The organism is Amycolatopsis marina (assembly GCF_900111885.1).
GTDB lineage: Bacteria > Actinomycetota > Actinomycetes > Mycobacteriales > Pseudonocardiaceae > Amycolatopsis > Amycolatopsis marina.
Genome location: NZ_FOKG01000001.1, coordinates 335,988 through 391,085 on the forward strand (window position 1 = coordinate 335,988; position 55,098 = coordinate 391,085).

The 55,098-nt window shown below is 67.4% G+C and carries 57 protein-coding genes and 1 tRNA gene (2 of these 58 running past the window's edge); 25 read left to right on the top strand and 33 right to left on the bottom strand.

The genetic code is table 11. The annotated features are described in order from the left end of the window. On the bottom strand, positions 1 to 10 hold the beginning of the coding sequence (locus tag BM199_RS01685) for a MarR family winged helix-turn-helix transcriptional regulator (protein WP_091668372.1). It extends 488 nt beyond the left edge of the window; the window shows 10 of its 498 coding nt (coding positions 1-10); it begins with the start codon at positions 8 to 10; its stop codon lies beyond the left edge, outside the window. Between the two features lie 391 nt (positions 11 to 401). Between BM199_RS01685 and BM199_RS01690 the strand changes: the two genes are divergently transcribed. Then, the gene (locus BM199_RS01690) at positions 402 to 1,577 is read left to right on the top strand and encodes a globin domain-containing protein (protein ID WP_177242431.1); all 1,176 of its coding nucleotides are present in this window, start codon (positions 402 to 404) and stop codon (positions 1,575 to 1,577) included. Positions 1,578 to 1,743: 166 nt separating this feature from the next. On the opposite strand, the gene BM199_RS01695 is transcribed toward BM199_RS01690, so the two are convergent. Continuing rightward, positions 1,744 to 2,244 (bottom strand): pyridoxamine 5'-phosphate oxidase family protein, encoded by a 501-nt coding sequence (locus BM199_RS01695; RefSeq protein ID WP_342741685.1) that lies wholly within the window; start codon positions 2,242 to 2,244, stop codon positions 1,744 to 1,746. 335 nt (positions 2,245 to 2,579) lie between these two features. On the opposite strand from BM199_RS01695, the gene BM199_RS01700 reads away from it, so the two are divergent. The 3 genes from BM199_RS01700 to BM199_RS01710 all read left to right on the top strand — a co-directional run bounded on the left by BM199_RS01700 (position 2,580) and on the right by BM199_RS01710 (position 6,356). Beyond that, positions 2,580 to 3,749, top strand: coding sequence for a globin domain-containing protein (locus BM199_RS01700; RefSeq protein WP_091668380.1), 1,170 nt, complete (start codon positions 2,580 to 2,582; stop codon positions 3,747 to 3,749). A gap of 69 nt (positions 3,750 to 3,818) precedes the next feature. Further along, positions 3,819 to 4,517, top strand: a complete 699-nt coding sequence (locus BM199_RS01705) for a dienelactone hydrolase family protein (RefSeq protein ID WP_091668383.1) — start codon at positions 3,819 to 3,821, stop codon at positions 4,515 to 4,517. A 135-nt stretch (positions 4,518 to 4,652) separates the two neighbouring features. Then, positions 4,653 to 6,356, top strand: coding sequence for a BCCT family transporter (locus BM199_RS01710; RefSeq protein WP_091668385.1), 1,704 nt, complete (start codon positions 4,653 to 4,655; stop codon positions 6,354 to 6,356). Between the two features lie 78 nt (positions 6,357 to 6,434). Here the strand turns inward: BM199_RS01710 and BM199_RS01715 are convergent, their stop codons facing one another. The 5 genes from BM199_RS01715 to BM199_RS01735 form a co-directional block, all read right to left on the bottom strand. Continuing rightward, entirely contained in the window at positions 6,435 to 6,878 is a 444-nt protein-coding gene (locus tag BM199_RS01715; RefSeq protein WP_091669618.1) for a heat shock protein transcriptional repressor HspR, read from the bottom strand. A gap of 5 nt (positions 6,879 to 6,883) precedes the next feature. Next, positions 6,884 to 8,071, bottom strand: coding sequence for a molecular chaperone DnaJ (dnaJ, locus tag BM199_RS01720; protein WP_091668388.1), 1,188 nt, complete (start codon positions 8,069 to 8,071; stop codon positions 6,884 to 6,886). Between the two features lie 21 nt (positions 8,072 to 8,092). Then, on the bottom strand, positions 8,093 to 8,824 hold the full coding sequence (grpE, locus tag BM199_RS01725) for a nucleotide exchange factor GrpE (RefSeq protein ID WP_091668391.1): 732 nt from the start codon (positions 8,822 to 8,824) through the stop codon (positions 8,093 to 8,095). After that, positions 8,821 to 10,701, bottom strand: a complete 1,881-nt coding sequence (dnaK, locus tag BM199_RS01730) for a molecular chaperone DnaK (protein WP_091668393.1) — start codon at positions 10,699 to 10,701, stop codon at positions 8,821 to 8,823. Before dnaK ends, grpE begins: the two co-directional genes overlap by 4 nt. A gap of 168 nt (positions 10,702 to 10,869) precedes the next feature. Next, a complete protein-coding gene (locus tag BM199_RS01735) occupies positions 10,870 to 11,637 on the bottom strand; it encodes a DUF4097 family beta strand repeat-containing protein (protein ID WP_177242432.1) in 768 nt (255 codons plus the stop codon). 189 nt (positions 11,638 to 11,826) lie between these two features. Between BM199_RS01735 and BM199_RS01740 the strand changes: the two genes are divergently transcribed. Next, entirely contained in the window at positions 11,827 to 12,372 is a 546-nt protein-coding gene (locus tag BM199_RS01740) for a YbhB/YbcL family Raf kinase inhibitor-like protein (RefSeq protein ID WP_091668395.1), read from the top strand. 563 nt (positions 12,373 to 12,935) lie between these two features. On the opposite strand, the gene BM199_RS33155 is transcribed toward BM199_RS01740, so the two are convergent. Both BM199_RS33155 and BM199_RS01750 read right to left on the bottom strand, forming a co-directional pair. Beyond that, the gene (locus BM199_RS33155) at positions 12,936 to 13,310 is read right to left on the bottom strand and encodes a hypothetical protein (RefSeq protein WP_143101741.1); all 375 of its coding nucleotides are present in this window, start codon (positions 13,308 to 13,310) and stop codon (positions 12,936 to 12,938) included. A gap of 227 nt (positions 13,311 to 13,537) precedes the next feature. Next, positions 13,538 to 13,966 carry a GNAT family N-acetyltransferase gene (locus tag BM199_RS01750; protein ID WP_091668400.1) on the bottom strand — a complete coding sequence of 143 codons (429 nt, stop codon included), beginning with the start codon at positions 13,964 to 13,966 and terminating at the stop codon, positions 13,538 to 13,540. Positions 13,967 to 14,057: 91 nt separating this feature from the next. Between BM199_RS01750 and BM199_RS01755 the strand changes: the two genes are divergently transcribed. Continuing rightward, positions 14,058 to 15,005 (top strand): NAD-dependent epimerase/dehydratase family protein, encoded by a 948-nt coding sequence (locus tag BM199_RS01755; protein ID WP_091668403.1) that lies wholly within the window; start codon positions 14,058 to 14,060, stop codon positions 15,003 to 15,005. Beyond that, positions 15,002 to 17,224 carry a glycosyltransferase family 2 protein gene (locus tag BM199_RS01760; protein WP_091668407.1) on the top strand — a complete coding sequence of 741 codons (2,223 nt, stop codon included), beginning with the start codon at positions 15,002 to 15,004 and terminating at the stop codon, positions 17,222 to 17,224. The genes BM199_RS01755 and BM199_RS01760 overlap by 4 nt, the downstream gene beginning before the upstream one ends. Here BM199_RS01760 and BM199_RS01765 read toward each other — a convergent pair. Further along, entirely contained in the window at positions 17,157 to 17,645 is a 489-nt protein-coding gene (locus BM199_RS01765; protein ID WP_091668410.1) for a GtrA family protein, read from the bottom strand. The genes BM199_RS01760 and BM199_RS01765 overlap by 68 nt on opposite strands. Then, entirely contained in the window at positions 17,645 to 18,427 is a 783-nt protein-coding gene (locus BM199_RS01770) for a class I SAM-dependent methyltransferase (protein ID WP_091668413.1), read from the bottom strand. The genes BM199_RS01765 and BM199_RS01770 overlap by 1 nt, the downstream gene beginning before the upstream one ends. A 155-nt stretch (positions 18,428 to 18,582) precedes the next feature. Between BM199_RS01770 and BM199_RS01775 the strand changes: the two genes are divergently transcribed. After that, positions 18,583 to 19,734, top strand: a complete 1,152-nt coding sequence (locus BM199_RS01775; protein ID WP_091669624.1) for an NAD-dependent epimerase/dehydratase family protein — start codon at positions 18,583 to 18,585, stop codon at positions 19,732 to 19,734. Positions 19,735 to 19,772: 38 nt separating this feature from the next. Here BM199_RS01775 and BM199_RS01780 read toward each other — a convergent pair whose 3' ends face one another. Genes BM199_RS01780 through BM199_RS01790 form a run of 3 tightly spaced genes read right to left on the bottom strand, consistent with a single transcriptional unit; the run spans position 19,773 to position 21,081 of the window. Beyond that, positions 19,773 to 20,219: a TA system VapC family ribonuclease toxin gene (locus BM199_RS01780; RefSeq protein WP_091668417.1), complete on the bottom strand. Its 447-nt coding sequence runs from the start codon at positions 20,217 to 20,219 to the stop codon at positions 19,773 to 19,775. After that, complete coding sequence (locus tag BM199_RS01785) at positions 20,216 to 20,467, bottom strand: hypothetical protein (protein WP_091668420.1); 252 nt, start codon at positions 20,465 to 20,467, stop codon at positions 20,216 to 20,218. The genes BM199_RS01780 and BM199_RS01785 overlap by 4 nt, the downstream gene beginning before the upstream one ends. Positions 20,468 to 20,508: 41 nt before the next feature. Beyond that, entirely contained in the window at positions 20,509 to 21,081 is a 573-nt protein-coding gene (locus BM199_RS01790; protein ID WP_425425481.1) for a TetR/AcrR family transcriptional regulator, read from the bottom strand. Positions 21,082 to 21,240: 159 nt separating this feature from the next. On the opposite strand from BM199_RS01790, the gene BM199_RS01795 reads away from it, so the two are divergent. Then, complete coding sequence (locus tag BM199_RS01795; protein ID WP_091668422.1) at positions 21,241 to 23,544, top strand: (Fe-S)-binding protein; 2,304 nt, start codon at positions 21,241 to 21,243, stop codon at positions 23,542 to 23,544. A gap of 181 nt (positions 23,545 to 23,725) precedes the next feature. Here the strand turns inward: BM199_RS01795 and BM199_RS01800 are convergent, their stop codons facing one another. Together BM199_RS01800 and BM199_RS01805 are read right to left on the bottom strand one after the other, a co-directional pair. Continuing rightward, positions 23,726 to 25,969, bottom strand: coding sequence for an esterase-like activity of phytase family protein (locus tag BM199_RS01800; RefSeq protein ID WP_091668425.1), 2,244 nt, complete (start codon positions 25,967 to 25,969; stop codon positions 23,726 to 23,728). A 78-nt stretch (positions 25,970 to 26,047) separates the two neighbouring features. Continuing rightward, a complete protein-coding gene (locus BM199_RS01805) occupies positions 26,048 to 26,749 on the bottom strand; it encodes an HNH endonuclease family protein (protein ID WP_091668427.1) in 702 nt (233 codons plus the stop codon). Between the two features lie 210 nt (positions 26,750 to 26,959). Between BM199_RS01805 and BM199_RS01810 the strand changes: the two genes are divergently transcribed. Then, a complete protein-coding gene (locus BM199_RS01810) occupies positions 26,960 to 27,556 on the top strand; it encodes a Uma2 family endonuclease (protein WP_091668430.1) in 597 nt (198 codons plus the stop codon). Here BM199_RS01810 and BM199_RS01815 read toward each other — a convergent pair. Beyond that, positions 27,542 to 27,739, bottom strand: coding sequence for a DUF397 domain-containing protein (locus BM199_RS01815; protein ID WP_091668432.1), 198 nt, complete (start codon positions 27,737 to 27,739; stop codon positions 27,542 to 27,544). The two genes, BM199_RS01810 and BM199_RS01815, sit on opposite strands and share 15 nt — an antisense overlap. A 15-nt stretch (positions 27,740 to 27,754) precedes the next feature. Next, on the bottom strand, positions 27,755 to 28,615 hold the full coding sequence (locus tag BM199_RS01820; protein WP_091668435.1) for a helix-turn-helix domain-containing protein: 861 nt from the start codon (positions 28,613 to 28,615) through the stop codon (positions 27,755 to 27,757). A gap of 128 nt (positions 28,616 to 28,743) precedes the next feature. On the opposite strand from BM199_RS01820, the gene BM199_RS01825 reads away from it, so the two are divergent. Further along, positions 28,744 to 29,010 carry a hypothetical protein gene (locus tag BM199_RS01825; RefSeq protein ID WP_091668437.1) on the top strand — a complete coding sequence of 89 codons (267 nt, stop codon included), beginning with the start codon at positions 28,744 to 28,746 and terminating at the stop codon, positions 29,008 to 29,010. Between the two features lie 156 nt (positions 29,011 to 29,166). Next, the gene (locus BM199_RS01830) at positions 29,167 to 29,772 is read left to right on the top strand and encodes a DsbA family oxidoreductase (RefSeq protein WP_091668440.1); all 606 of its coding nucleotides are present in this window, start codon (positions 29,167 to 29,169) and stop codon (positions 29,770 to 29,772) included. 91 nt (positions 29,773 to 29,863) lie between these two features. Here the strand turns inward: BM199_RS01830 and BM199_RS01835 are convergent, their stop codons facing one another. From BM199_RS01835 to BM199_RS01870, 8 genes are read right to left on the bottom strand one after another with little or no spacing between them, the layout of a single operon-like run. Further along, positions 29,864 to 30,577 carry a TSUP family transporter gene (locus tag BM199_RS01835; protein WP_091668442.1) on the bottom strand — a complete coding sequence of 238 codons (714 nt, stop codon included), beginning with the start codon at positions 30,575 to 30,577 and terminating at the stop codon, positions 29,864 to 29,866. Further along, positions 30,574 to 31,584 (bottom strand): ABC transporter ATP-binding protein, encoded by a 1,011-nt coding sequence (locus tag BM199_RS01840; protein WP_091668445.1) that lies wholly within the window; start codon positions 31,582 to 31,584, stop codon positions 30,574 to 30,576. The genes BM199_RS01835 and BM199_RS01840 overlap by 4 nt, the downstream gene beginning before the upstream one ends. Next, on the bottom strand, positions 31,577 to 32,605 hold the full coding sequence (locus BM199_RS01845) for an ABC transporter ATP-binding protein (RefSeq protein WP_342741686.1): 1,029 nt from the start codon (positions 32,603 to 32,605) through the stop codon (positions 31,577 to 31,579). The genes BM199_RS01840 and BM199_RS01845 overlap by 8 nt, the downstream gene beginning before the upstream one ends. After that, on the bottom strand, positions 32,602 to 33,537 hold the full coding sequence (locus BM199_RS01850; protein WP_091668448.1) for an ABC transporter permease: 936 nt from the start codon (positions 33,535 to 33,537) through the stop codon (positions 32,602 to 32,604). The genes BM199_RS01845 and BM199_RS01850 overlap by 4 nt, the downstream gene beginning before the upstream one ends. Next, positions 33,534 to 34,460, bottom strand: coding sequence for an ABC transporter permease (locus BM199_RS01855; protein WP_091668451.1), 927 nt, complete (start codon positions 34,458 to 34,460; stop codon positions 33,534 to 33,536). The genes BM199_RS01850 and BM199_RS01855 overlap by 4 nt, the downstream gene beginning before the upstream one ends. 7 nt (positions 34,461 to 34,467) lie before the next feature. Continuing rightward, complete coding sequence (locus tag BM199_RS01860; protein WP_218160274.1) at positions 34,468 to 36,033, bottom strand: ABC transporter substrate-binding protein; 1,566 nt, start codon at positions 36,031 to 36,033, stop codon at positions 34,468 to 34,470. Beyond that, positions 36,030 to 37,538: an aldehyde dehydrogenase (NADP(+)) gene (locus tag BM199_RS01865; protein WP_177242433.1), complete on the bottom strand. Its 1,509-nt coding sequence runs from the start codon at positions 37,536 to 37,538 to the stop codon at positions 36,030 to 36,032. The genes BM199_RS01860 and BM199_RS01865 overlap by 4 nt, the downstream gene beginning before the upstream one ends. 23 nt (positions 37,539 to 37,561) lie before the next feature. Further along, positions 37,562 to 38,494, bottom strand: a complete 933-nt coding sequence (locus BM199_RS01870; RefSeq protein WP_091668455.1) for a 5-dehydro-4-deoxyglucarate dehydratase — start codon at positions 38,492 to 38,494, stop codon at positions 37,562 to 37,564. Positions 38,495 to 38,594: 100 nt separating this feature from the next. Between BM199_RS01870 and BM199_RS01875 the strand changes: the two genes are divergently transcribed. Beyond that, positions 38,595 to 39,365 carry an IclR family transcriptional regulator gene (locus BM199_RS01875; RefSeq protein ID WP_245788074.1) on the top strand — a complete coding sequence of 257 codons (771 nt, stop codon included), beginning with the start codon at positions 38,595 to 38,597 and terminating at the stop codon, positions 39,363 to 39,365. A gap of 135 nt (positions 39,366 to 39,500) precedes the next feature. After that, entirely contained in the window at positions 39,501 to 39,992 is a 492-nt protein-coding gene (locus BM199_RS01880) for a DUF742 domain-containing protein (RefSeq protein ID WP_091668458.1), read from the top strand. A gap of 183 nt (positions 39,993 to 40,175) precedes the next feature. Here the strand turns inward: BM199_RS01880 and BM199_RS01885 are convergent, their stop codons facing one another. After that, positions 40,176 to 40,553, bottom strand: coding sequence for a nitroreductase family deazaflavin-dependent oxidoreductase (locus tag BM199_RS01885; protein WP_091668460.1), 378 nt, complete (start codon positions 40,551 to 40,553; stop codon positions 40,176 to 40,178). A gap of 126 nt (positions 40,554 to 40,679) precedes the next feature. Between BM199_RS01885 and BM199_RS01890 the strand changes: the two genes are divergently transcribed. The 5 genes from BM199_RS01890 (at position 40,680) to BM199_RS01910 (ending at position 45,173) form a co-directional block, all read left to right on the top strand. After that, entirely contained in the window at positions 40,680 to 41,276 is a 597-nt protein-coding gene (locus BM199_RS01890; RefSeq protein ID WP_091668463.1) for a TetR/AcrR family transcriptional regulator, read from the top strand. After that, entirely contained in the window at positions 41,269 to 42,942 is a 1,674-nt protein-coding gene (locus BM199_RS01895) for an acyl-CoA dehydrogenase family protein (protein ID WP_091668466.1), read from the top strand. Before BM199_RS01890 ends, BM199_RS01895 begins: the two co-directional genes overlap by 8 nt. Next, positions 42,939 to 43,787 carry a crotonase/enoyl-CoA hydratase family protein gene (locus BM199_RS01900; RefSeq protein ID WP_091668468.1) on the top strand — a complete coding sequence of 283 codons (849 nt, stop codon included), beginning with the start codon at positions 42,939 to 42,941 and terminating at the stop codon, positions 43,785 to 43,787. Before BM199_RS01895 ends, BM199_RS01900 begins: the two co-directional genes overlap by 4 nt. Further along, positions 43,787 to 44,560 (top strand): crotonase/enoyl-CoA hydratase family protein, encoded by a 774-nt coding sequence (locus BM199_RS01905; RefSeq protein ID WP_091668471.1) that lies wholly within the window; start codon positions 43,787 to 43,789, stop codon positions 44,558 to 44,560. Before BM199_RS01900 ends, BM199_RS01905 begins: the two co-directional genes overlap by 1 nt. Before the next feature lie 157 nt (positions 44,561 to 44,717). Further along, a complete protein-coding gene (locus BM199_RS01910; RefSeq protein ID WP_091668474.1) occupies positions 44,718 to 45,173 on the top strand; it encodes a hypothetical protein in 456 nt (151 codons plus the stop codon). A gap of 24 nt (positions 45,174 to 45,197) precedes the next feature. On the opposite strand, the gene BM199_RS01915 is transcribed toward BM199_RS01910, so the two are convergent. The 3 genes from BM199_RS01915 to BM199_RS01925 form a co-directional block, all read right to left on the bottom strand. After that, complete coding sequence (locus BM199_RS01915; protein ID WP_143101742.1) at positions 45,198 to 46,004, bottom strand: CAP domain-containing protein; 807 nt, start codon at positions 46,002 to 46,004, stop codon at positions 45,198 to 45,200. A gap of 103 nt (positions 46,005 to 46,107) precedes the next feature. Then, positions 46,108 to 46,698 carry a dCTP deaminase gene (dcd, locus tag BM199_RS01920; RefSeq protein WP_091668480.1) on the bottom strand — a complete coding sequence of 197 codons (591 nt, stop codon included), beginning with the start codon at positions 46,696 to 46,698 and terminating at the stop codon, positions 46,108 to 46,110. 22 nt (positions 46,699 to 46,720) lie between these two features. Continuing rightward, complete coding sequence (locus BM199_RS01925; RefSeq protein ID WP_091668482.1) at positions 46,721 to 47,968, bottom strand: oxygenase MpaB family protein; 1,248 nt, start codon at positions 47,966 to 47,968, stop codon at positions 46,721 to 46,723. Positions 47,969 to 48,098: 130 nt separating this feature from the next. Between BM199_RS01925 and BM199_RS01930 the strand changes: the two genes are divergently transcribed. Next, positions 48,099 to 48,172: transfer RNA gene (locus BM199_RS01930), tRNA-Gly, on the top strand. Between the two features lie 114 nt (positions 48,173 to 48,286). On the opposite strand, the gene BM199_RS01935 is transcribed toward BM199_RS01930, so the two are convergent. Next, positions 48,287 to 49,174 (bottom strand): LysR family transcriptional regulator, encoded by an 888-nt coding sequence (locus BM199_RS01935; protein ID WP_218160275.1) that lies wholly within the window; start codon positions 49,172 to 49,174, stop codon positions 48,287 to 48,289. A 152-nt stretch (positions 49,175 to 49,326) separates the two neighbouring features. Here BM199_RS01935 and BM199_RS01940 point away from each other — a divergent pair, with 152 nt between their 5' ends. The 4 genes from BM199_RS01940 (at position 49,327) to BM199_RS01955 (ending at position 52,937) form a co-directional block, all read left to right on the top strand. Next, positions 49,327 to 50,724, top strand: coding sequence for an MFS transporter (locus BM199_RS01940; protein ID WP_091668488.1), 1,398 nt, complete (start codon positions 49,327 to 49,329; stop codon positions 50,722 to 50,724). Positions 50,725 to 51,076: 352 nt separating this feature from the next. Further along, the gene (locus tag BM199_RS01945; RefSeq protein WP_091668491.1) at positions 51,077 to 51,487 is read left to right on the top strand and encodes a hypothetical protein; all 411 of its coding nucleotides are present in this window, start codon (positions 51,077 to 51,079) and stop codon (positions 51,485 to 51,487) included. A 47-nt stretch (positions 51,488 to 51,534) separates the two neighbouring features. After that, a complete protein-coding gene (locus BM199_RS01950) occupies positions 51,535 to 52,029 on the top strand; it encodes a hemerythrin domain-containing protein (protein WP_177242434.1) in 495 nt (164 codons plus the stop codon). 113 nt (positions 52,030 to 52,142) lie between these two features. After that, complete coding sequence (locus tag BM199_RS01955; RefSeq protein ID WP_091669638.1) at positions 52,143 to 52,937, top strand: hypothetical protein; 795 nt, start codon at positions 52,143 to 52,145, stop codon at positions 52,935 to 52,937. Positions 52,938 to 52,949: 12 nt separating this feature from the next. Here the strand turns inward: BM199_RS01955 and BM199_RS01960 are convergent, their stop codons facing one another. Continuing rightward, positions 52,950 to 53,696, bottom strand: coding sequence for a class I SAM-dependent methyltransferase (locus BM199_RS01960; protein ID WP_091668497.1), 747 nt, complete (start codon positions 53,694 to 53,696; stop codon positions 52,950 to 52,952). 179 nt (positions 53,697 to 53,875) lie between these two features. On the opposite strand from BM199_RS01960, the gene BM199_RS01965 reads away from it, so the two are divergent. Beyond that, positions 53,876 to 54,694 (top strand): alpha/beta hydrolase family protein, encoded by an 819-nt coding sequence (locus BM199_RS01965; RefSeq protein WP_091669641.1) that lies wholly within the window; start codon positions 53,876 to 53,878, stop codon positions 54,692 to 54,694. Between the two features lie 17 nt (positions 54,695 to 54,711). On the opposite strand, the gene BM199_RS01970 is transcribed toward BM199_RS01965, so the two are convergent. After that, on the bottom strand, positions 54,712 to 55,098 hold the 3' portion of the coding sequence (locus BM199_RS01970) for a GNAT family N-acetyltransferase (RefSeq protein ID WP_091668499.1). 57 nt of this gene lie beyond the right edge of the window; only the last 387 of its 444 coding nucleotides appear in the window; its start codon lies off the right edge, out of view — the gene reads right to left on this strand; the stop codon is at positions 54,712 to 54,714.

Here is a 55,098-nt window from a genome sequence, read left to right on the forward strand (position 1 = left end):
CGGCGGTCACCAGAAACCTCCGGGCAGGATTTACTTACTTGGCCTATACAACTTTAAACCTAGTTAGTTGCGTATGGCAACTACACAGGGAGTGAGCTAAGGCACGTGATTACCCGCTGTAGACCACCCGACCGGAGCAACCCGCGTGGACAACTCGGGCAGCGTCTACCGCACGAGCGATCGGCGACATATGTTGTGCGAGGTGCGTGATCCGAGAGGTGGAATATTCATGAAGTTTCAGGGGTCAAGGTGGGTCACTGACCTGCCGATGACTGGAGAGACGGCGGCGGTCACCCGTTCGTGAATAATCGGAAGCGCAAGCCTGGCACTGGGAACAACCCATCGTTCCCTGAGCCCGGACGCCGTCGAGACGTAGAGGTTGAAACCGGGACCGGAGAGTAATGACAGCAGACGCCGTCAGCCCTGTCCCCCGGTCTGCCTTGCCGCGGGAGGCGCCGCCCGCGGTGACCGCGATGGTCCAGCTGATCCGGGACACGTGGGCGATGGCGGAGCCGTACACGCCGGAGATCTCCCAGTTCTTCTACGGCATGCTCTTCACCCTCGCTCCTGCGACCCGGGACTTCTTCCCGATCAACATGGAGGTTCAGCGCGGCAGGCTGGTCCGCGCGCTGGTCCACATCGTGCAGATGGTCGACCGGCCGGACGACCTCGCCCCCTTTCTCCGGCAGCTCGGCCGGGACCACCGCAAGTTCGGGGTCATCTCCGGGCACTACGAGGCCGTCGGCACCGCGCTGCTGGCCGCGCTCAAGCGGCAATTGGGGCCGGAGTGGACCGCGCAGGTCGAACGCGCGTGGGCCGAGGCCTACACGATCATTGCCAGGGCGATGCAGGCGTCGGCCGAGTCCGATGACAACCCGCCGTTCTGGAACGCCACTGTGGCCGAACACCGGCGCCTGACCTGGGACCTCTCGCTGGTCCGGGTGGAGCCCGAGTACCCGGTGCCGTTCGAACCGGGTCAGTACATGAGCGTCGAGGTGCCACAACGGCCGCGGCTGTGGCGTTACCTTTCACCGGCCAATGCGCCACGACCGGACGGCTCGCTGGAGTTCCACGTGCGGGCCGTGGACGGCGGCTGGGTCTCGCGGGCCATCGTGAGCCACACGCAGAGCGGCGACGTCTGGCGGATCGGCCCGCCGCTCGGCCGGATGAGTGTGGACCGGGAGTCGGGTCGCGACGTCCTGATGGTCGCGGGCGGCACCGGTGTGGCACCGCTGCGCTCGATCCTCGACGACCTGGCGCAGTGGGCGGAGAACCCGAGGGTGAAGCTGTTCTACGGCGGCCAGACCCGGGAAGACCTGTACGACCTCGAACAGTTGCGGATGCTCGCCTCGACGAATCCGTGGCTCAGCGTCGTGCCTGTGGTGGAGCGCGGTGCGGGCCTGCCAGGCTGCGAGCACGGGACGTTGGCGGACGCCGTGACACGGCACGGCGCATGGCCGAACCACGACGTGCTGGTCGCGGGCTCACCGGCGATGATCCGCGCGACGGTGTCGCGAATGCTGGTCGCGGGCACGGCCCTGGACCAGATCCGCTACGACCCGTTCACAATCGACTGAGATGGCAACGCGAAGTCACCACGTGCACAAATCCTCCATCGAAGGAGATGCACGCAGCGCTGAGCCTGCGAAGCGCTGCAGATAAGACAGAGTCTGAGATGGCCCGCAACCAGCGTGGGCCACTCGACCCCCACCCCCACACCACCCCCGCACCACCCCCGCCCCCTCACCGACCCACCCCCGCCGCCCGATCCGCCCGCACGCCGAAGTAGTCGCCCCCCTTCCCGCGCACGTCGTCGGTGCCCCACGGCCGGTCGGTGACCACCTGCCGCATACCGGGAATGTGCTTGCGGCAGTGGACGTAGGCCTCCTCGATCTCGACCTCCACCCACAACTCGGGCCTGCGCCCGGGGCGGCTCTCCACCGGAAGCCCGCAAAACTCGGCGCGGAACTCGGCGTCGGCGACGACGCGGGCCCTGCCGTTGATGTGCAGCCCGATTCGATCGCGGAAGAAGTCGATCAGCAGGATGCCGATGTTCGGGTTCTCCCTGATGTTGCCGAGGCTCGCATGCACCCCGTTGCCGCGATATTCGGGGTAGGCGATCCGGCGCTCGTCGAGGACGTGCAGGAATCCGGGTGGCCCCGCCCGGAACGAACAATCGGCCGCGCCCGCGCCGTCGGCGGTCGCGATGAACGCCATCTCCATTCGTCCGGCGAATTCGATCATTGCCGGGTTCAGATGATCAAGTAACTGATCCCGATAGAACCGTTCGGCCCTGTCGCGCGTTCCGTACTCGCACTGCAGAAGGTACTCGCCGGTCGAATTCATAACCGCCGACCATGGCACACACGTCGAAGACCAGGTACCGCAGGATGTCGCATCGCCGCGCGAAACTCTCCGGAATCACCGTGCAACACGACGTATCCGGCTTGCTCCGTTCGAGGCAAACACACTCGACATCCTGCCGCGCTGGTGAATTCGGTTTAGAGTCGGGTCTGCCGGGGTCGCTGACGACAGAAGATCCAGATCCGTGTCGGGGAATTGGAGATCGCGTACCACCGATGAGCGTCAATCCCGTTCATTCCGTGCGGCCACCTGAACACGTTCCGCCGAGCAAGGATGGTTCCGGCGAAACGGTCAGGTTGATCCGCGAAAGTTTTGCCGAGGTTGAATCGCAGGCCGAGCAGTTGTCCCAGTACTTCTACGGCGCACTTTTCAGTATCGCTCCGGACACTCGCGACCTCTTTCCGATCAACATGTCCGCCCAGCGAAGCAGGCTGCTGCGCGCACTGGTCCACATCGTGCAGTTGGTGGACCGGCCCGAAGAACTGGCGCCGTTCCTGCACCAACTCGACCGCGACCATCGCAAGTTCGACGTACTGGCCAGGCACTACAACGCCGTCGGCAGCGCGCTGCTGGCCGCACTCAGGCGGCACCTCAAGGAAAAGTGGACACCCGAGGTCGAACGGGCGTGGACCGACGCCTTTGCCATCGTGTCGAGGAACATGCAGGAGGCCGCGGCGGCGGAAAGCGGCCGAGCGTGGTGGTACGCGCAGGTCGTCGACCATCACAGACCGACCAGGGACATCGCGGTCGTGACGGTACGTCCGGAACATCCGGTGCCGTACCGGGCGGGCAACCACCTCAGCGTCGAAATCCCGCAGCGCCCCCGGCTGTGGCGCTACCTATCCCCGGCGAACGCCCCGCGTCAGGACGGCACGATCGAATTCCACGTGCGCAGCGTCGAGGGCGGGTGGGTGTCCAGGGCGATCGTCAACCACGCCCGCGCCGGCGACACATGGCGGCTCGGTCCAGCGCTCGGCACCCTCGCCGTGCACCAGTCCTCGGGCCGGGACCTGCTCCTGATCGGCGGCGGCACCGGGCTTTCCCCGCTCCGCGCCATGCTGGAGGACCTGTCCGGGTGGACACACAGCAGGCAGGTGCGTCTGCTCTTCGGCGGACGCACCAAGGATGACCTGTACTGCCTCGCCGAACTGCGGGAGTTCTGCGCGGTCAACCCGTGGCTGACGGTGACACCCGTGACGGAGCAGGGGAAGGTGCCCGGCGGTGAGCAGGGCACGCTCGCCGGGGTCGCGGCCGTCCGCGATGCCTGGAACGAGCACGACGTCCTGGTCTCCGGCTCGCCCGGCATGATTCGCGCGACCGTCGCCCGCCTGCTGTCCATCGGCATTCCGAGCGCGCGGATCACCTACGACCCCTTCACACACTGACAACGATGGGATCCGGCGCACCGTCGCTGAACCTGGCCGGAGAACCTACCGAGCGGTAGTCTCCGCCGTATGCAGACCCGGATTCCCGTCGCTGACGGTGCGATCGACGGTTACCTCGCCGTGTCGGACGCGGCGGGGGACGCGCCCCGGCCTGGTGTCGTCATCGTGCACGACGCCCTCGGCATCGGCCAGGACATCCGCGATATCGCCGACCGATTCGCCGGGGCCGGCTACCTCGCGATGGTTCCCGACCTGTACTCGAGGGGCGGGCGGCTGCGATGCATCAAGACCGTCTTCAGCGAAATGCTGGCCGGACGCGGACGGGCCTACGACGACCTCGAGTCGGCACGACAGGTGCTCGCCGCGCGTGCGGACTGCACCGGCAAGGTCGGTGTCGTCGGCTTCTGCATGGGCGGCGGGTTCGCGCTCGTGGCCGCGGCGGGCGAGTTCGACGCCTCCGCGCCCTACTACGGAATGCTGCCGAAGGACATGTCCGTTCTCGATGGTGCCTGTCCGATCGTGGCAAGCTTCGGCAAGCAGGATCCGACGCTGCGCGGCGCTGCCGAGAAGCTGGCGTCGGCGCTGACCGAACGCGACATTCCACACGACGTCAAGGAGTACCCGGACGCCGGCCACAGCTTCGCCAACCGGCTACCGCTCGGACCGCTGAACCGGCTCGCCAAGGTCGCCGGGTTCGGATACCACCACGAGTCCAGTGAGGACGCGTGGCGTAGAGTACTCGCCTTCTTCGGCACACACCTGGCATAACAGCGCATTCGGCGCCGAAATCTTTACCACAAGATGGCCAACTTCAGCCCTCTGGTAGCAACACGCGGTCAGTCGTTGACAGCGTGTGGGCCCCACAGTTAACTTCCCGGGGCCAAACGGAGGGAGAAACTGGGGATGCTGGATAAGCTACAACGGGCATTGGGGTTGAAGACCAATCCGGCCATCTTCTTCACCTCCGCCGGGCTCACGTTCATCTTCGTCGCGGTGTCGATCCTGTTCACCGACGGCGTCGACACCGCGTTCCGGTCCGCATCGGACGCGATCAAGTCGAACCTGGGATGGCTGTACATCCTCGGCGTGACGTCGTTTCTCATCTTCCTGATCTGGATCGCCGCGAGCCGGTACGGCCATGTACGACTCGGCGGCAAGGAAGCTCGGCCCGAGTACAGCAACGTGACCTGGTTCGGCATGCTGTTCGCCGCGGGAATCGGCACGATCCTGATGTTCTGGGGCGTCGCCGAACCCATCAACCACTTCGCGAACCCGCCGCTCAGCGGTGTGAACAGCGAGGTGGGAACGCTCGGCGAAGGGGCGATGACGCAACCCGAGTTCGCCGACAGTCTCAGCGGCATCGCCGTGGCGCCGGGTTCAGCGGCGCCGTTGAGCGAGCAGGCGGCCAGCGAGGCAATGGGCTTCACGCTCTATCACTTCGGGTTGCACACGTGGGCGATCTTCACCTTGCCCGCACTGGCGTTCGCCTACTTCGCCTACCGCAGGGGCCTGCCCTTCCGGGTGAGCTCGATCTTCCACCCGCTGCTCGGTGACCGGATCAACGGGCCGATCGGCAAGGCGATCGACATCGCGGCGGTCATCGGCACGATCTTCGGCGTCGCGGTGTCCATCGGGCTCGGGACGTTGCAGATCAACAGTGGTCTGAACGGGCTCTTCGGCATCGAGATCGGCGCAGCCGCCCAGATCTCCATCATCGCGGTCGTCACCGTGATCGCGACCATCTCGGTCGTTCTCGGCCTGGACAAGGGCATCAAGTGGCTGTCCAACATCAACATCTGGATGGCGGTCGGCCTGCTCCTGTTCATCCTGTTAGCCGGGTCCACGATCTACCTGCTCCGCGGCGTGATCGAGACGACCGGGATCTACCTCAGCCACCTCATTCCGCTGTCGTTCTGGAACGACACCCTGCCCGCTGACGAATGGGGCTGGCAGGGCGGCTGGACCGTCTTCTACTGGGCGTGGACGATCACCTGGGCACCCTTCGTCGGGATCTTCGTGGCCCGCATCTCGAAGGGCCGGACGATCCGGCAGTTCGTGATCGGCGTACTCGGCGCGCCGACCGCCTTTAGCATCATCTGGTTCAGCATTTTCGGTCTTTCCGCGATCAACATCGAGTGGGACGACCCGGGCTCACTCGTCGGACCGGTCGTTCAGGAAGGTGACACCGCGGCCGCGCTGTTCGCCTTCTTGCAGCACTTCCCCGCGACCGAGTTCCTCATGGCGATGGCAGTGCTGATCGTGGTCATCTTCTTCACCACCTCGTCGGACTCGGCATCGCTGGTGGTGGACATGTTGACCTCTGGGAACACCCTCAACCCGCCCGTGCGTCAGCGCGTGTTCTGGGCACTGACCGAGGGTGTCGTGGCGGCGACGCTGATCGCGGCGACCGGGCAGGAAGCGTTGCAGGCGCTGGAACAGGTCATCACGGTGCTCGGGCTACCGTTCTTCCTCATCGCGTTCCTGACGATGTACTGCCTGGTTCGGGCGCTGCGGCAGGATGTGACCGAGGACGAACTCCTGCCGCCACGTCGAGCCGCGAAGCGGCGCCTGCGGGAAAAGGAACCGACCAGTTCGGAACCCAGCTAGCGAACTTTCGACGACGAGTTCCCGCCGGACGGCATCACAACCGGCGGGAACTCGTCGTCGAATTTCGTGGAGGGTCGGTCAGCGGCGGTCGCGCGGCTTCCACACAACGAGCGCCGAACGCTGGCGCACGGGCACGAGATCCTTGCGGTAGGAGGCATGGACCGCTGCGGCGGCCTGTTCGGCCGCGGCGTATGCCGCCGACAGCTCCTCGGTCAGTTCGGACATCCGGGCACGCAGGGCGTCGACCTGGTTCTCCAGTTCGATGATCCGCTTGATCCCGGCAAGGTTGACACCGTCCTCCTGGGACAGCCGCTGCACCTCGCGCAGCATCGCGATGTCCCGCATCGAGTACCGCCGCCCTCCGCCGGACGTTCGGCCCGGCGAAACAAGGCCGAGCCGGTCGTACGAGCGGAGGGTCTGCGCGTGCAGTCCCGACAACTGCGCGGCCACCGAGATCACGAAAACCGGCGTGTCCTCGTCAGCACCGTGCGGTAGCCCACCCTGCGGTCCGGATCCGAACATCGACATCAACTCCTGTCGCGGAGCATTTCGGTGATCTCCGGCCGCGGATCGTGCCGTGCGGCCGCCTCGACATAGCGTTCCAGCGCTTCCTTTGCCCTGTCATCAAGTTTGGCCGGAATCGCCACCTGCAGCGTGACCAGCAGGTCGCCCGTGGTCCCGTCCCGCTTGACGATGCCCTTGCCGCGCGCCCGCAGCACCCGGCCGTTGCCGGTGCCCGCTGGCACCTTGAGGGTGACCTTGCTGTCCAGCGTGGGCACGGTGATCGTCCCCCCGAGCACCAACTCCGGATAGCTCACCGGAACCGTGATCGTCAGGTCGTTGCCCGACCGGCCGAACACGGGATGCGGTGCGACGTGCACGCGGACGTAGAGGTCACCGGCCGGGGCGCCGCCCCGGCCCGGTTCACCCTGTCCGGCAAGCCGGATCCGCTGGTTGTCGTCAACGCCGGCCGGAATGCGGACGGTCAGTGTCCGTGTCCTGGTGCTGACGCCGTCGCCACCGCACTCCGGGCACGGGTTGTCGATGATCGCGCCCCTGCCGCGGCAGTCACGGCACGGCTCGGAAAACGCGAACGCGCCCTGACTGCGGTTGACCAGGCCTGCGCCTCCGCAAGTGGGACACGTGCGCGGTGACGTACCCGGCCGGGCGCCGTTGCCGCCACACGTGGCGCATTCACCGGGGCTGGACAGCCGCAGTGGCAGGGTGGCGCCGCGGACCGCCTCGGTGAAGTCGATGCGGACATCGGTCTCCACGTCGGCACCCCGCTGGCCCCTGCTCGCGGTCGCGCCGGGAGCGCCCCGGCGGCCGAACAGGTTTCCGAGCATGTCGCCGAGCCCACCGAGACCACCGGCCTGGGTTCCGCCCGGCTGACCGGCACCGAAGATGTCGCCGAAGTCGAAGCTGCTGCCGCCCGGCCCGCCTGCCCCCGGGAAGCCGAAACCACCGGGGTTGCCGGAGCCGAACATCTGCCGCGCCTCGTCGTACTCCTTGCGTTTCGCCGGGTCGGACAGCACACCATAGGCCTCGGAGACCGCCTTGAACTTCGTCTCCGCCTCGGTGTTGCCCGGGTTGGCGTCGGGATGGTTCTCCCTGGCCAGCTTGCGGTAGGCCTTCTTGATCTCGTCGGCCGTAGCGTCGGAGGAGACGCCCAACTCACGATAGAAGTCCTTGCCGATCCACTCTCTAGCACTCATCGGGCGTCCCCTCCTTTCCGCTTACTGCTGTTGATTCTCATTCGACGGCTGCTCGGCCGTCCCGTCCACGGGCAACTCGCCCTCGACAGGGGGATCGATCGGCGTCTCGGCCACGGCCGGCTCGTGGTCGGTGACACCGACCAGAGCCGCACGCAACACCCGGTCGCCGAACTTGTAGCCACGGCGGAGCACCGTGGTCACGGTCGGCCCGGCCACGTCCGGTGACGTGCTGTGCTGCACCGCCTCGTGCACGCTCGGATCGAAGGGCTCACCCTCGGAACCGAACGACTCGAGACCGGCTCGCTCCAGGCTGCTGATCAGCTTGTCGCCGACCGCCTTGAACGCACCGGTGAGGTCGCCGTGTGACTCGGCGCGCTCCAGGTCGTCCAGCAACGGGAGCAGGTCGCCGACCAGCGTGGCCTTGGCCCCGGTGAGCACGGCTTCCCGGTCCCGCTCCACCCGCTTGCGGTAGTTGGCGTACTCCGCCTGGATCCGCTGCAGGTCGGCGGTGCGCTCGGCCAGCTGCTGCTCGACGTCGGAGGCCGGAGCCACCGACTCATCCACTGTGGACTCTCCAGCGCCGGGGCCAGTGGACGGCCCGCCGGTGCCCATTGCCGCGGGCACCTCCTGGGCTTCCTCCACGACCGGCTGCGTGCGCAGTTCGCCGGTCTCCGGGTCGATCTTGCGTCGATCCCGCACGACCACCGGCTCCTGGAAGTCCTGCTGCTCGGTGTCCTCGTGCTTCGGAGTCACTTCTTGTCGCCCTCAGCCTTCTCGTCGGCTGCGTCGTCCACGATCTCGGCGTCGACAACATCGTCGTCGGCCTTGGCGGAGCCGCCGGCCTCGCCGCCTGCCGCACCCGCTGCCGCGCCTTCGGCACCCTCGGCCCCGGTCGCCGCGTACAGCGAGGTGGCCAGCTCCTGGGAAGCCGTGTTCAGCTTCTCGATGGAGTCCCGAATGGCTCCGGTGTCGGTGCCCTTGAGCGCCTCGTTGGCCTCGTCGATCGCCGTCTTGACCTTGCCCTTGAGCTCCTCGGGCAGCTTCTCGTCGTTGTCCTTGACGAACTTCTCGGTCTGGTAGACCAGCGTCTCCGCCTGGTTGCGGGTCTCCGCCTCCTCGCGGCGCTTCTTGTCCTCCTCGGCGTGCGCCTCGGCGTCCTTGACCATCCGGTCGATGTCGTCCTTCGGCAGCGCGGAGCCACCGGTGATGGTCATCGACTGTTCCTTGTTGGTGCCGAGGTCCTTGGCGGTGACGTGCACGATGCCGTTCGCGTCGATGTCGAAGGTGACCTCGATCTGCGGGACACCACGCGGCGCGGGGGGCAGCCCGGTCAGCTCGAACATGCCGAGCTTCTTGTTGTGCGCCGCGATCTCGCGCTCACCCTGGAACACCTGGATCTGCACCGAGGGCTGGTTGTCGTCCGCGGTGGAGAAGATCTCCGAACGCTTGGTCGGGATCGTGGTGTTGCGCTCGATGAGCTTGGTGAAGACACCGCCCTTGGTCTCGATACCCAGCGACAGCGGGGTCACGTCGAGCAGCAGGACGTCCTTGACCTCACCCTTGAGCACACCGGCTTGCAGGGCGGCGCCGACGGCGACGACCTCGTCCGGGTTCACGCCCTTGTTCGGGTCCTTGCCGCCGGTCAGTTCCTTGACCAGGTCGGCGACGGCCGGCATCCGGGTGGAGCCACCGACGAGCACCACGTGGTCGATCTCGCTGACCGAGATGCCCGCGTCGCGGACCACGTTGTTGAACGGGGCCTTGGTGCGGTCCAGCAGGTCGGAGGTGATCCGCTGGAACTCGGCACGAGACAGCGTCTCGTCCAGGAACAGCGGGTTCTTGTCCGCGTCCACGGTGATGTACGGCAGGTTGATGTTGGCGCTGTTCGAGCTGGACAGCTCGATCTTCGCCTTCTCCGCCGCCTCGCGGATGCGCTGCAGGGCCATCTTGTCCTTGGTCAGGTCGATGCCCTGGGACGCCTTGAACTTGTCCACGAGCCAGGTGACGATGCGCTCGTCCCAGTCGTCACCACCGAGGTGGTTGTCACCGCTGGTGGCCCGGACCTCGACGACACCCTCGCCGATCTCCAGCAGCGAGACGTCGAACGTGCCGCCACCGAGGTCGAAGACCAGGATGGTCTGTTCCTTCTCGCCCTTGTCCAGGCCGTAGGCCAGCGCCGCCGCGGTGGGCTCGTTGACGATCCGCAGGACGTTCAGGCCGGCGATCTGGCCCGCCTCCTTGGTGGCCTGTCGCTGCGCGTCCTCGAAGTACGCCGGAACCGTGATGACGGCGTCCGTGACGTCCTCGCCGAGGTAGGACTCCGCGTCCCGCTTGAGCTTCATCAGCACCCGCGCGCTGATCTCCTGCGGCGTGTACTTCTTGTCGTCGATCTCGTTGTTCCAGTCGGTGCCGATGTGCCGCTTGACCGACCTGATGGTGCGGTCCACGTTGGTGACCGCCTGGTTCTTCGCCGACTGCCCGGTCAGCACTTCGCCGTTCTTGGCGAAGGCGACGACGGACGGGGTCGTCCGGGAACCTTCCGAGTTGGCGATGACCGTCGGCTCGCCGCCCTCCAGGACGGCGACGACCGAGTTGGTCGTACCGAGGTCGATGCCGACCGCTCGCGCCATGGGTGTTCCTCCTGTTGTCTGTCTCTGAGCTGCAGGCTTACATCCGCATTGAGCGGGCCCTACTCAAGTCTTATCCCGAGATCCGAGCTGGGTCAAACCAGACTTGAGCCGGAAGCACTCAACCTTCTGGCCGGTCCAACGAACGACCACCGTGCTGTGTTCCCACGGTCAGGGGGTGCGAACTGTCACATCGCCGCTCGACGTGTCCAGCCGCAGCGTGTGCCCGGCGTCGCGGACCTGGTCGACGTTGATGGTCCGGTCGCCACTGTTGCTGTCGCCCTCGACGCGGTACGGCCCGTCCGGCATGGTGAGTTCGATGTCACCGCTGCTCGCGTCGGCGGTCACGCTCTGCGGCACGGTCATGATCAGTGTGATGTTTCCCGAGGACGCCTGTGCGTCCACCGGCCCGCGCAGTCCGTCGCCGGTCAGGTCCCCTGAACTGACCTCCGCGTCCACCGGTCCGCCGAGGTCGCTGAGTTGCACGTCCCCCGAACTCGCCACGATTCGCACCGGCCCCGCGACCTGCCGCACGGTCACGTCACCGGACGACGCGTTCACCTCCGCGGAGGCCACACCGGTCAGTTCGAGGTCGCCGGATCGCACGTCGCCGTTGATCTCGGTGCCTTCCGGCACCACCACGTCGTAGTCGACCGAGCACCACGAACCACAGTCACCGAGTTCGAGCGTCCCCTCGTCCACCGAGATGGACTCGTCGGGCTCACCCCAGCGGTACTCGAAACGCTGGTGCACAGTCGTCGACCGCACGTCGCCCACCCGGACCGCGACGTTGCCCGAGCCGTTGTCGATCAGCACCTGGCGCACGCCGTCGACCTCGTCCGTGGCCTCCGTTGTGGCGTAGGACCACAGACCGAAGGCGAAGCTGGCACCGATTCCGATCATCGCGATCCCGCCGATCGCCAGCCACGCTCGCCCCATGATCTGCGTCCTCCCAGTGCAACTTTCCGGCCACGTGAACGCTAAGGCTCCACCGGCCCACTGGTCATCCGGGTGAACCCCCGATTCCACCCTGAGGCTTCCCCTACCCCTCCCCCCGGACCGGCCTGTGCCGGATGGAGATCAGCACTAGCCTGACCGACGAAGGTGACGTCACGTTCAGGAGGCTCCATGTCCACATCCCGGCCGCCCAACCCTTACGACTTCCTGCCCTCGGTGCAGAGTTTCACCCTGCGCAGTGACGACATCGCCGACGACGCGACGCTGCCCGCCCCGCAGCTTTCCGGCATCTTCGGCGCAGGCGGCGAGGACCGGTCGCCGCACCTGGCCTGGTCCGGTTTCCCGGATGACACCAAGAGCTTCGCCGTGACCTGCTTCGATCCGGACGCACCCACCGCGAGCGGGTTCTGGCACTGGGCGGTGTTCGACCTGCCCGCCTCGACCACGGAGTTGCGCACGGGCGCGGGCAGCGCCAGTGGGTCGGACCTGCCGCAGGGCGCGGTGACCCTCAAGTGCGACGGCGGTGTGACCCAGTATCTCGGCGCCGCGCCGCCTCCGGGCCACGGGCCGCACCGGTACTTCTTCGTCGTGCACGCACTCGATGTGGAGACGCTGGGAGTCGGCGAGGACGCCACCCCCGCGTTCCTCGGGTTCAACATGTTCGGTCACACACTCGGCCGGGCGATGCTCGTCCCGGTGTACGAGAACAAGGGCTGACCTCGCCCGCCCCGAGCCGGGAACTGGTGTCGAAACACAGTTCCCGGCGGGGCTTCCGCGGGACTACGTACTCAGGCGTGACTATCTGTTCCGAGTACAGGTACGGCCGCGCCTGATGCCGTCATTCCAGCGCTGCAGGATGGCCACGATCGTGGCTCCGTTGTCATGCGTATCGGTCGCGTAGAGCTTTCGCCGTCATGTAGGAATTTGGCATGTCCGCCAACAACGGTGACCTTGATGTCTTGGCCTGCCGCTGGCGCGGCGGACGCGGTGGCGGCACCCAGTGTGGACCCCAGAACGAGCGCAGCCGCAACAGCGGACATGCCGGAAACGAACGCACGACTACACCTCATTCTCTTTCTCCCTCCCGGCGCAGATCCTGTCGCCCCACGACACGAGTCGCGAGCAGCAGGAATTCTGTCCTGCGGCGACATCAGTTCACGGCCATGGCGCGAGGTCGACGAGCACGAAGAAACGCCCGGCCAGTCTCAAGTCGGCGAGTTCCTCACCGCCCGTCCACGGAGCGGGTACGGTTCCGGCCGCGGCCAACCGCGGCAGACTTCTCAGGCCAGAGCAAGGCGCCAGTTGGAGCACTTCTTGCCTTCCTCGCACACCCGCAACTTCACCTCGGTGCTCTCGGCGATGGACAGATCGACCGAACTGCCGCCGTCGGCCGGACCGTTGGAATCGGTAACCGATGCCCGGATCTTTCCGTCCCAAAACAATTGCGCCTTCACCCAGATTCCATTTTCTTCTGCGTAGGCCGAAAGAATCTCGCCCTTGTGCGCGAAGGTCACGTATCCGTGGTCCCCGATGACAGCGGCGTTTAGCCCAGGCACCGGCGCGGCAGACGCGGGGGCGCTCCCCATCGTCACCGCCAGTGCCAGAATTGCCCCCACTGCACCAACCTTTGAGACAGCTGAACGACGGTCAGCCATTGCCTTTCTCCCTCCGACGAAGAAACCGATTGCGAAAGCGTGTCCAGGACACGTTTCGCGGGACGCACCCGAGCATGGCTGTAGCAGTGGCCAAGAGATGTGCGCGAACCGGCAACGGCCGGAGCAGCCGAACTCCAGGTCAGGAGGACGATTCCGCGTGTCACGGTCGTCTCATACGGTTTACGTACGGTTACCGTCAGCGACGACGATTCCTCTCGACCGCTCCGTCAGGAGTGCTTCGACGGCCGTTCCAGGTAGGTCCGGTCCGGCTCACGGAAGCCGAACCGGGAGTACAGCTCGTGCGCGTCGTCGGTATGCAACATCCACCGGAATCCCGCGCCCGGGCCGTTGTCGATCATCTCGCGCACCAGCGCCACGCCAAGGCCGTGACCGCGGGCGGACCGGTCGATGTAGACGTCGGCGAGATAGGCGCTCGCGACTCCGTCGGAGAAGGCGCGTGCGAATCCGACCATTCGCCCGGACGACAGTTCGTACACCCCGACGACCCGCCAAGCCGCAGCCAGTTGGGCCTCGACCTGTTCCCGGCTCCGCCACCGACCCCAGTACGGTTCGGTGGAGAGGAACGCCCAGAGCGTATCCACGTCCACCCGAGCGGGGTCGTCATCGAGCTCGTGGTCACCACAGGGCGTACGCATGGCGCGAAGCTATCAGCGGCCTGCGACAGTGCGCGACGACCGTCAACGGGTCTCACCGTGGCCTCCGGTGCCCACAGGTACCTTGACCCTCATGGCTGACCCGATCACCTCGGACCTGCCCCGCGTCGTGGTCACCGGCGGCTGCGGCTTCATCGGCCGTGCCGTCGTCGCCGCCTTCCGGCGCAGGGGAGCACAAGTCACGGTCATCGACCGGGAGCCGATGACCACCGCCGACACCGGGATCACGGTCGTCACGGGCGATCTCGCCGACCCGGACGCGCTGGACGCCGCCATCACTCCCGGCACGGACGGCATCGTCCATCTGGCCGCGCTGACCTCGGTGCTGCGGTCCGTGGAGTTGCCCGTCGAGACCTATGCCGAGAACGTCGCGATCACCCAGGAACTCCTCGAAAGAGCCAGGACCCACCGGATACCGAGGTTTCTCCTCGCCTCCACCAACGCCGTGGTCGGGGACGTGGGCACATCGACGATCACCGAGGACATGCCACTGCGGCCACTCACTCCGTACGGTGCGACCAAGGCCGCCTGCGAGATGTTGCTGTCCGGCTACTCGGGCGCGTACGGCCTCGCCGCCTGCGCGTTGCGGTTCACCAACGTCTACGGGCCCGGTATGTCGCATAAGGACAGTTTCGTGCCGCGGCTGATGCGGGCCGCGCTCGCCGGAACCGGTGTCCGCGTCTACGGCGACGGACTGCAGCGCCGAGATCTGGTCAACCTCGACGACGTCGTACGCGGGATTCTGCTCGCGTGGGACTCCCGGTACTCGGGGCGGGCGATCCTCGGCTCGGGCAGGTCCGTCTCGGTGCTGGAGCTGATCGAGGCCGTCCGTGAGGTCACCGGCGCATCACTGCCCGTGCAGCACGTCCCGGCGCCGAAGGGTGAGATGCCCGCGGTGCTGGTCGATGTGTCCGGTTCCGCCGAGTCGATCGGCTACCGGCCCTCGGTCGAACTCGCGGAGGGACTGACGGGGGTCTGGAAGTACTTCCTCGACCATGAAGGGCGGATCGTGGTCGAGTGACCGGACTCCTTCGCCGCCACTGGCTGCTGTGCCTGCTGCTCGTCGCCGGCATCACCCTGCGGGTGCTGGTCTGGCTCGCGTACCAGCCCGCGCTGCTCTACATCGACTCGTTCCGGTATCTGGCCAATGTGGACGCGTTGCGGCCCGACCACCTCAACCCGCTCGGCTACGACCTGGTGCTGGCACCTCTGCTCGCGATCGGCGGGCTCGCGTTCACCGCGGCCGTGCAGCATGTGCTCGGGCTGGCTGTCGCTGTCGCACTGTACGCACTCGCGCTTCGGCACAACGTGCCACGCTGGGTCGCCGCGATCGTCGCAGGGATCGTCCTGCTCGACGGCTACCAACTCCAGATCGAGCAGAACATCATGTCCGAGATCTGGTTCCAGGCACTGCTGGTCGGCATGCTGTGGCTGCTGCTCGGGCGAGGCGAGCCGAACTGGCGGCGGTCGGCCGTGGCCGGTCTGCTGCTGGGTGCCGCGATGATGACCCGCACCATCGGAGTCACCATTCTGGTCCCGGTGGTGCTCTACCTGATCGTGGCGGGTGGGGCCTGGCGCAACCGCGCGGGCTGGCATCGCATCGCGGTACGCGGAACGGCCTGCCTGCTGGGTTTCGCCGTCGTGGTCGGGTCCTATGCGGGCTACTTCCGTTCCGTCACGGGCGAATGGGGCCTGACCGGTGCTTCGTCGCATGTGCTCTACGGGCGTATGGCGACCATCGCGAAGTGCGATCAGCTCCCGCTCGACGAAACCCTGAAGCGCTTCTGCCCCTCGACTCCGGTCGAAGAGCGCAAGGGCGTCGACTACTACACCCACTTCGTCTACGGCGATTCGGACTGGCCCGGCGCGCTTCCGCCAGGCCGGAGCAAGCAGCAACTCGCTGACGAGTTCGGCATGATCGTGCTGCGGAACCAGCCGGTCGACCTCGCAGTGGCCGTGCTGAAGGACTTCGCGAAGAACTTCGCGCCGACGAAGACCACGTCCCCGAACGACGTTCCGGTGGACAGGTGGCAGTTTCAGCTGGAGTACCCGGATTTCGACGGAGCCATCGACCCTGCCGCGTTCGACAAGACGGCACTCATCCATGACGGGGTCCGCACCTCTGCGGACGAGGATCTGGCCCGGTTCCTGCGCGATTACCAGCTCAGCGTCGGCTACACACCAGGACCGCTGCTGGCGCTGGCCGGACTGCTCGGACTGGCCGCGGCCGCCGGGGTGGGGCGGGCCCGGCGTTCCGGGCTGCGATCGGCCGCACTGCTCACCACCGGCAGCGGGCTGATCATCCTGCTCGGTTCGGCCGCGTTCGAGTTCTCCTGGCGCTACCAGTTGCCCGCTCTGGTGCTGCTGCCGCTCGGTGGCGCGATCGGGCTCACGGCCTTGCTGGGCCGCCGCATGCCCGCGCCCGCTCGGCGCAGGGTGAAGCTGGCCGCCTTTCCGGACGACGTGGACAAAGCGGCCATGAGGGAGTTCCGGGAGCGCTACGGCGACTCCCCACTGTCACAGCTGGTCGTGGTGATCGCGGCCTACAACGAGGCGGACGGGATCGGCACGGTCCTGCGGAACATGCCGACGCGCTGCGGGGAGCTACCGGTGTCCGTGCTCGTCGTCGTCGACGGCGCGACCGACGACACCGCGAAGGTGGCCGCCGAGAACGGCGCACTGGTCTGCGTGGCACCACGCAACCGAGGGCAGGGCGCGGCACTGCGGCTCGGTTACCACCTCGCCGCCGCCGGTGGCGCGGACTACGTCGTCACCACCGACGCCGACGGGCAGTACGACAACGCCGAACTGCCGCTGCTGATGCGGCCGTTGCTGGACGGGAGGGCCGACTTCGTCACCGGGTCCCGGAGGCTGGGCAGCGAACAGGCCGACAGCCGAGTGCGCTGGCTGGGCGTGCGGGTCTTCGCCGGACTGGCCTCGATCCTGACCTGGCGGCGAATCACCGACACCTCGTTCGGGTTCCGCGCCATGCGGGCCGAACTCGCGTGCTCGGTGACGTTGCGGGAGCCGCAGTACCAGTCCTCCGAACTGTTGCTGGGCGTGCTGGCGCGCCGCGCGCGGGTCGTCGAACTGCCGATGAGCATGCGGCTGCGCGGGAACGGGAAGAGCAAAAAGGGGCACAGCCTGGTCTACGGCGCCAACTACGCCAGGGTCATGACCGGGACGTGGTTGCGGGAGTACGTGTTGCGCCGTCTGCGCCGCCATTCTGTCCGCCATTGAACACATACCGGTTGAACAGCACGAACTTCAGCACGAACATGAAGCCGTACGTGGCCAGGAAGACCGCGCCGACGAGCAGGACCTGCCAGGTGTGCGACTCGATCCTGTCCCGCAGCCACGCGTCGGCGACGGTGGTGACGGCAGCGGCGGTGGCTGCCGTGATGATGACGATGACCGCGTACGGCAGCAGTTCGCGACCGGGGTCCGCACGGCCGGTCCGCCGCCACGCCCAGTACCGGTTCAGCAGATAGTTCGGCACGGCGCCCGCCGCCCAGGCGATCCCGCTCGCGAGCACCGGCAGCGCACCGAGGCCGTAGCTGATCAGGAAGGCGGCTTCACTGATCGCGGCCGCGATCACCGAGGCCGCGGTGTAGCGGCCCCACAGCAGTGCGCGGGCGCTCCGCAGGCGGTTCGGCACCATCAACCGGCGCCCCCCTCATGCGGCCTGCGGGCGACACAGAGCACGGACTGTCCGAAGGGAACGGGCACGAACCGTTCGATCAACCTGGTTACCGGCACGACGAAACGGTCATACACGGCGACGAGTTTCGGGTTCGGCGACCCGGTTCCACCCTTGCGCACCGCCGCCCACCAGGCGATTCCACCAAGGAGGTTCACCGGCTTCGACCGCTCCACCTCGAGCCCGGCCGTGCGCGCCGCTGCCGCGAGTGTCGCAGGGGTGTAGCACCGCACGTGCCCCACCTTTCGGTCGAAGTCACCGTAGAGCTGCTGGTAGCCGGGCACCCAGATGACCAGGCTGCCCCCGGGCCGGACGAGCTTCGCCAGCGCGGCCAGCGTGCCCGAGTCGTCCTCGATGTGTTCGAGGACGTTGATCGCGACCAGTGAATCCACCGGTTCGTCCAGTTCCAGTTCGGTGCCGGCTTCGAACTGCCGGGCCTCCACCTCGGGACGGTCGGCGAACCGGTGCCGCATTACCTCGACCGCACCGGGATCGACGTCGGTCACGACGAGTCTGTCCAGGCCCTCGAACTGCGCCGCGAACTCGCCGAGCCCCGCCCCGACCTCCAGGACCGAACGACCACAGTGTGGAGCGATCAGATCGTGCTGGTAGCGGCGGTACCGGGGCTGGTCCGCGCCTCCCTCGAGGCCGCGGCCGGTGGCACTGGTGAACGCTCCGGAACTGTCGTGCACAGGAGGACTTCCCCTCGGTCGGGTCGTGCGTCCGTCACGTCCATTCTCCATGAGCAGGACACCCGCCGTGGTTCACACCCGCTTCACGTCCCGTCAGGTGGGTTGTCGATGGGCAACAACTAGTTCAAGGTGAAATGAATCAGGGTGGTTACGAGCGGCACGAATTCCGTCGCGCCATCCTGAAGTCGATTGTGGAGGCACAGCTGTTGCGAGTCCTCGTCCTCGGCGGTGATGGCTACCTTGGGTGGCCAACCGCGCTGCACCTGTCCGACCGCGGTCACGAGACCGCCGTGCTCGACAACTTCGCCCGCAGACGGTACGACGAGGAACTCGGTGTGCAGAGCCTCGTCGCGATCGAGGACCTCGACGTTCGTGCGGCCGCGTGGAAAGAGGTGTCCGGCAAGGAAATCCCGGTTTTCACCGGCGATCTGCTCGACGCCGACTTCGTGTACGACGTGTTGCGCGACTTCGCGCCGGACGCGGTCGTGCATTTCGCCGAGCAGCGCGCCGCGCCGTATTCCATGATCGACCGCGAGCACGCCGTCTACACCCAGCACAACAACGTCGTCGGCACCCTCAACCTGCTGTTCGCGATCGCCGAGACCAACCCGGACATCCACCTGGTCAAACTGGGCACGATGGGCGAGTACGGCACGCCCAACATCGACATCGAGGAAGGCTGGCTCGACGTCGAGCACAACGGCCGCAAGGACCGGGTGCTGTATCCGAAACGGCCGGGATCGTTCTACCACCTGAGCAAGGTGCACGACTCGCACAACATGGAGTTCGCCTGCCGCGTGTGGGGCCTGCGTGCGACCGACCTCAACCAGGGTGTCGTCTACGGGCAGCGGACGCCGCAGACCGCGCTGGATCCCCGGCTCGCCACCAGGTTCGACTACGACGCGGTCTTCGGCACCGTGCTGAACCGGTTCGTCATCCAGGCCGTTCTCGGCCTGCCGCTGACGGTGTACGGAACGGGCGGGCAGACGCGCGGCCTGATCGACATCAGGGACACCGTCGAATGCATCCGGCTGGCGGTGGAGAACCCGGCGGAGACCGGGGAGTTCCGCGTGTTCAACCAGATGACCGAGAGCATGTCGGTGAAGGAGATCGCCGAACTGGTGGCGGAGCACTTCCCCGGACCGGTGCAGATCGAGCATCTGGACAACCCGCGCGTCGAGAAGCCCGAGCACTACTACAACGTGAAGCACACCGGGCTGATCGAGTTGGGGCTCAAGCCGCACCTGCTCTCCGACACGCTGATCGAGTCGATGTTCCCCGTCGTCGAGGAGAACAAGCACCGCGTCGAGCCCGACAAGATGCTGCCAAGGGTCAACTGGACCCGAGCGAAGAACTGAACCGCACGTCTGACGCAGCCGGGGCGAGCCCGGCTGCGTCAGGCAGACATCGGGTCAAGCCAACGCACGAGCCCCGACTCGGCGAAACGCGCGAAACCCTGGTCGGCCGACACCACGACGAGGCCGTGTTCGGCCGCCAGCGCGGCAAGGTGAGCGTCTGACACCAGAGCGCTGGTGAGCATGAATCCGTCGACGAATTCACCAAAGCGCTCCTGGTGGACATCTGTGGGGGCGGGGATCCAGGCGGCTGGCTGGTCGAGCCATTCGGTTACCCGATCCCATGCCTGGCTGACCGGTACAGGAGGGTCGAACACCTTGGCATTGGACGTGATCCGGACGAACCCGAGGATGGTGTGCCATGGCAGGCCCACCGTGCGTGGTGGACCAGTCAGTGCGCTGTCCAACCAATCCACCACTTGGCGGTGACGTTTCGACGCTGTATGCACAGCGTCGATCAGGACGTTGATGTCGAGCAGATAGCTCACCGGGAACGTTCGCCGTCCAAGTAGCTGAGAACCTCGCCGGTGTCGGTGAGATCGTCGAGCAGTGGCTCACCGAGCGGCAACGGCTTCGTCCGGAACCGCTCACGCCTGTCCTTCTGCGCGGGAACATCGTGGAGGAGACCGTCACGCAGCGCCTCGTTGAGCACGTCTTTGAAGGTCGCCCCGGTGGCCCGCCGCTTCTTTTCCAGCAACACGGCCAGGTCGTCGTCGATGGTGACGGTGGTCCTCATGGTCCCATGATACCGCGCTGATGCTTTGATGCCTCCATTCGTCAGCGGGGCTTGAGCAGGTAGTCGACCACCGGGCGGAGTTCCTCGGCCGTCGGCGGCTCGTCGTCGATGAGACCCTGGATGAGCAGGCCGTCGATACCGGCCAGGAACACCCGGAACGCGATCTCGTCGTCGTGACGCACCATCGAAGTGAGCACGTCCAGCCAGCGACGCGCGGCCGGCCGCAGTTCCGGACGGCGGGAGGCCAGCAGGTAGAGCTCGTACTCGGCCATCGTGCGGCCGCGCTGCGGCCCCAGCGCCTCGGCCAGCAGGTTCGCCACCTCGGCCGCGCCGCCGCTGCCCCGCGAGCGGGCCCGGTCGATCATCCAGTAGACCTCGGTGGCCATGTCGCGCGCGCAGCTGATGAGGGTGGCCATCAGCAGGTCGTCCAGGCCGGCGAAGTGGTAGGTCGTGGACGTTGTCGGCACGCCGGCCTCGGCGGCGACCGTCCGGTGCGTCACCCCGGCTACGCCGTCCCGTTCGATCACCCGGAGCGCCGCGGCGATGATCTCCGCTCGCCGCTTCTCGCCGCGCGCCTTGCGGCCGTCGGGCTGCGGTTGCACGACACCTCCCATAATATCTTCGACCAGAGTAGCTGAACGATCGTCCCGATAGTTGGCGAGGCCTGCGCCACATCCGGGGGACTTAGGCGGCGCTCATCCATTACTCATCAGTAGAAAGCGTTACGCTCCCCGAACCACCACCGCGAAGCCCCGAACGAAAGGCCCCTCCCCATGGGCGCTGTACAGCTCACGCTCGGCGGGATCGCAGTCGCGATCAGCGTCGTCGCGTGGACCATGTTCGTGCTCACGATCATGCGCATGGTCAAGACGATCCGACTCGGGCAGCCGGACTCGACCCGCAACGGTCCGTTCGTCCCCCGGATGAAGACGCTGATCAAGGAGTTCGCGGCGCACACGCGGATGAACAAGTTGCGCCACGTCGGCCCGTGGCACTGGCTGGTCATGTGGGGCTTCCTGATCGGCTCCCTGGCCCTGTTCGAGGCCTACGGCGAGGTCTTCGTGCCGACGTGGGGCTGGCCGATCCTGGACGACATCGCCGTCTGGCATCTGCTGATGGAGCTGCTGGGCATCGGCACGGTCGCCGGCGGTATCGCGCTGGCGATCATCCGCCAGCTGAACAACCCGCGCCGTCCCGACCGGCAGTCGCGCTTCGCGGGCTCGAACTTCGCCTGGGCGTACTTCGTCGAGGCCGTGGTGATCATCGAGGGCATCGGCATCCTCGGTGTGCGCGCGGGCAAGGCCGCGATGGGCGTGCACGAGGTGCCCACCTGGGCCGCCTTCGTCTCGAACCCCATCGGTGACCTGCTGCCCGCGAGCGCCACCTTCGTCTCGGTCATGGCGTTCATCAAGCTGATGAGCGCGGTCGTGTGGCTCATCGTCGTGTCGAAGAACATGACGATGGGCATCGCCTGGCACCGTTTCAGCGCGTTCTTCAACATCTATTTCAAGCGCGAGGACGACGGCGGCGTCGCACTCGGCAGGCTCAAGCCGATGATGAGCGAGGGCAAGCCACTCGACTTCGAGGAGGCCGACCCGGAGAAGGACGTCTTCGGCGCGGGCCAGATCGAGGACTTCAGCTGGAAGGGCTGGCTCGACTTCTCCACCTGCACCGAGTGCGGTCGCTGCCAGTCGCAGTGCCCAGCCTGGAACACCGGCAAGCCGCTGTCGCCGAAGCTGTTGATCACGCAGCTGCGCGACCACGCCTACGCCAAGGCGCCGTACCTGCTGGCCGGCGGCAAGAAGGACATGACCGGCGAGGAGATCGGCCTCAAGGGGGAGACCGAGGAGGAGCGCCACGCCGGGATCGACGTGCTCGCGCTGGCCGAGGCCGAGCGTCCGCTGATCGGCGGCCCGGACGAGCTGGGCGTCATCGACCCGGAGGTGCTGTGGTCCTGCACCAACTGTGGTGCCTGTGTCGAGCAGTGCCCGGTGGACATCGAGCACGTCGACCACATCGTCGACATGCGCCGCTACCAGGTGATGATCGAGTCGAACTTCCCGACCGAGCTGAACGGGATGTTCAAGAACCTGGAGAACAAGGGCAACCCGTGGGGCCAGAACGCCAAGGACCGTCTGCAGTGGACGGAGGATCTCGACTTCGAGGTCCCGGTGTTCGACGGCGAGTTCGGGGACACCGAGTACCTGTTCTGGGTCGGTTGTGCCGGTGCTTTCGAGGACCGCGCGAAGAAGACCACCCGCGCGGTCGCCGAGCTGCTGCACATGGCCGACGTCAAGTACACGGTGCTCGGCCCGGAGGAGACCTGCAGCGGTGACCCGGCACGGCGCGCGGGCAACGAGTTCGTGTTCCAGATGCTGGCGCAGCAGAACGTCGAGGTGCTGAACTCGGTGTTCTCCGACACCGAGCCGCTCAAGCGCAAGGTCGTGGTGACCTGCGCGCACTGCTTCAACACGCTCGCCAACGAGTACCCGGAGCTCGGCGGACAGTACGAGGTCGTGCACCACACCCAGTTGCTGAACCGCCTGGTGCGGGAGAAGCGACTGGTCCCGGTGGCCCCGATCGCCGACGACGTCACCTACCACGACCCCTGCTTCCTCGGCAGGCACAACAAGGTCTACGACGCTCCGCGTGAGCTGGTCGGGGCCTCCGGCGCACAGTTCCGCGAGATGCCTCGCCACGGCGACCGGTCCATGTGCTGTGGCGCGGGCGGCGCGCGGATGTGGATGGAAGAGAAGATCGGCAAGCGGATCAACGTCGACCGCGTGGACGAGGCGCTCGGCACCGCGCCGTCGAAGATCGCCACCGGCTGCCCGTTCTGCCGCGTGATGCTCACCGACGGCGTCACCTCACGGCAGAACGACGGCCTCGCCAGCGAGAACGTCGAGGTCGTGGACGTGGCGCAGCTGCTGCTGTCCTCGGTGAAGCGCAAGCCCGCCAAGCCGACCCCCGTCGGGGCGCCGGAGATCGGCGGCGAGGCCGAGGCCGACGGCAGGGCGGACGTGCCCACCGACGAGGCGCCGTCCGGCACGCCGCAGGCGGAAGAGGACAAGGCGTAGCGGCACAACCGCACGCCCTCAGGAGGCACCACAAGGAGGGCACTTTCACCGGGCACTTTCCCGGGAAAGTGCCCTCCTTGCGTTTGCACCTATCGCACTTTCCCGGGAAAGTGCGACGCCCCGGGCGGGTAAGGCCAGGTCCCGGCGTTGCCGTCTCGCACTTTCCCGGGAAAGTGCCGTTTCAGCGGGAGACGCGGCCGAGACGGAGGAACATCGACTCGCCCGGTGCGTCGTCGAGGCCGTCGTTGTCCACCGCACCGACCAGGTCGACCGACCCGAACCGGGAGGGCCCGCCGAGAACGGCGAGGCCCTCGGGCTTGTCCGCGACCTCACCACCGCCCGCCGCGAGTTCCGGGAGCAGGTCCCGCACCTGCGACTTGCGCAACACCGGCTTGTCCTGTCCCTCCGGCACCGGCCGCACCCGCGCGATCTCCACCCGGAACACCTTCTTCAGCGCCGCGTTCGCCCCGCGCTGGTTGTCCCGCTCCAGCACCAGCAGGGTGTCGTCGTCCAGTGCGGTCAGCTCCGATAGCCCGACCCAGCCGCCGTCCGGCGCGGTTTCCAGCGCGTATGCCGCGAACGCCCATTCTCCGGTTGCCGGGGTGTAGCGGGCGAACGTCACCTCCCCAGGCCGGTTGTCGCGCCACTCCCGCTGCACGGCGACCCACACCTGCTCGCCGCGGCCGTGCCCGACGACGGCGACGCCCTCGAATCCATTGCTGCTCGCCCCGGCCTCGACACCGGGTGGCAGGGCGACCTCCTGCCGCACCACACCGCGCGAGTCGAGGCGCACCAGCAGGTTGCGGATGCCGTCCTTCGGCTTGCCCTCGGCAGCCAGCCAGTAGCCGCCGTCCCGCAGCGCGGCGATGCCCTCGGCGTCGTAGGTCACCGGGGCGCCGTCCCTGGTGATCTGGAGTTCGCGGTGCACGACAGCAGGGGATCGACGGGCGTCCACGGTGAGGACACGGCTCGGCCCGTAGGCGTCGTCGGTCACGGCGACCACCTCGCGATGGTTACCGGGAATACCGGACAGGCCGGACAGCGCGCCGAAGCCGATTCCGGTGGAGACGACGGACGGCGTGGCCCGGTTGTGCCGCAGGTCCGCGAACAGCGGTGTGTGGGTGAGGCGGTAGCGACCGAGCGAGGACCGCACGCCGTCCTCGGCCGAGTCCTCCTCGGCGGAGACCACCAGCGTGCCGAGCTTCGGGATCGGCAGGATGCCCTCCGGCGCGACGCCGGTCGGCAGCCCCTGCACGAGTCGTGGCCTGCGTGGGTCGTCGATTTCGTACACCGCGACGAGGTTGGCGCGTTCCAGTCCGACGAAGGCGTAGCGGTGCCTGCCGTACGTGGCGACGGCAATGCCCTCCGGCTCGACGCCCTTGTTCTCCGCTCGATGTTCCGGGTACTGGCCGTAGGAGATGGCGAGGTTCTCCAGTTCGTTCCCGGAGTCCCGGATCACCTCGCCGGTCGCCGCGTCGAAGACGGTCCAGGTCCGGCTGCCGCCCTGGTAGTCGCCCTCGTCGGCGGTGCCGAGGGTGTCGTCGTCCAGCCAGCTGATCGAATCCGGTTCCCGTGGCGCGGTGACCGAGCCGCTCGGGTCGATCCGGCCGTCCTCGACCGTGTCCACACCGTCCACTGTGGTCGTTCCGGCGGAGAAGTGGCGGAGCACGTTGCCCTCGCGCAGGCCGACGATCGCGATGTGGTTGTTCTCCTGCAGGGTCACCGCGACCTCGTTGCGGGAGTTGATTGAGACGTATTCGGGCTCCGGGTCCTCCGGTGTCACTTCGGCGAGGCCGGTCAGCTCGGTCCGGCGAACCTGCCAGGAGTCCGGGTCACCGGCCAGGTCGACGATGTGGAGGAATCCCGCGGGCGCCTGCGGTAGCTGGCCGTCCGCGGTGTCCTCGTCACGCTCGTTCTCCATGGCGATCGCGGCGTAGCGGCCGTCGGGCGAGATGTCGATCGAGTCGGGCTGGCCGCCGAGATCGTGGCTGGCGACGACCTGCCTGCTGTCGAGGTCGATGACCTGGAGCAGGCCGGATGGCTCGGTGTACGAGGCCGAGGTGTTCACCGCGATCAGCGCCAGGTTGCCGACGATGTCGACCGAGGTGGGTTCGCCCGGCATCGCGATGGTGCCCGCGGGGCGCAGGTCCGTCGCACCGACGAGGGCTGCGATACCGACGCGCTGACCGGGGGAGTCGGTGTAGACGACCGTGCGGCCGTCCGGGGTGGCGGCGGCGATCTCCGCCGCCGTGGTCTCCTCTGGCGAGGAGTTGCGGTATACCGGCAGGGTCGCGGTGCGCTGGAAGTGCGGGCCGAACCTGGGGACGCCGTCGCCGGACGAGGCGGAGTGCGCGCCCGCCGGAGCCGCCCCAAGGACCAGCGGCACGACGAGTGCCGCGCTGAGGACTTTCGATCGAATTCTCACCGCTGGTTCTTAACCCGATCGAGTGACAGGGGTGCGGTGTTGGGATGAACCCCCGGCGAACGCTGGCCGCAGGTCTCGTCAGCAGCGGCCGAGCATGCTGGTCAGCGCCGTCTGCTCCATGTCGCTGATCGTGAGTTCCCACTTGTGCTTCACGGTGACCCACATGCTGGCGTAGGTGCACCAGTAGGACACCGACGGCGGCTTCCACTGATCCGGTGACTTGTCACCTTTCTCCTGGTTGACGTTGTCGGTCACGGCGATGAGCTGTGGGCCGTCGAGATCGTTGGCGAAATCGCCGCGCCGATCGTCGGTCCAGCCGGACGCGCCGCTACGCCACGCGGCGGCCAGCGGGACGACGTGGTCGATGTCCAGGTCAGCGGGGTCGGACCAGGTCGCGCCGTCGTACGCGCTGTACCAGGTGCCCGAGGTGGGGGCACAGTTCTCGCCCGCCTTCACGTCGGTGCCGTCACGCTCCAGCACGACCTCGCGAGTGTTGCAGTTGTCGCCCTGGCTGCTCCAGTGCGGGAACTTCTCCCGGTCGTACCCGGCCATCGAGCCGTCCGGCGCGACCGCCAGCTCGGCAAGGTGACTCTTCGCCGTGTCGCCGTCGGGGATGCCGGGCGGTCCGCTGCCCGCGGGGACCGGTGGCGTGGGGGATGCCGCGGAGTCAGCGGGACCGAGAAGCTCGTCAGCCTGCCAGACCAGAGCCGCCACCACGACCGCCACCAGAACCAGTGTCGACACCCACGTCTTCCGCTTCTTCACCCACACGCCCTTCATTGATCTTGGACGTCGGAAATTACCCGCACCCACCGACATTCCGGGCAAGGAGGTGCAGGGGGTGACGCGGCGGGGGAAGCGTCAAGAGGTGCGGGATCCGCAACCATGCTTAACAGCTACGCTAGCTTTACTTCTGGCATCGCCGGAAGTAAAGATGCCGGTCAACCGACTGGTGAGCTGGCCTCGACTCTGAGGTTTGGAGGTGCGCAGATGGTGGCGACCGCAGCCCAACGACCGTTCGACCCGCTAGTTGATCTCGCGGGCATTTGGACGACAACCTTCGCCGAGCGCTATCTTCCGATCGAAGGTGCACCACCGGTCAAGTACGAGTGCGTAGACGGAAAGCTGGTAACGAGCCCCTACGAGGCCAGCCCCAACGGTTACGGCATGCTGCGCCTCGCGATGCTCATCGACGCCCCCGTACGGGCGTCCGGATGCCGGGTCTATCCCTCGGTCAACTTGATGTTCGGCGCACAACGCTGGATCCAGCCGGACATTACGGTACTCAACCGCGCCCAGACCGGTGTTTGGGTCCCTTCGGGCGATGCCCTGCTGGTCGGTGAGTTCGTCTCCCCGTCAAGCCGGAACCGGGATCGGATCGACAAGCCCGCCATGTGCGCCGAGGCTGGCATCCCGTACTACTTGGTCGCACAGGCAGACCTCCGGCAGGAGTTCGCCAGTCTGCGACTCTTCCGGCTGACCGACGGCGAATACGTGACCGTCGCCGAAGCAGCCGCAGGCGGACTGTTCGAGGTCACCGAGCCGTTCGAGGTTTCGTTCGACCCGGTCGAGCTACTCGACCTCTGACCGCACTTTCTCGGAAAAGTGTCGCCACGCGGCGGGACTGAGGACCAGCGCGCCACCGGTGGGGAGTTTGGAGTCGCGCACGGCGACCTGCGGAGCGAGGAAGGCCACCTCGACGCAACTGCCGCCGTTGCCCGTATTACCGCTCCGGCTGCTCTTGCGCCACTTTGCTTCACTCAGCAGCATGGCTCCCCGTTCTGGCTACGTCGACTCCGAAAGCACTTGGCAGACAAGCTCAACCGACTCCGTAGGCGACAAAGCCGTAGCGCCAAGGTGCTCGAACAAGAGGATACCCTCTTGGACCTGGTCAGCCTTCTCGATGTGCATCGAGCCCGTCGGGTACTCAACGTAGAACAAGTCCGGCTCTCCAGGGTCGGGAAAGCTGAGTATGTCGAAGGCTCCGTTCATCGCGGCATGGGAACCCGCGCCCAACGGAATCACCTGCAGCAGCACTGTCGGAAGTTCGGACGCCATGATCAGGTACTCGAGTTGCTCTCGCATGACCTTGACGCCGCCGACCTGGCGCCGCAGAACGGCCTCGTCGACTATCGCGTGCAAATGCATTGGCTGCGCTTCACTGGTCAACCGCTGCTGACGGTACAGCCTCGCTGCGACCGCGTTGTCCAGTTCGTCCCTAGGAGGTGGACGGTACGATGACATGAAGTGCGGCCGCATGTAGGACTCGGTCTGAAGCAGCCCCGGGATGTTGATCAGCTGGAACTCGCGAGTCCTGCTCGCCTCGGTCTCCACATCGACATATCCAAAGTCCTTCAGGCCGTACTGGCGCCACCAGCCCTTCTTCGCCGCATCCCTGGCCAGGTCGAGCAGGCCGGGGTCGTACTGGTCGTAGAGGTCCATCATCGAGCGGACCAGGTGCACGTCGGCCCTGGTCTCGCCGTTTTCGATCCGGTGCAGGCTGCTGCGCGCCTTGTCGAGCCGGGGTGCCGCCTCTTCCAGCGTCAGGCCCGCCGACTCACGAAGTTGCCGCAGTCGCCGCCCCAGCCGACGCTTGCGAAACGATGGGCTGCTCCGCCCCGCCACGGTGATGTCCTCCCCACGCACAGTGATCAGCTGATGATCGCACCGGGACGGCGAAATGCGGGATTCCCGGTTTTCGGCGCGCCGGATTCCGGCTTCCCGGCCGGACACTCCAGGTGGTCCACAGTGGAACCAGGAATCGGAGGTCCGGCATGCGTTGCAGGCCACGACTGTTCACCCTCGTCAATCCGGAGAACGACCAGGACGTCTTCGCCGTCGGTATCGACATGGGCGACGAAGCGATCACCTACCGCCCGCGCAACCAGTTCGGCGTGCACGAGTCCGCGAAGGCGGCGCTGCGGTTGTACTCGATGATCACCGAAGTCCGGCTGGAGTGGGACGACGGCTGGGACGACCAGCTCACGACGTCGCTGCCGCCTGGTTTCGGCGAGTGCGCCGGGTCCGATTCCGGGCCGTAAGTGCAAACTCGGCCGCTGGTGCTGCCAACTCACGCCCTGGATGTGCGAAGTCGGCGGCATCGTTGCCTCACCAGGGACTCTTGACCTCTAGTTTGATGGAGGTTGCAGGATCAGTGGCTGGGCCTGCCTGGCGACTGACCTGTGAGGAGCACTTCCATGAGGGTGGAGATTTATGCCGACGTGTTGTGCCCGTGGTGCTACATCGGCAAACAACGTTTGGCGAAAGCGATCGACGGTCACGACGGCGTGGAGATCGTCTGGCGCAGCTTCCAACTCGCCCCTGAGGAAGGCCGGGTCCCTGGCCCCACGGCCGCCGAGGCCATGACCGGCTGGTGGGGTGACCAGGCGCAGGCTCGAATCGCTCGGATCCAGACCTTGGGCGTCGCGGAGGGCCTGGAGCTGAACCTGCATCTGGCCCGGCCGGTGAACACGTTCGACGCGCACCGGCTGTGTCATCTCGCCGCGACGCACGGACTGGCTGATGAGGTAATGGAGCGCCTGCTGCACGCCTACCACACGGAGGGGCTCAACGTCGCCGACCCACGAGTGCTGCAGCGCTTGGGCGTCGAGGTAGGACTGGACCTCGAACGAGTGCGCGCCGTCCTCGCCGGTGATGACTATGCCGAGGCGGTGCGTGCCGACCAGATACGCGCGACCGAGCACGGCGTCACCGGTGTCCCCTCGCTGGTGATCGACGGTGCGTCACCGGTCTCCGGTGTCCAGCCCGCGGCTGACCTACGTCGGCTGCTGGAGATCACCTGATGTACGTAGAACGCCAACACGTGTACGTGGAACGCGCATTTGTGTGCATGGAACGCAAACACGTGTGCATGGATCGCGCACTCAAGTCCGGCTAGAGCTGGCGGAGGGCTAGGAGGGTGGCGCCGGTGGCGGAGAGGGTCAGGGCCAGGGTGCGGAGTTTCGCCTGGTTGAGGTGGCGGTTCAGGAGGAGGCTGGCGCCGTAGCCGAGCAGGAGGAAGGGGAGGAGTTGGGCGGCTGACACCACCGTGGTGGCGGTGATGGTGCCGGAGACGGTCAGGGCGGCCACCGACATGATGCAGCCTGCCAGGAAGAAGGCACTCATCGTCGCGCGTCGGCTGGACGCTGCCGAGTCCTGCCAGACGAGGGCCATGGGCGGGCCGCCGATCGCGGTTGCCGTGCCCATGGCGCCCGAGGCCATCCCGGCGACGATCACCGCGTTTCTGGTGGGTCTCGGTACCCAGCCGAACGCGCTGATCGCCGTGCCGACCAGCACCACGCCCGCCAGCACCAGCGCGAGAATCCTGGCGGGCAGGTACGCGACCAGCACCGCGCCCGCGACCGTCCCCGGCACCCGGCCGAGCAGTGCCCACTTCGCTCCCGACAGATCCAGCTCCGCCCGTTCGCGGACCGCGACGATCAACGTCAGCGCGGTCGCGAGCAGCAGCAGCGGTCCCGGAATCAGGGTCGGGTCGAGCAGGGCGAGGATCGGCCCGCCGAGCATGCCGAGGCCGAAGCCGAGCGCGCCCTGCAGACACGCCCCCAGCAGCACGGCGAACGCCGCGATCGCGAAGGCCGTCACGCTCATCGGGCGATGCCGGCCGTCACCACCTCGAGGGGCAGATGGCAGGCGGCCGTGTGCGACGGCTGGCCAGCGCCCGCCTCGTCCACCGGGACGACCTGTGCGCACACGTCCTCGGCCCGCCAGCAGCGGGTGCGGAACCGGCAGCCCGAAGGTGGATCGACCGGCGAGGGCACCTCGCCGGAGAGCACGATCCGCTCCCGGCTGCCTGCCAGCGCCGGAGCCAGCGTGGGGGCGGCGGAGAGCAGGGCCGCGGTGTAGGGGTGCCGGGGCGAGCCGAAAACCTCCTCCGTCGGACCAGTCTCGACGACCCTGCCGAGGTACATCACCGACACGCGGTCGGCGACGTGCCGGACGACCGAGAGGTCGTGCGAGATGAACACGTACGCCACGCCCAGCTCGGCCTGCAGATCGGTGAGCAGGTTCAGCACCTGTGCCTGCACCGAGAGGTCCAGCGCCGACACCGGCTCGTCGCAGATGATCACGGCGGGGTCGAGTGCCAGTGCCCGCGCGATCCCGATCCGCTGGCGCTGTCCGCCGGAGAACTCCTGCGGGTAGCGCCGCGCGTCGCCAGGTCGCAGCCCGACCATGTCCAGCAGTTCCCGCACCCGTTGCTCGCGCCGCTTGGGTGGTACCAGGTCGCGGTGCGTACGCCACGGCTCGCCGATCAGGTCCGCCGCGTTGAGCCGTGGGTTGAGTGAGGCGAACGGGTCCTGGAACACCATCTGCACCCGGCGGCGCCAGGCGAGCAGCTCCTTGCCCCGCAAGGAAAAGGGATCCACACCGTCGAACCGGACGGTGCCGGAGTCGGGCCGTTCGAGCATCAGCAGAACTCGGGCGAGTGTCGACTTGCCGCAGCCCGACTCCCCGACAAGGCCCAGTGTTTCCCCACGACCGAGCCGCAGGTTCACGCCGTCGAGCGCCTGCAGCCGGGTGCTGCCCGACGCGCTCCGCGGTACGCGGAAACTCTTGCTCAGCCCGCTGACGTCGAGCAGCGGTGCACTTTCAGGCATCGGCGAGCTCCTTCCAGAAGTGACAGGCCGACGCCCGTCCCACGCCCGTCTCCACCAGTGGTGGCGGGTCGGTGGCGCAGAGATCGCGCGCCATCGGGCAGCGGGTGCGGAACGCACAGCCGGAGGGTATCGCCGCCAGCTGCGGCGGGCTGCCCTCGATGGAGCGCAGCCGCGCACCCCGCTCGGCGTCGGCGGGCACCGAGTCGAGCAGCCCGCGCGTGTACGGATGCCGGGGGTTGCCGAAGACCTCGGCGACCGGCCCGGTTTCCACAATGGACCCCGCATACATGACGGCCACCTGGTCGGCCTGCTCCGCCACCACGGCGAGGTCGTGGGTGATGAGCACGAGCGCCATCCGCGTCTCGGTACGCAGGTCGGCGAGCAGCTCCATGATCTGGGCCTGCACGGTGACGTCGAGCGCGGTGGTTGGCTCGTCGGCCAGCAGCACCGAGGGACGCAGCGCCACGGCCATCGCGATCAGCAGCCGCTGCCGCATCCCGCCGGAGAACTGGTGCGGGTAGGCGTTCGCCCGCGAACGCGGCTCCGGGATACCGACGCGTTCCATCAGCTCGATCGCCCGCTCCTTCGCCGCACGACGGGAGAGCTTCTCGTGGATCCGGAACGGTTCCGCCAGCTGCGAGCCGACCGTGAACACCGGGTTGAGGGCCGTCAACGCGTCCTGGAACACCACGGCGAGTCCCGGACCGGCGACCTTTCGGCGCTGGGCCTTGCTCATGCGCAGGACGTCCTCACCTTCGAGGAACACCTGCCCGTCGACCACCTCGGCGATCGGGTCGAGCAGCCCGGCGACGGCCTGCGCGGTCATGCTCTTGCCGCAGCCCGACTCGCCGAGCAGGGCAAGGGTTTCGCCGGAGCGTACGGAGAAACTCACGTCGCGGACGACGTGCACCGAACCGTCCGGGGTGCGAATGTCGACCGAAAGCCCGTGCACGTCCATCGCGGGCCGGTCCGTTTGGTTGACCACCGTGGACATCACGGTGGCACTGTCACCGATACTCATGCCGTCCCCTTTCCGGCCAGGTCACGACGCTTGCGCTTCGGGACGGTCAGCCGCCACCGCTGACCCGGGTCGGTCGCGATCCTCGCCCACGCCGCGATGATCGTCGCCGAAACGGTGGTGATGACGATCGCCAGCCCGGGGAACACGGCGATCCACCACGCGGTCTGCAGCTCCTGCCTGCCCTGCGCCACCATCAGTCCCCACGACACGTCCGGCGGCTGGATACCGATGCCGAGGAAGCTCAGCGAGGACTCCGTCAGCATCACGAAGCAGAAGTCCACCGCGGCCACGGTGAGCAACGTGGGCAGCACGATCGGCGCGACGTGCCTGCGGATCGTCGCCCAGTTGCCGGTGCCGAAGGTCCTCGCCGCGTCGACGAAGAGCCTGCTCTGCAGTTCGGCCGACTCCGCCCGCGCGGTCCGCAGGTAGATCGGGATCCGCGCGATCGCCAGCACCGCGATGATGTTGGCGATGCTGGGCGTGAACACGTAGAGCACCACAACGGCCAGCAGCAGCGAGGGGAAGCTGAGGATCACGTCGGCGATGCGCATCGACACGTTCTCCCGCCAGCCGCGGTGGAACCCGGCCCACATGCCCCAGATCGAGCCGACCACAAGGGACACCAGTACCGCGGGAACCGCGACCGACATCGTCGTGCTCGCCGCGACGATCAGCCGTGCCAACACACTGCGGCCGAGCGAGTCGCTGCCGAGCAGGAACGCCCAGCCCTCGCCGATGCTCAGCGGCGGCAGGTTGTCCGCCCGCAGGTGCTGCTCCGTCGCGAGGTCACCGAACAACGTCGGCCCGACGGCGGCGCAGAGCGCGACGAACATCAGCACACCGGTGGCCACGCTGGCGAACCGGTCCTTGCCCAACAGGGACAGCATCCTGCTTCCCATGATCTGCCCTGCCTTCCCGTTCGTGCCGGTCATGCCAGTGCCCCCTGTCGGACCCGTGCGTCGAGCAGCGCATAACAGACGTCGATGAGGATGTTCAGCGCGAAGATCGTCAACGCGGTCAGCAGCACCGCGGCCTGCAACACGGCGAAGTCGCGCTGCAGGATGGAGTCGATCATCAGCTTGCCGATGCCAGGCCAGCCGAAGATCGTCTCCACCACGACCGCGCCGTTGATCAGCCCGACCGTGAGGTCACCGGCGACGGTGAGCACTGGAGCGCCCGCGTTGCGCAGCGCGTGTCCGAAGATCACCCGCTGCTCGCCGGCGCCCTTGCTGCGGGCGACCTTGATGTAGGGCGCGGACAGCGCGGACACCATGGCGCCGCGCACCACCTGGACGAGCACGCCGAACGGCCGGATCAACAGTGTCGCGATGGGCAGGACCCAGGCCGCGGCACCGACGGTCCCGGAGGTCGGCAGCCAGCCGAGGGTGACCGAGAAGATCAGCACACCCATGATGGCGAACCAGAAGTCCGGCATGCTCGCCGCGGTGGACGACAGGAAGCTCGCGACCCGGTCGGCCAGGGAGTTCGGCCGGTAGGCGGCCAGGCTGCCGACGATCACCGCACCGATGATCGCCAGCAGCATGGTCACGCCCGCGAGTTGCAGCGTCGCGGGGAAGGCCCGCAGCACGGCCTCGGCGGCCGGTTGCGCCGTCCGCAGCGACTCACCGAAGTCGAGCCGCACTATCTGCGCGAGATAGTCACCGAACTGCACGATCAGCGGCTGGTCGAAGCCGTTGCGGGCGGCGAAGTCCGCCCTCATCTCCGGCGTGGCGCTGAGCGGGAGGTAGAGGTTGGCTGGATCCCCGGTGAGGCGTGCAAGGAAGAACACGCCGAGGATCACGACGAGCAGCGGAATGGCGCTGGAAACGATGCGGCGCCGCAGAAAGGTGACCATCGCGTCCTCAGCTTGCCGGGTGCATCTCGGCCAGATGCATCTCGTCGTTGGTCGCGGAGTTCGGCTCGTAGGTCACCGAGGGGGACAACGCCATGATGCCGGTCATGTGCGCCAGCACCGCATCCCGCACGACGTTCTCGTTCTGGTAGGCCAGTGCTTCGGCGAACTTGGCCTGCCGGTCGGCGCCGGAAGCCAGCTCGGCCTCCTCGACCAGCGCGTCGAGCTCGGCGGTGCCGTAGCTGCTCTGCGCGCCCTCGCTGCCGTAGATCTGGCCCATCGTGAACGCGGCGTCACCGGCCTGGTTGCCGTGCTGTGCCTGCAGCAGTGTCGGGCCGATGTCGGTGGGGAAAGGCCGCAGCAGGTACTCCAGCCACGCGTTCACGTCGAGCATCTGGATGTCCACCTTGAGACCCACCTCGATGAGCGAGTTCTGCGCGACCTCCATGGCCTCCGCGGCCTTCGGATAGATGCCGTTGCGGCCGATGATCGTGATGGCGGTGTCGACCGGCACCCCGTCCGCACGGGCTTCCGCGATCAGCGACTTCGCCTTGGCCATGTCGTGCGGCCACGGGCCGACGTCCGGGTTGTGCCCGGTGACGCCCTCGGGAACGACCTGCCCGGCGGGCTGGCCGAGGCCGGAGAACACCGACGCGACCATGCCCTCCTTGTCGATGGCGTAGTTGATCGCCTGACGCACCCTGATGTCGTCCAGCGGCGCCTTGGTCGCGTCCATCCGCAGGTAGGAGGTCTCGTTGTTGGGGTACTCGACGGCCCTGTCGCCCGCGCCGTCGGCCGGCGCGAGACCGACGGCGACGTCGGCCTCACCGCTGGAGACCATCGCGGCCCGGATGCTGCCCTCGGCGCGCCACACGTACTCGGCGGTGGGGAACGGCGGAGCCTCGCCCCAGTAGCCGTCGAACGCGGCGAGGCGCAGGCTCACGCCCTGGTTCCACTGGTCGATCCGGTACGGCCCGGTACCGACCGGCTGCCGCACCTTCGCCTCGGCGTCGGTGTCCGCGGGCACGATCTCCACAAAGGACAGCCGAAGCGGGAGAATCGGGTCCGGCGTGGCCGTGGTGACCTCGACGGTGGTGTCGTCGACAGCGGTCGCGGTGAGCTCGCTGTCGCCGAAGACGTACCCGTCGACGTTGCAGCCGATGTCGGAGTTGACCGTGCGCTCGATGGAGAACGCGGCCGCCTCGGCGGTGAGCGGGGTGCCGTCGTGGAACTTGACCCCTTCGCGGAGCTGGAACGTCCAGGACGTCGGCTCGGTCTGCTCCCACTCGGTGGCGAGTTTCGGTTCCAGCTCACCGGTTTCCGGCACGCGCTCGGTGAGCGGCTCGGTGATGTTCGAGCGGGTCACCCGGCCCGTCGCGGTCAGCGAGGCGTCGCACGGCTCGAGCGTCGGTGGTTCCTCCGGCAACACGATCCGAACGGTGTCGGCGGCGGCGCCGGCCTCGGAGCCACCGACCGAACAGGCGCCGGTCAGCAGTACGGCGCCGGTGACCACGATCGCGGCCGCTCTCGGGACGGGGGATCTGCTGGTGTTCATCACGCGCAGAGGGGACCTCATTGTTCCTCCTTGAACAAAAGGGCGGTACGCAGAACTGGTGGCAGGAGCGTTTCGGGGACGTCCTGGAAGGTGACGGGCCGCTGGAACCGCCGGATCGCGGTCCAGCCGACGGAGGTGTGGGCACTGTCCGACGAGGCAGGAAAGGGCCCGCCGTGGGTCTGGGCTCCGCTGACGCTGACGCCGGTCGGGTAGCCGTTGTGCACGATGCGGCCCGCGAGTTCCACGAGTTCGAAGACCAGCGGCCCGAGCCGCTCGTGGTCCTCGGGTTCGGAGTGGACGGTCGCGGTGAGCGAGCCGGGCAACAGGCTCGCTGCCTCGGCGAAGTCGTCCTCGGAGTCGAGGTCGACCACCACGGCGAACGGGCCGAAGTGCTCCTCCAGCAGCGCGGGCTCCCGGCGCAGGTCGGCCAGGGTGGCGAGCACCAGCACCGGGGCGGCCCGCAGCCCCTCGCCGGTCTCGGTGCACGGCTTCGTCAGCACCTCGACACCGGAAATCCGGGTGCCTGCCTCGAACGCGTCCTTGGTCGCCTGGTTGAGCAGAATTCCCGGCTCCACCTCGTCGAGCAGCGCCGCCGCCCTGGTTGCGAACTCCCGGCCCTCGGTCGTGAGCACGACTCCCGGCTTGGTGCACAGCTGCCCCGCGCCGAAGGTCATCGAGGTCACGAACCCCTGGACGACGGAATCCAGCCGCTCGCGGGCCACTGCGGCCGTGACGAACATGGGATTGAGGCTGCCCATCTCGGCGAACACCGGAATCGGCCGTGGCCGCTCGGCGGCGAGCGCGGTCAGTGCCCGGCCGCCGCCGAAGGATCCGGTGAAGCCGACCGCGCGCACCTCCGGAGCGGTGACCAGCGCGGAACCGGTCTCGTTCCCGGCACCCTGCAACAGGGCGAACGTGCCCGGGTGCAGCCCGCACGCCGCGACCGCCTCGGCGACACACGCGCCGACGAGTTCACTCGTGCCGGGGTGGGACGGGTGCGCCTTGACCAGCACCGGGCAGCCCGCGGCCAGCGCGGCCGCGGTGTCGCCGCCCGCGACGCTGAACGCGAGCGGGAAGTTGGACGCGCCGAACACGGCGACCGGCCCGATCGGGATCAGCACCCGCCGCAGGTCGGGACGGGGCGGAGTGGCCTCGGGGTCGGCCTCGTCGTGCACCGGCTCGCCGAAGGCCTCGCGCTCAACGACGTCGGCGAAACCGAGCAGTTGGTTGCGGGTTCGGGCGAGTTCGCCCTCGAGCCGGGCCGAGCTGATCCCGGTCTCCGCCCGCGCGGTGGCCAGGACGGCTTCGCGGGCGTCGCCCAGCCTGCTCGCGATCTCCCGCAGCAGTGGGGCCTGCCAGCGCTCGGGGCGTTCCCGGTTGGTCTCGAACGCGGTCCAGGCGAGCTTCGCCGCCTCGGCCACCTCGTCCGGCTCGCAAGTGGTGAACTCAGGGCCCGTGGTGTCGCCGGTCGCCGGATCCAGCGCCCGGAAAGCCTGGCCACGGCCCCGGTACTCGTTGCCGGCCACGAAACCGGTTCCCTGCGCCGCCCTCATGCGACTGCCGCCGTCTCGATCGCGGCCATGCCCTGCTCGATAAGCGTCGCCAGCTCCGCGCGGTGCTCGGGAGAGGCGTCCATCAGGGGTGGCCGGACCGAGCCCGCCGAACGCCCCTGGATGTCGAGCCCAGCCTTGACCAGCGCGACGGCGTAGCCGTTGGTGGTGTGCCGCAACTGCGCGAGCGGCACGTAGAACTCGCGCAGGAGGGTCTGCTGGAGGACGTCGTCGCCGCGCTCGAAGGCGTCGAAAAAGGCGCGGGCGATCTTCGGCGCGAAGGCGAGGGTCGCCGAGGAGTAGGCCCGGACACCGATCGCCGCGTAGGCACGGGCGAAGGTCTCCGCGGTGGGCATACCGTTGAGCAGGAGCAGCTTCCCGTCGGAGACGGTGCGGATGCGCTGCAGCAGTTCGATGTCACCGTGGCCGTCCTTGAAGGCCACCACCTGCTCGATCTCGGCCAGCTTGGCGACCGATTCCGGGGTGAAGATCGCGGTGGACCGCTGGTAGGGAATCACGCCGAGCGAGGTGGCCGAGGCGATCTGCCGGTAGTGCTCGACCAGCCCGGACGGCGGCCCGACCTGGAGGTACGGCGGCAGGACGAGCACTCCGTCGGCGCCGCCCTGCTCGGCCGAGCGGGTGAACTCGACCGCGACCTGGGTGCCGCCACCGACACCCGCGAGCACCGGCACGGCGCCGTCGACGTGTGCGACCGCCGTCTGCACGATCTGCCGGTGCTCGGCGAGGGTCAGTGAGGCGAACTCGCCGGTTCCGCACGCGACGAAGAGCGCGGCGGGCTTGGCCTCGAGCATCTCGGTGAGATGCTCCTCGAAGCGCGGAAGGTCCAGCTCACCCGACTCCCGGAACGGTGTGACGGGGAAGCCGAGGAGCCCGGTGAGGGAGTCGGTCAGCTGCGGATGGGCCAGCGCCATGAAGAACCTCTTGTCTACAAGTGGAGACGACGTCTATCGTTGTAGACGGGAGTAAAGTCCCGGAGGGTTGATACGTCAAGGGCGCACTTGGGAGGAATTGGTGGCCGAAACGGCTGATCCGCTGGACGGCGGGGGTGTGCGGAGCGTGAAATCCGCGGAGCGCACCATCGCGCTGATGGAGTACCTCAGCGCCGCCGAATCGCCCCGGTCACTCCGGGAGGTGACCTGTGACCTGGCGATCCCCCGAGCAAGCGCCTACGCCCTTCTGGTGACGCTGGTGCGGACCGGCTGGGTGGAGCACGACGACTCCGGCTCCCGCTTCCGGCTTGGTATCAGAGCGTTACGAGCGGGTGCCGCGTACGTCGAGCACGACGACGTCGTGCAGCGCGCGCAGCCGGTGATGAACGACCTGTCCGACCAACTCGGTGAGACGATCCACCTGGCGAGGCTGGACGGCGACGAGATCGTCTACCTGGCGACGTGCATCTCCCGCCACTCGCTCGCCGTCGTCTCCCGGCCGGGCAGACGCCTGCCGTGCTGGGTGACCGGGCTCGGCAAGGCGATTCTCGCGGGACGACCCTGGAACGAGGTCGACGTACTGCTGCCCGAGACGCTGGCCGCGCGAACCGAACACACGATCACAGATCGCGCGGTACTGCGCGAGCAACTGGCGGAGATCAGCAGGCGCGGAACCGCCGTCGACGAGCAGGAATCCACCCTGGGGCTGCGCTGCTTCGCGGTCCCACTGGACTTCGGCGACACCGTGAACGAGGCGCTGAGCTGCTCGATTCCCATAGTCCGCCTGGATGACGCCAGGGAGAAGGTGATCATCGACGCCCTGCTGCAGGCGCGAGAAAGGATCATCCGATGATCGCCACACGGAGGGTGATTGACTTCGGCTGCGACTCGGACAAAAGGGTGGGGCCTGGACACCCGCAGTAATATTGAACATCTCGCAGCCGACGCCGTCAGCGAGCCATGACCCGAGCATTCGAGGCGGCCACGCATGGGCTATCCCGGCGACAGTGCACAGTCCGGACGACGAACCGGCCGCTCGGGTGCGCGCTTTCCCTCCGCCGAGTTGCTGGAGACCGCCCCCGAGCCCGAGTCCGCCAACGACCCTGAAGGTGTCGAACCCGATGCCAGGGCGACTGAGGACACCTACCGGTTGCTGGTGCGGCCCTACGTGCTGACCAAGGGCAGGACACAGACGAGTAAGCACTACGCACTGGAAACGCTGATCACCACCAGGCCGGGGCCCGCGTGGAGCGGCGTGATCAGCAACGAGCTGCACACCGTGCGGGAGCTGTGTGTCGAGCCACGTTCCGTGGCCGAGGTCGCCGCGCTGATGTCGGTGCCGCTCGGCGTGGCGAGGGTGCTGATCGGCGATATGGACGACGCCGGTCTGGTCGAGGTGCACGCGAGCGTGGCGACCCCCGAAGGCAGGCCCGACCTCGACCTCATGCGCCGGGTCCTGCGCGGCCTGCACGAGCTGTGAAGCCGTGTGCAATATGGCCTCAACAGCTGAAGTTGTTCCTGGCACTGATGCAGCACGACGAGGGCTTCCGCACCTTGACGCTGGATGTCCTGCCTGAAGCGGACCGTGTGGATCCAGTACGCCGGCCCGAAGCACCCGAAAGCCACGGAGTGACCTGTGTCGCAGGTCCGGGTAGCTAACCGCTCAGCAGGTGGTGAGCAGCAACGCGTACTCGATGCGCAGCCTTCGCGCGATCGTCGCGGGCAGGTTGGGCAGGAAGTCGGCGGATTCGGTGCGTACCGGCTCGCCCGCGATGACGGGCACGGTGTGGCCGCGGTACTCGATCTGGCCGCCGCCCGCTGCCCGCAGGTTCTTCAGCCAGTCCCGGTCCGGGCCGTAGGTCAGCAGCAGCGCGAAGCCGCCCTCGACGGGAAAGGCGTTCACCGGGGTTCGGTAGCCGCGCCCGGAGCGGCGGCCGGTGTGTTCGATGATCGCGAAGCCCGGCAGGCGTCCTGCCCAGAGGCGCTGGACCGGGTTGGTGACGTGCCGGTTGAACCTGGCGAGACCTTCGGGGAGCCGCATACCAAGCAACGGTATCGCCGGCGACCAGGTCGCGCTCCGCAGACGGGTTCGCGACCGCGCGCTCATCAGACACAGGCCAGTCGGGAGGGGTTGCCCGAAGAAGTGAATCGGTGGTTCACTTCTTGCGTGGCTTACCGGCGCACTCCCAAGGTCCAGGCGCGGCTGGACAGTCAACGAGCGGCGATCCTCGACGCCGCTGTCGAGCTGCTGGCGGAGAACGGCTACGCGGGGTGTTCGGTCAACGCCGTCGCGGCACGGGCCGAGATCGCCACGGGCAGCGTGTACAAGCACTTCCCGAACAAGGCCGAGCTGGTCGCCGAACTGTTCCGGATCGTGGTCAGCCGCGAGGTCGCGGCGGTCGAGGCCGCCTCGCGGCGTGCGGGCACCGTCGCCGAACGGATCGTCGCCGTGTTCGAGACGTTCGCCCAGCGCGCCATGAAGACCCCCCGGATGGCCTACGCCCTGCTGGCCGAGCCGGTCGACGCGCCCGTGGAGGCGGAACGCCTGGAGTTCCGGAAGGCCTTCCGCAACATCGTCGCCGCCCGCATCGACGAGGGCATCGCGGACGGCGTGCTGCCGCCGCAGGACTCGCAGCTGACGGCGGCCGCGCTGGTCGGCGCCGCGGCCGAGGTCCTGATCGGCCCGCTCACCACCGGCGGGCCCGACGTCCTCCCCGAACTGCGCACCCTCTTCCTTCGCACGTTAGGAGCTGGCCATGCCTGATAAACCACCTGAGAGCGTGACTTCACCTCCGCTGAGCGCTGATACCCACGAGGTCACCAACCAGGTGCCGCCGCTGATCGGCCACGACGTCGCCGACGACCCGGCACTGCTGGAGTCCCTGCATCGCGAGGGTGCCGGCTGGGCCGAGCCGGAACTGCGCGAACTCGGCAGGCTCGCCGGCACCGAGCAGGTGCAGGAATGGGGCAGGCTCGCCAACGAGAACCCGCCGGTGCTGAAGACGCACGACCGGTACGGCCACCGCATCGACGAGGTCGAGTTCCATCCACACTGGCACGACCTGATGCGCGTCGCGGTCGGCCACGGCCTGCACGCGACGCCGTGGCAGCAGGACCGCACGGGTGCGCACGTCGCTCGCGCGGCGAAGACCTACGTGTGGATGCAGGTCGAGTCCGGGCACATCTGCCCGATCTCGATGACGTACGCGGCGGTGCCCGCGCTGCGGCACACCCCCGAACTGGCCGGGAAGTACGAGGAACTGCTGGCCGCGACCGAGTACGACTACGGCCTGCGCGAGCCGAGCACGAAGCGCGGACTGATCGCGGGCATGTCGATGACCGAGAAGCAGGGCGGCTCGGACGTGCGGGCGAACACCACCATGGCTCGTCCCGTCGCGGACGGCAGCTACGTCATCACCGGGCACAAATGGTTCACCTCGGCGCCGATGTCGGACATGTTCCTGACACTGGCGCAGGCACCTGGCGGCCTCTCCTGCTTCCTGCTGCCGAGAGTGTTGCCGGACGGCACCCGTAACCGGCTCCGGCTGCAACGGCTGAAGAGCAAGCTGGGCAACCGGTCCAACGCCTCGGCCGAACTGGAGTACGACCACGCGGTCGGCTGGCTGGTCGGGGAAGAGGGCCGCGGTGTCCGCACGATCATCGACATGGTCAACAACACCCGGCTCGACTGCGCGGTCGGCAGTGCGGCGGGGATGCACTACGGCGTCGTGCAGGCCGTGCACCACGCGACGCACCGGCAGGCGTTCGGCAAGAACCTCATGGATCAGCCGCTGATGGCGAACGTGCTGGCGGACCTCGCGATCGAGGCCGAGGCAGCGACGACCGTGGGACTGCGCCTGGCCGGCGCAACCGACCGCGCCAACGCCGGTGACGAGCAGGAGGAGCTGTTCCGCAGGCTCGGGCTCGCGGTGACCAAGTACTGGGTGTGCAAGCGGGCACCCGCGCACGCGGCGGAGGCGCTGGAATGCCTCGGCGGTAACGGCTACGTCGAGGAATCCGGGATGCCCCGGTTGTACCGGGAGGCGCCGCTGGCCTCGATCTGGGAAGGCTCGGGCAACGTCGCGGCGCTGGATTCGTTGCGCGCAATGGCGAAGCAGCCGGAGACGATCGAGGCGTACTTCGCGGAGGTGGACCTCGCGGCGGGTGCGGATTCGCGGCTGGACGACGCCACCGCGCGCCTCCGCAAGGAACTGTCCAATTTGGATGACATCGAGTTCAGGGCGCGCAGGTTGGTGGAGACGTTCGCCTTGGTCCTGCAGGGATCGCTGCTGGTCCGGTACGGCGACAAAGCCTTGGCCGATGCCTTCTGCGCTTCCCGGTTCGGCGGGGACTGGGGCGTCGCCTTCGGCACGCTGCCCACCGGCATCGACACCCGTTCGATCATCGAGCGGGCGCAGGTGCGGGCGTGAGCGACTGCATCCGGACCGAGACCGAGGCGGGCGTTCGCTCGATCGTCCTGGCGAGGCCAGAGCAGTACAACACGATCACGCCGGAACTGCGGGACGCACTGTCGGCGGCGATCGACGACGCGGACGCCGACCCCGCCGTCCGGGTGATGCTGCTGCGGGCCGACGGACCCGCGTTCTGCGCCGGATACGGGCTGGACTGGTCGACCGAGTACCAGGCCGGCGCCGAGGCCGAGCAGGTGTGGGACTCGGCGAAGGATTTCCGGATGATGTCCGGCTTCGTCGACGTCTACCTGAAGTTCTGGTACGCGGCGAAGCCGACGATCGCGGCGGTGCAGGGCTGGTGCATCGCGGGTGGCACGGACATGGTGCTCTGCACGGATGTGATCGTCGCGGCCGAGAACGCCGTCTTCGGGTACCCGCCGTCACGGGTGTGGGGCACGCCGACCACCGCGATGTGGGTGTACCGGATGGGTTTCGAGAAGGCGAAGCGCTATCTGCTCACCGGGGACGAGATTCCGGCGCGGACGGCGGCCGAGATCGGTCTGATCGGTGAGTGCGTCCCGGACGACCGGCTGACCGAGCACGCGTTCGGGCTGGCCGAGCGGATGGCGAAGCTGCCGGGAAACCAGCTGGAGATGTTGAAGCTGCTGTGCAACCAGACCGTGGAGAACATGGGGTTCGCCTCGTCGCGCACGCTGGGCACGTTTCTCGACGGAGTCGCCCGGCACACCGGCGAGGGACAGGCGTTCGTCGCCCGAGCCGGGCAGGTCGGCTTCCGGCAGGCGGTGCGCGAACGCGACGAACCCTTCGGTGACTACGGTTCCCGACCTCGTAGGGAGAACTGATGGCTGTGCGCGTGGAGCGCTCGGGCCCGGTCACCACCGTGATCCTGGCCCAGCCGGAGAAACGCAACGCCGTGGACGGCCCGACCGCATCGGCACTGGCCGAGGCGTTCCGCGCCTTCGACGCCGACGAGGACGCGGCGGTCGCGGTGCTGTGGGGCGAGGGCGGGGCCTTCTGCGCGGGAGCCGACCTCAAGTCGGTGGGCACGGAGAACGGCAACCGGCTGGACGAGGACATCGACGCCGACGGCCCGATGGGCCCGACGAGGATGCGCCTGTCCAAGCCGGTGATCGCCGCGATCGCCGGGCACGCGGTGGCGGGCGGACTGGAGTTGGCGACCTGGTGCGACCTGCGGGTGGCGGAGGAGGACGCCGTGCTCGGGGTGTTCTGCCGCCGCTGGGGAGTCCCGCTCATCGATGGCGGGACCGTCCGGCTGCCCCGGCTGATCGGGCAGAGCAGGGCGATGGACCTGATCCTCACCGGCAGGCCGGTCGGCGCGGCCGAGGCGCACGCGATGGGCCTGGTGAACCGCGTCGTCCCGACCGGTCAGGCCAGAGTGGCGGCCGAGGAACTGGCCGCGGACCTGGCTCGGTTCCCGCAGACCTGCATGCGCCAGGACCGGTTGTCGGTGCTGGAACAGGACGGGCTGGACGAGCGGGCGGCGCTGGAGGGCGAGTTCCGGCACGGGCTGGTGTCACTGACCACCGACAGTCTCGAGGGTGCGCAACGGTTCGCCTCGGGCGCGGGCAGGCACGGAGACTTCGGGGCGATCTGAGGGGTGGGCCGCGTCGGCGACGGCCCGTCCAGCCGGGCGGCCAGGAGAATACTGAGGTGTTCTCGCTGCCTGTTCCGGCCAGCCGAGTCTCAGGACCGCACGGTAGTACCAGACTCCGACGGTGTCCGGCCTTCACGCAAGCCACAGGAGAACCATCGTGCGACGCCACTTCGCCGTGCTCGCTGCGCTCACCGTGCTGTTGACCGCGTGCGACGCAGAGACGTCCGTGCCCACGAGCGCTCCGTCCGCCACCGCCACTTCGGCGTCCTCGTCGCTGCCGGAACTGCGGCCGAAGGTCGACGCGATCGCCGTCCTGCTCGCGGCCTGCGTCCCCAAGCTCGCGGGCGAGCCGGTCGACCCGATCGACAACTGCGCCAATCTCATGCCCGACGTGGCCGAGGTGATCAGCGAGGTCGAGCAGCAGGCCGACCCGCTGGCTGAGGCCGCGCGTACGGCGATTGGCGAGGTTCGCAGGCAGCTCGCCGAGATCGCCCCCTGCGAGCCCTGGTTCGCCGGAGGCGGCCGGACCGACGACGGACAGCTCGACTTCCGCTGCAACCAGGCCTGGGACAGCCTCTCCGCGAGCTACGACGCCTTACGGGACGCTCTGTGAGGGAACTCGCGGGAAGCTGACGCCCTAGTAGCCGAAGACCTGGGTCCAGTACCAACCCCTCGTGGTCACGCCGACGCCGATGGTCTCCAGCTCGCAGTTGAGGATGTTCTGGCGGTGGCCGGGTGACTCCATCCACATCCGCATGACGTCCTCGGGCTCGGAGAGCCCCCTGGCGATGTTCTCCGCTCCCGGCGAGGGGTGGCCTGCGGCGCGAGCGCGGTCCGCGAAGCTCGTGCCCTCCGGACTGGTGTGGGAGAAGTAGCCGCGGGCCGACATGTCGTCGCTGTGCCCCTGTGCGGCTGCGGTGAGCCTGCCGTCGGTGCGAAGCGAGTCGCACCCGGCCCGTTGCCGCACGTAGTTCACCAGCTCGACCACGCGTGCGGCCTTGCTGTCGCCGCGGGCAGCGGGCGGCTGCGTGTGCCGTGGCGGCTTGTCCGTGGTGGTCTCGTTGCGCGTGGCGGGCGGATCGGTGGTCGTCTCGTCGTCCGCCGTGGGCGCTTTTGTGTCCTTCGACGAGGTCGTGCTGTCCGGCGAATTGCTGGAGGTCTCCGCGGACTTCTTGTCCGTGGTGGTCTCGCTGGTGGTGGTGGACGTGGACGGTGCGCCCGAACCGGTCTCGGCCTTCGTGCCGGCGGAGGTGGAACTCTGTGCCGGCCCCGCGAACCCGCCATTCGGGGACGGCGCTGCGATGAGCATGGACGCCCCGGAGTCCTCGGGTGCTTCGCCTTGTGGGCGGTCGACGAAGTACTGGCCGCTGGCGGCGATGGCCACGCCGAGCACGACGCTGAACGCCACGAGCAATGGCTTACGGTTCGGTCTCGGGGAGGACACGAAGCGGCAAATTACCACTGAAGAGTGAAGGCTGGAAGCTCCTTCAGTACTTTAAGTTGCTAGATCTCGGCATTTCTAGCCACGATCGCGTCGTACTGTCGCGTCAACTATCACGCTTCGTGTTGACACGGTCGAAGTTGAGGTAGGCCCTGCTCTGCGTCGGCCCCCGCTGGCCCTGGTACCGCGAACCGGCCTGGGACGAGCCGTAGGGGTGTTCGGCGGCACTGGAGAGCCGGAACAGACAGAGCTGGCCGATCTTCATGCCGGGCCACAGGGTGATCGGCAGGTTCGCCACGTTCGACAGTTCAAGGGTGATGTGCCCGGAGAACCCGGGGTCGATGAACCCGGCGGTCGAGTGGGTCAGCAGACCGAGGCGGCCCAGGGACGACTTGCCCTCGAGGCGGCCCGCTAGGTCGTCAGGCAGACTGAACAGCTCGAACGTGGAGCCGAGGACGAACTCTCCGGGGTGCAGGACGAATGGTTCCGCCTCGACCCCCTTCTCCACCAATGACGTCAGCTCGTCCTGCTGGAGGGACGGGTCGATGTGGGTGTACTTGGTGTTGTCGAAGACTCGGAAGAAGCGGTCCAGCCGCACGTCGATGCTCGACGGTTGCAGCATGTTGGGCGTGAAGGGGTCGACTCCGAGACGTCCGGAGTCGAGCTCTTTGGCGAGGTCCCGGTCACTGAGCAGCACGCGGCCAGCCTAACCACCCAGCTCAGGCGGCCGACCGGGGCGTCACACGCATGTGAGAGGCGTAGGTGGTGTCGGGGCGGAAAATGCGACCGAGCCTTCGGACGTACTGCTGCCTGCCGACCGCGCCCAGCCGCTCCTGCAAGGCGGTCGCACCGGGAACGCGCCGGCGGACGGTCTCCGCGGCGAAGTTGACGGCGGCGACGGCGACCACAGCACCCTGCGCCACGGGGTCGTTCGGCAGTTCGAGAAAATCGGCGTTCTCGCGGCCGAGGACGAGCCTGCTGATGGAGGAGTGCACGCGGACCGAGACGTGGGAGAGCACGGCGCCGAAGGGGCCGCGCCCCTCGCCGACGGCGGCGTGGGCCTTGACCAGCGCGGCGGCGAGGCGCTTGGAGTCGTCGTCGGGGATGAACTCGGTGGCGGCGAGCAGCCAGAGCATCCGCCAGGCGTCCTCCTCATCGGCGGGGAGCAGTTCGTCGGAGATGCCGAGCAGCCAGCCGACGTAGCGCCAGAGGTGCAGGATGTCGGCGCGCTCGCGCTCGGAGTAGCGGACGCCGAGCAGTTGGGTGCCGAGGACGAAGACCTGGGAGAAGAGCAGCAGGGTGCCGGTGGTCTGCACCTGGTTGACCGGGCGGTCCCACGCGGCGTAGTCCCAGTCGTCACGCCCGTTCATCGCGGCGCGGACGTGGGCGTGCACCAGCCGCACGCGCAGCGCGGAGGTGTATCCGCGCTCGCCGTGCCGGAGGGCGCCCTCGGTGGTGACGTGGATCCACCAGGTGGCGGTCTCGACGAGGCGCTTGCCTGCCATGTACTCGATCTCACCGGTGCCGACCAGGGACTTCGTGGCCCGGGAGGCGAGGTAGCCGCCCATCAGCGACATGTCGGCAAGGGGAAAGAGGCCGAGCAGGCCGGTGCGGGTGATCGCCCTGGCGCCACGGGCAAGGCGATCGTCGTCGACCCAGTACGGCGTGGCCTCGACCGACCGGAAGAAGGCGACAAGCTCGGCGGGCGGATCATCAAGGGTGTCCACGCCCTCGGCGAGAGCGCGTTCGAACAGCTCCCGCCCCTGGCCCGCCGGAAGGCGCTGCATCATGGCGACGACGGCGTCGGCCAGCGGGTCCTCCTGCTGGGCGAACTCACGGACACGGCGAAGCTGATGCTCGTCGACGTGGATGTCGCCGGGAACGAAGAGCTTCGCGGCGAGGCGCAACCCGCCCTGCCGGAAGAGCTCCGGCTCCTGCAGGTGTTCCTCGGAAACCTTGTCGGCCATGCTTTGCCCACCTCGCAACACGATGTCGACAACAAGTGTTGTCACTTCGCGGCGGCCCAGTCAAGGGGAGCGTGTCAGGGAAGGGCTCTTGCAGGCGCGCGAGCGGGCCATAGTATGCTTGGGACGCGCTGCGGATGTAGTTCAATGGTAGAACATCAGCTTCCCAAGCTGAATACGCGGGTTCGATTCCCGTCATCCGCTCCAACACGAAAGTCCCAGGTCAGCGGTCGTCCACTGTAGACCTGGGGCTTTCGTCGTTCTAGATCACGTTGCGCGCCGTGCCATTGTGTCAACGCAGACTACCGCTGCGGCGCTGAGTCACGCGGTGAGGCTGGTGGCGGTGGATCGGAGCTCTTCGGCGGCGGCCGCGATTCGAGGGTTTGTTTCGGCGCCTCGTCGGGTACAGATGACGATCTTTCGTTGCGGAACGTTGTTGCCGCTGAGCGGGACGCGCACGGTGTGCGGGTGAGGAACCGTAGTGGCTATCCGGGGCACGGCGGTTATGCCAAGTCCCTGGGCGACCAGTGCGGTGATCGCGGTGAGTTCTTGTGCGAAGTGGGTGACGCGTGGCGAGTAACCGACCGCGCGCGTGGCCGCGAGTAGTTCGATGTAGGAGTCCTGGTGCCGGCGACCTGAGACCCATTCCTCTTCGGATGCGTCTTCCAGCGTGACGCCTTCGAGCTGGGCGAACGGGTGTCCGGTCGGCACAAGCAGGTCGATGGGATCGTCAATCAGGTCGGTGACCGTCACGAGGTGCTGATCCAGATAGCAGGCATCCTCACCCGCGACGTAGATGCCGACGTCGATGACGCCACTTTCCAGACTTCGCAGAAGGTCGTTCGAGTAGATCTCGTGCGCAGTGGGCGTCAGCCCAGGGTGCTTGGCACGGAGTACCCGGATGGTGGGCGCGATCAGCGCCGACACCGCCGTGGGGAACCCGCCCAGCGGGACAGGCCCGCACAGTTGCCTGGCGGCAGCAGCAGTATCACTGAGTGCGGCTTCCCACTGGGCATTCATCGTGCGGGCATGGTCGACCAGCCGGTTCCCTGCTTCAGTGAGTCGGACTCGACGTCCGTGGCGCTCCAACAGATCGATGTCGAGTTCGGCCGCCAACTCCTTGAGCTGTTTCGACACCCCTGAGGGGCTGCGGTAGAGAGCTTCTGCCGCAGCGGTAACCGTCCCGTACTCACTGACGGCGATGAGCAACTGCAGCCGGGGATCAATCATGCACCAATAGTGCACGATTTCGTGCAGAAGATGAACCTGGAAGAGCGCTCTCGGGTGCCGTAGAACTGCCAGTAGCGGATGGTTCACGCAAGCAGTGGAAGGTCACCCTGGTGCGCAACTCTCAACCAACAATGCCCATCGACCAGGGCATTACGGCAAGGAACTGGGCAACCCTCGGCGTGCTGGCGATCGTCATGTTCCTGGGCGGGACCGATATGACGAAGGTGGCCGTCGCCCTTCCGGCGATGGCATCTGACATCGGTCTGGGACCGATAAACACCTTGTGGGCGGCAGACAGCTACGCGTTGGCTGCCGGCGCGAGTCTCGTGCCCAGCGCGGTGCTCGCTGACCGGTATGGACGCAAACGCATCTATCTCACGGGACTCGGGGTCGCCTTGGCCGCTGCCGCCCTGGCCACGATGGCGGAGTCATCCGAAGTGCTCATCCTGACCCGCGCGGGCCAGGGGCTTGGCAGCGCGATGCTGATCGCCGCAACCGTGGCAATTATCAGAATCACCTTCCGTGGTAGCGATCATCGAGCCGTGGCGTATGGCGTGTGGACAGCCAGTTTCAGTGCGGGTTCAGCGCTGGGGCCCATGCTCGGGGGAGCCCTGGTGGAACTCGGTCACTGGCGATGGGTCTTTCTCGTCAACCTCCCAGTACTTGGCGTGTGCCTCATCCTGGCGCTGATCGTCCTGACCGAGTCCAAGAATCCCGACGCCCCGGTCCTGGACGCGGCCAGCACTCTGCTCTCGGCAGGTGCTGTTGGTTTACTGATCGCGGGCTTGAAAATGCTGCCGGAACAGCAGATTCCATTCTGGACCACGATAGTTGTCCTCGCCGGAGGAATGGCCGCAGCCGTGAGCTTCGTAATCCGTCAACTACGGATGTATCGGCCCTTTCTCGACGTACGACTGTTCACGCAGCGCAACTTCGCAGTCGCCGCAGTCGTGGTTATGGTGACCAACGGTGTGTTCACCGCAGTGATCTTCATCCTCACGCAGCGCTTTCAGCTCGTCCACGGCATGTCAGCCGTCCACGCCGGAATCACCCTGATGCCGCTGGCGATCTCCAGCGCACTCGGAGGAATCGTCGGCCCCGCCACACAACGCCGGCTAGGCCAGAACAGCACACTCGTCTGCGGGGTCGCGCTGACCTCTGTCGGCCTGCTGCTCCTCACCACCGTGGGACCAGCCATTCAAATGATTACCTGGCTGTTCATTGGTGTCGGAGCGGGAGTCGTGATGGCAATCGGAGCCAACGCCATCATGAATGCCGCCCCCGAACAGCGAACTGCCGACGCCGGTGCCGTGCAGGAGAGCAGCTTCGCTCTGGGGGCCGGCGGCGGCATCGCGACGCTGGGAGCACTCTCCATGTACCTGGACCAGACACAAGGCATCCCCGGCCCAAGCGGGTTCTATGACCAAGGAGCCACAGCAGCACTGGCGATAGCAGCCATCGCCTACACCTGCTTCGCCATCGTCGCTGCCGTGGTGCTTCTAGGTGGCAGAAAGGAAGCTGAAAAATGACCTCGACGAATAGGTCGATCCGTACCCTGATAAAGAAAATTTCAAAGGTGATCCGCGAGTTCGCGACGGGGATCGATACCTGGAGCGCTGTCCGGCACGGCGTCGTCTCGCTCGACGATCAGCCTCGTTCCGAGCACAACTCTGAAAGCTCGCATGTATCCCGCCGACAGCCTGGACTGCCGCGGGGTTGAACTCGTCACGCTCGATGCTGTGTGCTTGTGCCGCCGCATCCCGCGCGAACCCGTGTGGCGCCAGACGGATTTCGCCGTGCTCCCGTACGTGCACCTCGAGCCCCATATTCCAGTACCGGGAGGGCCGTAGGAAGGCTTCCATCTTCTGTGACCATGAGTAGATGGCTACGGTGGCACGGTTGGTGACTTGCGTCGATATCGACGGGGACGTTGAGAGCAGGACTCAGCTGAGTGTCTCGGCACGCCTCGTCGCCGAACTCAGCGACGGCGGCCATGTCGTCCTTCTCGGTGATCGCGGGTGGAGCTCATCCATCAGCCACACCTCGGAGGCCATCCTCGATATATGGACCCACACCTCACTTGAGGACATCAGCGAGACCGCACGCATGGTGGTCGGCCCGGACGAACCACCCGCTGATCGCTCCCGGGAGGACATGGCAGCCGACCACTGGGCGTCGCTGCGGGAAACCCTTGAGCGACACGGCATCACCGCTGACGTCGTCAAGTTGCGACACCTGCCACACGATGTTGTGCCCAGCGCGCGTTTGCTCGCCCGTATCGGCCACGGTTAACCAGTCGGGCTTGCCCGAAGTTCAGTGGAATGGTCGAATCATCGGTGATGACGCAGACACGGGGGGCAGCCGACCGGCTGCGGCGGCTGGGGGACGAGCTCGTCGCCATCCACGACCGGCTGCGCGGAGATCTGCGGCAGGTACGGCAGCAGATCGAGGACGGAACCGCGCCGGCACACTCAGGATCCTCCCTTTCCGTGCACTGCCTGGCTTTCTGCTCAGCGCTGACAAGGCACCACACGGGCGAGGACGCGGGGGCGTTTCCCCAGATCGCCGACCAGTTTCCCGAGCTGGCACCGGTGATCACCAAACTCGAGCAGGACCACGCGATGATGTCCGGACTGATCGCCGACCTCGAACGCGTGGTGTCCGCGCTGGCCGACGACCCGTCACTGCAGGAGCGGACCCGACTGCTCAGCCACCTCGACGGACTCACGGCCATCTGCGACTCGCATTTCGCCTTCGAGGAGCGCTCGATCCGGGAGGCGCTCAACGAACTACAAGGCGAGCACCTGCCCGAAGATCTCTTCGGGCAGCTCTGACGGAGCTCCAGCATCGGTCGTCAGCGTGTCCCCCCTTCACCGGATCGAGTCGGATAGGCGCAGGTACCCCGGGTACTCGAGGATCAACTCGATACCGACGTGGGGTGGAAACCATGCAAGTCAAAAGTGCTCAACTGCCGCCCATCCAGCACAGCGCTGACAAGCTCTTCACCAGCGACAACGCGGTGATCCTGCTCGACGGCGCGTCCGCGTTCGTGCCCGTGCCGGTATCGGCGAGCACCTACGCGGACCATCTCGGCAAATCACTGCACCACAGCCTGTCCACATATCCCGACGCCGACCTGCGCGCTTCCCTCGCCTGGGCCATCCAGGAAGCGGCCCAGGAACTCGGCCTGGACCCCGCCGAGTCGCCCTCCAGCACAGTCACGATCGTCCGGGAACTCGACGATCATCTGGACCTGCTCGTCCTCGGCGACAACCTGCTCGTGCTGCCCGACGAGACGGTGACCGACGATCGCGTCGACCGGCTCGATCTCCCGCCGCGTCGCAAGTACCGCGAACGCCTCGCTGCCGGAACGGGCTACGACGAGGAGCACCGGGCTGTTCTCCGCGAACTGCAGACCCAGCAAGCTCAGCGCCGCAACCGTGTCGGCGGCTACTGGACAGCCGGAACCGACCCCGCCGCAGCCTGGCAAGCTGTCACAAGGCGGCGCTCGAGCAGCGCGACACCGTGGGTCGTCCTGGCCAGTGACGGCGCCTACAACACGATGCACCACCTCGGCATCACCGACTGGCCCGCGCTCGTCGAAGCCGATGCCGAGGAACTCACCACGACGCTCATGCGCTGTCAGTGCTGGGAAGCGACAGACGATCCCATGGGAATCGCGCTGCCCCGTGCGAAGTGCCACGGTGACAAGAGCCTCGCGGTCCTCACCTTCGCCGAGTGACCCGGCCTGGCCTCATTCGCGAGTTGCGATGAAGATCAGTTCCGGGCTGTCCGGGCCGACGGATTGCCGTCCCCAGTCGCCGAAGACCTGATCCACGGAAAACCCGGTTTCGGTCAGCGAGCGGGTCAGTTGTCCCTGTGTGCGGAACCGGAGTTCACCACCCGAAACCAGCTCCTCACCGGTCGACACGACGAGGTAGTGCATCTGGAAGCGCACCAGATCACCGTCCACGTCGGTGACCTGGTACCACACCTTGACCTTCCCCAGGCCCGCTGCGACCGCATGCCGTGGTTCTCCTTCGGTCGCTCCCGAAACCGTCCAGCGGTGCACGCCGGGATTGCGGGTCTCGAACGCGATTCGGCCGCCCGGACGCAGCGCTCGGTGCGCACCGGCGAGGGTCCTGTCCCATTCGGCATGATCCGCGATCACCTGAGCCACGTGCCCGTTCATGACAACCAGGTCCGCCTGCTCCGCATCGAGCAGGCTTGCGTCCCCCTCGATCCACCGCACCAGGTCACCGCCAGGACGGTTGCGGGCATAGTCGATCATCGCGGGCGACGGGTCGACACCGATGACATCGTGCCCACTGGCGGCGAGGTCGCAGGCCAGCAGCCCAGTCCCGCATCCGATGTCGATAACCGATGACGCCGAGAATTCCGCCGCGAGTCCGAGATAGAAGTCCGTGTCCCGCCGGTGTGTGCACAACGGGTCGTAAAGGGTTACGAGGCGGGGATCCGTGTACTCGCTGAAGTCGGCCACGACAGTGCACGGTATTGCCGCAGGGGCTGGCCCGTCGCGCGAATTTCGGCGATGAGCACGCTGCCTGGGCCGGCGCAGCGCCCGTCGGGTCGAGGGCCATAGGGTCGGATTGGTCACGAAGACCGAGCGAAGGAGCCTGCCAGGTGGTCCCGGGAGATCGACCGACGGAGCTGGCTTACTTGAGGACCGGCCTGGTGGAGTACCGGCTGAAACGGCGCGCGGGCCCAGTTGTACTGGTACTGCACGGCGGCCATATGCGGGCCGGGCTCGTCCTCGGCGAGGACGCGTTGGCCGACCACACTGTGCTCGCCGTCTCACGCCCCGGATACGGCCGGACGCCGGCGTCCAGCGGCACCAGCCTGGAGGGGTTCGCCGACGCCGTCCGAGACCTTTGTGAACACCTCGAGATCCCGCATCTCGCGGGAGTGGTGGGGACCTCGGCGGGCGGACCGTCCGCACTCGTGCTGGCTGCTCGACACCCCGAACTGGTGGGTCGAATCATCCTGGAGAGCGCTTTGGGTTTCCTGCCCTGGCCCGATCTCCGCACTCGCATTGGTGCGGCCATCGCCTTCGCCCCGATAACGCAACGCGGCACCTGGGCGGTTGTGGGAAAGCTGCTGCGGCGTTCGCCTGCTTCCGGACTACGGGTCATGCTGGGATCGATGTCCACCCTGTCCGCGGCTGAAGTGTTGGCCGAACTCGACAGCTCCGATCGCACGGAGTTGTCAGAACTGTTCTCCCGGATGCGCTCGAGTCACGGGTTCCGCAACGACCTGCGGCAACTTGCGAAACCCATTCAAACAGTCCCCCGTCAGCCGACACTGATCATTGCGACCCGTTCCGACGGCGCGGTGCCCTTCGCCCACGCGCAATCACTGCTGGCGACATTACCGAACGCGGAACTCGTGGAAAGTCGCGCCGATACCCACCTGATCTGGTTCGGGAGGGACTACCCCGAGATCACCGATCGCATCCATGCCTTCCTCGCAAATCGGTAGTGCCGACGTCCTGGTGCTCAACGCAGGTACCGCCGCCAGCCCTGCGCGATCGGCTGGAATCCGCACGCGGAGTAGAACGCGTTCACCTCGGGATCGCCGAGGTCGGACAGCAGATGCACCTTGTAACACCCGGCCTCGTCCGCTAGTTCGACGGCGCGGCGCAGCAGGGCCCGTCCAACTCCCCGCCGCTGGTGTTCGGCGGCGACCACGACGTTCTCCACCAGCATGATCGGCTGCGCCCTGCGCGTCAGGTAGGGCAGGATCACGCAGTCCACGGTGCCGGCGAGTTCCGCGTCCGTGTCCGCGACGAGGACGGTCCTGCCCTGCTGCGCGGCGATGTGCTGCCAGGTCTGCCGCGCGTGCTCCGCGTCCAGGGGCTCGTCGTCCGGATGCATCTCGGCGTA

Bases quoted from the DNA above. Each gene is read 5' to 3' on its own strand.
- BM199_RS01790 (WP_425425481.1), bottom strand. From the start codon at position 21,081: ATGGGAGGTGTCGTGCAACCGCAGCCCGACGGCCGCAAGGCGCGCGGC.
- BM199_RS01710 (WP_091668385.1), top strand. From the start codon at position 4,653: ATGCTGGATAAGCTACAACGGGCATTGGGGTTGAAGACCAATCCGGCC.
- BM199_RS01860 (WP_218160274.1), bottom strand. From the start codon at position 36,033: ATGAGGTCCCCTCTGCGCGTGATGAACACCAGCAGATCCCCCGTCCCG.
- BM199_RS01700 (WP_091668380.1), top strand. From the start codon at position 2,580: ATGAGCGTCAATCCCGTTCATTCCGTGCGGCCACCTGAACACGTTCCG.
- BM199_RS01740 (WP_091668395.1), top strand. From the start codon at position 11,827: ATGTCCACATCCCGGCCGCCCAACCCTTACGACTTCCTGCCCTCGGTG.
- BM199_RS01895 (WP_091668466.1), top strand. From the start codon at position 41,269: ATGCCTGATAAACCACCTGAGAGCGTGACTTCACCTCCGCTGAGCGCT.
- dnaJ (WP_091668388.1), bottom strand. From the start codon at position 8,071: ATGAGTGCTAGAGAGTGGATCGGCAAGGACTTCTATCGTGAGTTGGGC.
- BM199_RS01810 (WP_091668430.1), top strand. From the start codon at position 26,960: ATGGTGGCGACCGCAGCCCAACGACCGTTCGACCCGCTAGTTGATCTC.
- BM199_RS01885 (WP_091668460.1), bottom strand. From the start codon at position 40,553: ATGCGGCTCCCCGAAGGTCTCGCCAGGTTCAACCGGCACGTCACCAAC.
- BM199_RS01840 (WP_091668445.1), bottom strand. From the start codon at position 31,584: ATGCCTGAAAGTGCACCGCTGCTCGACGTCAGCGGGCTGAGCAAGAGT.
- BM199_RS01945 (WP_091668491.1), top strand. From the start codon at position 51,077: ATGGCTACGGTGGCACGGTTGGTGACTTGCGTCGATATCGACGGGGAC.
- dnaK (WP_091668393.1), bottom strand. From the start codon at position 10,701: ATGGCGCGAGCGGTCGGCATCGACCTCGGTACGACCAACTCGGTCGTC.
- BM199_RS01785 (WP_091668420.1), bottom strand. From the start codon at position 20,467: ATGAGGACCACCGTCACCATCGACGACGACCTGGCCGTGTTGCTGGAA.
- BM199_RS01955 (WP_091669638.1), top strand. From the start codon at position 52,143: ATGCAAGTCAAAAGTGCTCAACTGCCGCCCATCCAGCACAGCGCTGAC.
- BM199_RS01695 (WP_342741685.1), bottom strand. From the start codon at position 2,244: ATGATCGAATTCGCCGGACGAATGGAGATGGCGTTCATCGCGACCGCC.
- BM199_RS01830 (WP_091668440.1), top strand. From the start codon at position 29,167: ATGAGGGTGGAGATTTATGCCGACGTGTTGTGCCCGTGGTGCTACATC.
- BM199_RS01705 (WP_091668383.1), top strand. From the start codon at position 3,819: ATGCAGACCCGGATTCCCGTCGCTGACGGTGCGATCGACGGTTACCTC.
- BM199_RS01770 (WP_091668413.1), bottom strand. From the start codon at position 18,427: ATGGAGAATGGACGTGACGGACGCACGACCCGACCGAGGGGAAGTCCT.
- BM199_RS01805 (WP_091668427.1), bottom strand. From the start codon at position 26,749: ATGAAGGGCGTGTGGGTGAAGAAGCGGAAGACGTGGGTGTCGACACTG.
- BM199_RS01940 (WP_091668488.1), top strand. From the start codon at position 49,327: ATGCCCATCGACCAGGGCATTACGGCAAGGAACTGGGCAACCCTCGGC.
- BM199_RS01880 (WP_091668458.1), top strand. From the start codon at position 39,501: ATGGGCTATCCCGGCGACAGTGCACAGTCCGGACGACGAACCGGCCGC.
- BM199_RS01765 (WP_091668410.1), bottom strand. From the start codon at position 17,645: ATGGTGCCGAACCGCCTGCGGAGCGCCCGCGCACTGCTGTGGGGCCGC.
- BM199_RS01735 (WP_177242432.1), bottom strand. From the start codon at position 11,637: ATGGGGCGAGCGTGGCTGGCGATCGGCGGGATCGCGATGATCGGAATC.
- BM199_RS01850 (WP_091668448.1), bottom strand. From the start codon at position 33,537: ATGACCGGCACGAACGGGAAGGCAGGGCAGATCATGGGAAGCAGGATG.
- BM199_RS01750 (WP_091668400.1), bottom strand. From the start codon at position 13,966: ATGCGTACGCCCTGTGGTGACCACGAGCTCGATGACGACCCCGCTCGG.
- BM199_RS01905 (WP_091668471.1), top strand. From the start codon at position 43,787: ATGGCTGTGCGCGTGGAGCGCTCGGGCCCGGTCACCACCGTGATCCTG.
- BM199_RS01815 (WP_091668432.1), bottom strand. From the start codon at position 27,739: ATGCTGCTGAGTGAAGCAAAGTGGCGCAAGAGCAGCCGGAGCGGTAAT.
- BM199_RS01795 (WP_091668422.1), top strand. From the start codon at position 21,241: ATGGGCGCTGTACAGCTCACGCTCGGCGGGATCGCAGTCGCGATCAGC.
- BM199_RS01855 (WP_091668451.1), bottom strand. From the start codon at position 34,460: ATGGTCACCTTTCTGCGGCGCCGCATCGTTTCCAGCGCCATTCCGCTG.
- BM199_RS01825 (WP_091668437.1), top strand. From the start codon at position 28,744: ATGCGTTGCAGGCCACGACTGTTCACCCTCGTCAATCCGGAGAACGAC.
- BM199_RS01755 (WP_091668403.1), top strand. From the start codon at position 14,058: ATGGCTGACCCGATCACCTCGGACCTGCCCCGCGTCGTGGTCACCGGC.
- BM199_RS01690 (WP_177242431.1), top strand. From the start codon at position 402: ATGACAGCAGACGCCGTCAGCCCTGTCCCCCGGTCTGCCTTGCCGCGG.
- BM199_RS01925 (WP_091668482.1), bottom strand. From the start codon at position 47,968: ATGGCCGACAAGGTTTCCGAGGAACACCTGCAGGAGCCGGAGCTCTTC.
- BM199_RS01870 (WP_091668455.1), bottom strand. From the start codon at position 38,494: ATGGCGCTGGCCCATCCGCAGCTGACCGACTCCCTCACCGGGCTCCTC.
- BM199_RS01835 (WP_091668442.1), bottom strand. From the start codon at position 30,577: ATGAGCGTGACGGCCTTCGCGATCGCGGCGTTCGCCGTGCTGCTGGGG.
- BM199_RS01950 (WP_177242434.1), top strand. From the start codon at position 51,535: ATGACGCAGACACGGGGGGCAGCCGACCGGCTGCGGCGGCTGGGGGAC.
- BM199_RS01715 (WP_091669618.1), bottom strand. From the start codon at position 6,878: ATGTTCGGATCCGGACCGCAGGGTGGGCTACCGCACGGTGCTGACGAG.
- BM199_RS33155 (WP_143101741.1), bottom strand. From the start codon at position 13,310: ATGGCTGACCGTCGTTCAGCTGTCTCAAAGGTTGGTGCAGTGGGGGCA.
- BM199_RS01845 (WP_342741686.1), bottom strand. From the start codon at position 32,605: ATGAGTATCGGTGACAGTGCCACCGTGATGTCCACGGTGGTCAACCAA.